Annotated in this window: 52 protein-coding genes, 2 tRNA genes and 1 pseudogene (2 of these 55 running past the window's edge); 34 read left to right on the top strand and 21 right to left on the bottom strand. The window is 70.5% G+C overall.

The features are described from left to right. The 4 genes in view from AB0M59_RS21990 to AB0M59_RS21975 are tightly spaced (at most 36 nt apart) and all read left to right on the top strand, a layout consistent with a single transcriptional unit that may run on beyond the window. Positions 1 to 451 carry the end of a TNT domain-containing protein gene (locus AB0M59_RS21990; RefSeq protein WP_364617675.1) on the top strand. The gene continues 965 nt to the left of window position 1, outside the view, so only the last 451 of its 1416 coding nucleotides appear in the window; the start codon falls outside the window, past its left edge; its stop codon occupies positions 449 to 451. Next, positions 452 to 2704 carry an ADP-ribosylglycohydrolase family protein gene (locus AB0M59_RS21985; RefSeq protein WP_364617673.1) on the top strand — a complete coding sequence of 751 codons (2253 nt, stop codon included), beginning with the start codon at positions 452 to 454 and terminating at the stop codon, positions 2702 to 2704. 16 nt (positions 2705 to 2720) lie between these two features. After that, positions 2721 to 5558 carry an ADP-ribosylglycohydrolase family protein gene (locus AB0M59_RS21980; RefSeq protein WP_364617671.1) on the top strand — a complete coding sequence of 946 codons (2838 nt, stop codon included), beginning with the start codon at positions 2721 to 2723 and terminating at the stop codon, positions 5556 to 5558. A 36-nt stretch (positions 5559 to 5594) separates the two neighbouring features. Beyond that, on the top strand, positions 5595 to 7502 hold the full coding sequence (locus AB0M59_RS21975) for a TNT domain-containing protein (RefSeq protein ID WP_364617669.1): 1908 nt from the start codon (positions 5595 to 5597) through the stop codon (positions 7500 to 7502). Here AB0M59_RS21975 and AB0M59_RS21970 read toward each other — a convergent pair. The 3 genes from AB0M59_RS21970 to AB0M59_RS21960 all read right to left on the bottom strand — a co-directional run bounded on the left by AB0M59_RS21970 (position 7489) and on the right by AB0M59_RS21960 (position 11335). After that, positions 7489 to 8340, bottom strand: coding sequence for a class I SAM-dependent methyltransferase (locus AB0M59_RS21970; RefSeq protein WP_364617667.1), 852 nt, complete (start codon positions 8338 to 8340; stop codon positions 7489 to 7491). The genes AB0M59_RS21975 and AB0M59_RS21970 overlap by 14 nt on opposite strands. A gap of 113 nt (positions 8341 to 8453) precedes the next feature. Next, the gene (locus AB0M59_RS21965; RefSeq protein WP_364617665.1) at positions 8454 to 9791 is read right to left on the bottom strand and encodes an ATP-binding protein; all 1338 of its coding nucleotides are present in this window, start codon (positions 9789 to 9791) and stop codon (positions 8454 to 8456) included. 101 nt (positions 9792 to 9892) lie between these two features. Next, positions 9893 to 11335: a CCA tRNA nucleotidyltransferase gene (locus AB0M59_RS21960; protein ID WP_364617663.1), complete on the bottom strand. Its 1443-nt coding sequence runs from the start codon at positions 11333 to 11335 to the stop codon at positions 9893 to 9895. A gap of 99 nt (positions 11336 to 11434) precedes the next feature. On the opposite strand from AB0M59_RS21960, the gene AB0M59_RS21955 reads away from it, so the two are divergent. From AB0M59_RS21955 to AB0M59_RS21915, 9 genes are all read left to right on the top strand, one after another. After that, positions 11435 to 11989: an NUDIX hydrolase gene (locus AB0M59_RS21955; RefSeq protein WP_364617661.1), complete on the top strand. Its 555-nt coding sequence runs from the start codon at positions 11435 to 11437 to the stop codon at positions 11987 to 11989. Then, positions 11986 to 14142, top strand: coding sequence for a DUF6049 family protein (locus AB0M59_RS21950; RefSeq protein ID WP_364617659.1), 2157 nt, complete (start codon positions 11986 to 11988; stop codon positions 14140 to 14142). Before AB0M59_RS21955 ends, AB0M59_RS21950 begins: the two co-directional genes overlap by 4 nt. A 1156-nt stretch (positions 14143 to 15298) precedes the next feature. Then, on the top strand, positions 15299 to 17017 hold the full coding sequence (gene murJ, locus AB0M59_RS21945) for a murein biosynthesis integral membrane protein MurJ (RefSeq protein WP_364617796.1): 1719 nt from the start codon (positions 15299 to 15301) through the stop codon (positions 17015 to 17017). 121 nt (positions 17018 to 17138) lie between these two features. Next, positions 17139 to 18686: a protein kinase family protein gene (locus AB0M59_RS21940; protein WP_364617657.1), complete on the top strand. Its 1548-nt coding sequence runs from the start codon at positions 17139 to 17141 to the stop codon at positions 18684 to 18686. Between the two features lie 31 nt (positions 18687 to 18717). After that, on the top strand, positions 18718 to 19341 hold the full coding sequence (gene sigM / locus AB0M59_RS21935; protein ID WP_086679039.1) for an RNA polymerase sigma factor SigM: 624 nt from the start codon (positions 18718 to 18720) through the stop codon (positions 19339 to 19341). Further along, positions 19338 to 20147: a hypothetical protein gene (locus tag AB0M59_RS21930; protein ID WP_364617655.1), complete on the top strand. Its 810-nt coding sequence runs from the start codon at positions 19338 to 19340 to the stop codon at positions 20145 to 20147. The genes sigM and AB0M59_RS21930 overlap by 4 nt, the downstream gene beginning before the upstream one ends. 79 nt (positions 20148 to 20226) lie before the next feature. Next, entirely contained in the window at positions 20227 to 21219 is a 993-nt protein-coding gene (gene trxB / locus AB0M59_RS21925) for a thioredoxin-disulfide reductase (protein WP_364617653.1), read from the top strand. Positions 21220 to 21253: 34 nt separating this feature from the next. After that, on the top strand, positions 21254 to 21577 hold the full coding sequence (gene trxA / locus AB0M59_RS21920; RefSeq protein WP_020642536.1) for a thioredoxin: 324 nt from the start codon (positions 21254 to 21256) through the stop codon (positions 21575 to 21577). Positions 21578 to 21850: 273 nt separating this feature from the next. After that, complete coding sequence (locus AB0M59_RS21915) at positions 21851 to 22999, top strand: N-acetylmuramoyl-L-alanine amidase (RefSeq protein ID WP_155548290.1); 1149 nt, start codon at positions 21851 to 21853, stop codon at positions 22997 to 22999. A 219-nt stretch (positions 23000 to 23218) separates the two neighbouring features. Here the strand turns inward: AB0M59_RS21915 and AB0M59_RS21910 are convergent, their stop codons facing one another. Then, a complete protein-coding gene (locus AB0M59_RS21910; protein WP_364617651.1) occupies positions 23219 to 23863 on the bottom strand; it encodes a GNAT family N-acetyltransferase in 645 nt (214 codons plus the stop codon). Positions 23864 to 24075: 212 nt separating this feature from the next. Here AB0M59_RS21910 and AB0M59_RS21905 point away from each other — a divergent pair, with 212 nt between their 5' ends. Continuing rightward, positions 24076 to 25395 (top strand): PLP-dependent aminotransferase family protein, encoded by a 1320-nt coding sequence (locus AB0M59_RS21905; RefSeq protein WP_364617650.1) that lies wholly within the window; start codon positions 24076 to 24078, stop codon positions 25393 to 25395. Positions 25396 to 25421: 26 nt separating this feature from the next. Further along, on the top strand, positions 25422 to 26366 hold the full coding sequence (locus AB0M59_RS21900; protein ID WP_364617648.1) for a D-alanine--D-alanine ligase: 945 nt from the start codon (positions 25422 to 25424) through the stop codon (positions 26364 to 26366). Positions 26367 to 26499: 133 nt separating this feature from the next. Here AB0M59_RS21900 and AB0M59_RS21895 read toward each other — a convergent pair whose 3' ends face one another. The 9 genes and pseudogenes from AB0M59_RS21895 to rpmH form a co-directional block, all read right to left on the bottom strand. Continuing rightward, positions 26500 to 27501, bottom strand: coding sequence for a ParB/RepB/Spo0J family partition protein (locus AB0M59_RS21895; RefSeq protein WP_364617646.1), 1002 nt, complete (start codon positions 27499 to 27501; stop codon positions 26500 to 26502). Then, a complete protein-coding gene (locus tag AB0M59_RS21890; protein WP_364617644.1) occupies positions 27498 to 28442 on the bottom strand; it encodes a ParA family protein in 945 nt (314 codons plus the stop codon). The genes AB0M59_RS21895 and AB0M59_RS21890 overlap by 4 nt, the downstream gene beginning before the upstream one ends. Positions 28443 to 28498: 56 nt before the next feature. Then, on the bottom strand, positions 28499 to 29182 hold the full coding sequence (gene rsmG / locus AB0M59_RS21885; protein ID WP_364617642.1) for a 16S rRNA (guanine(527)-N(7))-methyltransferase RsmG: 684 nt from the start codon (positions 29180 to 29182) through the stop codon (positions 28499 to 28501). Between the two features lie 178 nt (positions 29183 to 29360). Next, a pseudogene (locus AB0M59_RS21880) lies at positions 29361 to 29849 on the bottom strand (HAMP domain-containing sensor histidine kinase); the annotation flags it as partial. Positions 29850 to 29923: 74 nt separating this feature from the next. Continuing rightward, positions 29924 to 30487, bottom strand: a complete 564-nt coding sequence (locus tag AB0M59_RS21875; RefSeq protein ID WP_364617640.1) for a R3H domain-containing nucleic acid-binding protein — start codon at positions 30485 to 30487, stop codon at positions 29924 to 29926. A gap of 30 nt (positions 30488 to 30517) precedes the next feature. Beyond that, positions 30518 to 31654, bottom strand: coding sequence for a membrane protein insertase YidC (gene yidC, locus AB0M59_RS21870; protein WP_364617638.1), 1137 nt, complete (start codon positions 31652 to 31654; stop codon positions 30518 to 30520). A 5-nt stretch (positions 31655 to 31659) separates the two neighbouring features. After that, on the bottom strand, positions 31660 to 31983 hold the full coding sequence (yidD, locus tag AB0M59_RS21865) for a membrane protein insertion efficiency factor YidD (RefSeq protein ID WP_364617636.1): 324 nt from the start codon (positions 31981 to 31983) through the stop codon (positions 31660 to 31662). 5 nt (positions 31984 to 31988) lie between these two features. Further along, positions 31989 to 32444, bottom strand: a complete 456-nt coding sequence (gene rnpA / locus AB0M59_RS21860) for a ribonuclease P protein component (protein WP_364617634.1) — start codon at positions 32442 to 32444, stop codon at positions 31989 to 31991. A gap of 21 nt (positions 32445 to 32465) precedes the next feature. Continuing rightward, positions 32466 to 32609, bottom strand: a complete 144-nt coding sequence (gene rpmH, locus AB0M59_RS21855; RefSeq protein WP_364388428.1) for a 50S ribosomal protein L34 — start codon at positions 32607 to 32609, stop codon at positions 32466 to 32468. Positions 32610 to 33184: 575 nt separating this feature from the next. Between rpmH and dnaA the strand changes: the two genes are divergently transcribed. The 9 genes from dnaA (at position 33185) to AB0M59_RS21810 (ending at position 45241) form a co-directional block, all read left to right on the top strand. Then, entirely contained in the window at positions 33185 to 34795 is a 1611-nt protein-coding gene (dnaA, locus tag AB0M59_RS21850) for a chromosomal replication initiator protein DnaA (RefSeq protein ID WP_364617632.1), read from the top strand. A gap of 835 nt (positions 34796 to 35630) precedes the next feature. Beyond that, a complete protein-coding gene (dnaN, locus tag AB0M59_RS21845) occupies positions 35631 to 36764 on the top strand; it encodes a DNA polymerase III subunit beta (RefSeq protein WP_364617630.1) in 1134 nt (377 codons plus the stop codon). Between the two features lie 33 nt (positions 36765 to 36797). After that, on the top strand, positions 36798 to 37688 hold the full coding sequence (gnd, locus tag AB0M59_RS21840; RefSeq protein WP_364617628.1) for a phosphogluconate dehydrogenase (NAD(+)-dependent, decarboxylating): 891 nt from the start codon (positions 36798 to 36800) through the stop codon (positions 37686 to 37688). A gap of 24 nt (positions 37689 to 37712) precedes the next feature. Further along, the gene (gene recF, locus AB0M59_RS21835; protein WP_364617626.1) at positions 37713 to 38867 is read left to right on the top strand and encodes a DNA replication/repair protein RecF; all 1155 of its coding nucleotides are present in this window, start codon (positions 37713 to 37715) and stop codon (positions 38865 to 38867) included. Between the two features lie 130 nt (positions 38868 to 38997). Next, positions 38998 to 39612: a DciA family protein gene (locus AB0M59_RS21830; RefSeq protein WP_364617794.1), complete on the top strand. Its 615-nt coding sequence runs from the start codon at positions 38998 to 39000 to the stop codon at positions 39610 to 39612. 197 nt (positions 39613 to 39809) lie between these two features. Next, positions 39810 to 41777: a DNA topoisomerase (ATP-hydrolyzing) subunit B gene (gyrB, locus tag AB0M59_RS21825; RefSeq protein WP_364617624.1), complete on the top strand. Its 1968-nt coding sequence runs from the start codon at positions 39810 to 39812 to the stop codon at positions 41775 to 41777. A gap of 50 nt (positions 41778 to 41827) precedes the next feature. Then, the gene (gene gyrA / locus AB0M59_RS21820; RefSeq protein WP_364617622.1) at positions 41828 to 44389 is read left to right on the top strand and encodes a DNA gyrase subunit A; all 2562 of its coding nucleotides are present in this window, start codon (positions 41828 to 41830) and stop codon (positions 44387 to 44389) included. 48 nt (positions 44390 to 44437) lie between these two features. Continuing rightward, positions 44438 to 45118 carry a DUF3566 domain-containing protein gene (locus AB0M59_RS21815; protein WP_364617621.1) on the top strand — a complete coding sequence of 227 codons (681 nt, stop codon included), beginning with the start codon at positions 44438 to 44440 and terminating at the stop codon, positions 45116 to 45118. 49 nt (positions 45119 to 45167) lie between these two features. Further along, a tRNA-Ile gene (locus AB0M59_RS21810) sits at positions 45168 to 45241 on the top strand. Between the two features lie 139 nt (positions 45242 to 45380). On the opposite strand, the gene AB0M59_RS21805 is transcribed toward AB0M59_RS21810, so the two are convergent. Next, positions 45381 to 45827, bottom strand: coding sequence for a nitroreductase family deazaflavin-dependent oxidoreductase (locus AB0M59_RS21805; protein WP_364617619.1), 447 nt, complete (start codon positions 45825 to 45827; stop codon positions 45381 to 45383). Between the two features lie 27 nt (positions 45828 to 45854). Next, the gene (locus AB0M59_RS21800; protein WP_364617617.1) at positions 45855 to 46295 is read right to left on the bottom strand and encodes a VOC family protein; all 441 of its coding nucleotides are present in this window, start codon (positions 46293 to 46295) and stop codon (positions 45855 to 45857) included. Between the two features lie 522 nt (positions 46296 to 46817). Between AB0M59_RS21800 and AB0M59_RS21795 the strand changes: the two genes are divergently transcribed. Continuing rightward, entirely contained in the window at positions 46818 to 46985 is a 168-nt protein-coding gene (locus AB0M59_RS21795; protein ID WP_086679331.1) for a DLW-39 family protein, read from the top strand. A gap of 26 nt (positions 46986 to 47011) precedes the next feature. Next, positions 47012 to 47084: transfer RNA gene (locus AB0M59_RS21790), tRNA-Ala, on the top strand. Between the two features lie 22 nt (positions 47085 to 47106). On the opposite strand, the gene AB0M59_RS21785 is transcribed toward AB0M59_RS21790, so the two are convergent. After that, the gene (locus AB0M59_RS21785; protein ID WP_364617615.1) at positions 47107 to 48495 is read right to left on the bottom strand and encodes an alpha/beta hydrolase; all 1389 of its coding nucleotides are present in this window, start codon (positions 48493 to 48495) and stop codon (positions 47107 to 47109) included. Between the two features lie 61 nt (positions 48496 to 48556). Here AB0M59_RS21785 and AB0M59_RS21780 point away from each other — a divergent pair, with 61 nt between their 5' ends. Further along, positions 48557 to 49714 carry a crosslink repair DNA glycosylase YcaQ family protein gene (locus AB0M59_RS21780; RefSeq protein WP_364617613.1) on the top strand — a complete coding sequence of 386 codons (1158 nt, stop codon included), beginning with the start codon at positions 48557 to 48559 and terminating at the stop codon, positions 49712 to 49714. A 6-nt stretch (positions 49715 to 49720) separates the two neighbouring features. Here AB0M59_RS21780 and AB0M59_RS21775 read toward each other — a convergent pair whose 3' ends face one another. Then, positions 49721 to 50359: a pyridoxal 5'-phosphate synthase gene (locus AB0M59_RS21775; RefSeq protein WP_364617611.1), complete on the bottom strand. Its 639-nt coding sequence runs from the start codon at positions 50357 to 50359 to the stop codon at positions 49721 to 49723. A 1-nt stretch (position 50360) separates the two neighbouring features. Continuing rightward, positions 50361 to 51023, bottom strand: a complete 663-nt coding sequence (locus AB0M59_RS21770; RefSeq protein WP_364617609.1) for a hypothetical protein — start codon at positions 51021 to 51023, stop codon at positions 50361 to 50363. Positions 51024 to 51132: 109 nt separating this feature from the next. Between AB0M59_RS21770 and AB0M59_RS21765 the strand changes: the two genes are divergently transcribed. Both AB0M59_RS21765 and AB0M59_RS21760 read left to right on the top strand, forming a co-directional pair. Continuing rightward, the gene (locus tag AB0M59_RS21765; RefSeq protein WP_364617607.1) at positions 51133 to 51666 is read left to right on the top strand and encodes a DUF2020 domain-containing protein; all 534 of its coding nucleotides are present in this window, start codon (positions 51133 to 51135) and stop codon (positions 51664 to 51666) included. A gap of 149 nt (positions 51667 to 51815) precedes the next feature. Then, positions 51816 to 52268 carry a hypothetical protein gene (locus AB0M59_RS21760; RefSeq protein WP_364617605.1) on the top strand — a complete coding sequence of 151 codons (453 nt, stop codon included), beginning with the start codon at positions 51816 to 51818 and terminating at the stop codon, positions 52266 to 52268. Between the two features lie 66 nt (positions 52269 to 52334). Here AB0M59_RS21760 and AB0M59_RS21755 read toward each other — a convergent pair whose 3' ends face one another. Then, positions 52335 to 52871: a hypothetical protein gene (locus tag AB0M59_RS21755; RefSeq protein ID WP_364617603.1), complete on the bottom strand. Its 537-nt coding sequence runs from the start codon at positions 52869 to 52871 to the stop codon at positions 52335 to 52337. Positions 52872 to 52960: 89 nt separating this feature from the next. On the opposite strand from AB0M59_RS21755, the gene AB0M59_RS21750 reads away from it, so the two are divergent. After that, entirely contained in the window at positions 52961 to 53485 is a 525-nt protein-coding gene (locus AB0M59_RS21750) for a peptidylprolyl isomerase (RefSeq protein WP_364617601.1), read from the top strand. 31 nt (positions 53486 to 53516) lie between these two features. Next, positions 53517 to 54479: a rhomboid family intramembrane serine protease gene (locus AB0M59_RS21745; protein ID WP_364617599.1), complete on the top strand. Its 963-nt coding sequence runs from the start codon at positions 53517 to 53519 to the stop codon at positions 54477 to 54479. Here AB0M59_RS21745 and AB0M59_RS21740 read toward each other — a convergent pair. Then, the gene (locus AB0M59_RS21740) at positions 54476 to 54853 is read right to left on the bottom strand and encodes a PH domain-containing protein (RefSeq protein ID WP_364617792.1); all 378 of its coding nucleotides are present in this window, start codon (positions 54851 to 54853) and stop codon (positions 54476 to 54478) included. The two genes, AB0M59_RS21745 and AB0M59_RS21740, sit on opposite strands and share 4 nt — an antisense overlap. A gap of 112 nt (positions 54854 to 54965) precedes the next feature. After that, positions 54966 to 55232: a cell division protein CrgA gene (gene crgA / locus AB0M59_RS21735; RefSeq protein WP_284743405.1), complete on the bottom strand. Its 267-nt coding sequence runs from the start codon at positions 55230 to 55232 to the stop codon at positions 54966 to 54968. A gap of 279 nt (positions 55233 to 55511) precedes the next feature. Between crgA and AB0M59_RS21730 the strand changes: the two genes are divergently transcribed. The 3 genes in view from AB0M59_RS21730 to AB0M59_RS21720 are tightly spaced (at most 53 nt apart) and all read left to right on the top strand, a layout consistent with a single transcriptional unit that may run on beyond the window. Next, entirely contained in the window at positions 55512 to 56483 is a 972-nt protein-coding gene (locus AB0M59_RS21730; RefSeq protein WP_364617790.1) for a class E sortase, read from the top strand. Beyond that, positions 56483 to 56638: a hypothetical protein gene (locus AB0M59_RS21725; RefSeq protein WP_364617597.1), complete on the top strand. Its 156-nt coding sequence runs from the start codon at positions 56483 to 56485 to the stop codon at positions 56636 to 56638. The genes AB0M59_RS21730 and AB0M59_RS21725 overlap by 1 nt, the downstream gene beginning before the upstream one ends. A gap of 53 nt (positions 56639 to 56691) precedes the next feature. Further along, positions 56692 to 56969: the 5' portion of a protein phosphatase gene (locus AB0M59_RS21720; protein WP_364617595.1), read on the top strand. It continues 217 nt past the right edge of the window; the window shows 278 of its 495 coding nt (coding positions 1–278); it begins with the start codon at positions 56692 to 56694; its stop codon lies beyond the right edge, outside the window.

Here is a 56969-nt window from a genome sequence, read left to right as displayed (position 1 = left end):
GCCGAAGTACTTCGAGCGGCTCGAAGACGCCGCCCAGCAGCTGCTCGGGGCGTTGTTGCTGCACCCCGCGCGGATGACGGCCGGGCACGAAACCCCGCTGGAAACCGCCAAGGAACTCGACGACTGGCCGGTCCACCCGGCTCCGGGTGAGCCTCCCCTCACCCTGCTCCGCAACAAGCGCATCACCCGGCTGGTGGCGGGTACGGTCGTTCTGCGCTTCGGCGAGGAACCCGGCAATCTCGTTCACCACGGCGAGGTACGGTTCGCCACGACGTCGCTGCCGCTGGAACGTGAGCGGCAACGGCGGAGCTACCGGCTGAGACGCCCTCTGCACGTGATCACCGGCATCACGGTTCCGTGGGCGAACCTGCCGGGTGGTGCGGTGGCCTTCGTGCTGCCGAAGACGATCGCCGAGCACGAGTCCGACGGAAGCCTGGAGAGGATCGAGTAGGTGGAAGCGGCGGAAGCGATTGCCAAGGTCGGCCAGTGGCTGCGTGCGGTGCACGGCCCGGACGTCTCCGGTCCCGCCGGGCTCCGGGTGGACACCGAGAAGGTGCTGCGCATCCCCGAGGGCTGGTCGGTGCCCTACAACACCATCGCGTTCCTCGACGAGGGACGGCCGGAGAAGGAGATCTTCCCGCCGCCGTCGGTCGTCGTCCGCGAGCCGGACGGCGAGCTGCGGCAGGCGCACCCGCACCCCGGCGGGCTGTCCGTGCCGGTGGCGTTCCCCGGCCAGGAGAACTGGCGCGAGGTCGTCGACCCCGAGTACGTGAAGGCCGGGCTCGGTGAGCTGGGCGTGCCGCTGCAGGCCGTCGCGGGCTGGGTGAAGGTCGACGCCGAGGGCAACCAGACCGGCGAGGAGCGCGAGAACCCCGAGTACAAGGCGGGGCCGATCCGCCGCGGTTACCCGAAGCCGGACAACACCCTCGAGACGCTGCTGTCGTTCGGCAGCGTCGGCTGGCTGACGCGGGAACTGCTGCTCATCGGGCTGATCCGGTGCGAGGTGTTCATCCCGCTCGACCTGGAGACCGGCAAGACCGACCGGTTCTACTTCGCCGAGGAGCGCAACGAGCTGAAGGTGTTCAGCTCGACCCGGCACCTGCCCTCGCGCGAGCACGGCTGGTGGAAGGTCGACGTCGCGACGCTGGCCGAGTTCGAGCACCCGCCGAACCTGGTGATCAACGGCGGCCCGACGACCATCGAGGACGTCTCCAGCGGCGAGCTCGCCGAGATCGTCCAGCGCTTCCCGCGCCACGAACCGCGCATCGACGTGCACGGCCGCTGCCCGGAGGCCGAGGAGGACCTGATCCGCGTCGCGGCCGACACGGCGTCGCGGATGGGCCTGCCGGACCCGGTCAAGCCGCCGCTGCTCGCGGCCGAAAAGGCGCGGCGGCGTGGGTACGAGCTGACCGCCGAGGAGTGCGCGAAAACCGTGCTCGGCGAGTCGTGGCTGAAGCGGCTGCAGATGCCGGAGCCGCCGCGCAGCAAGCCCAACGACCTGCGCGCGAACGGCCTGGCGCCGACGTACGACAACGCCGGCCGCGCGACGCCGCGGCTCGACACCTTCGGCAAGTACTTCGAGCGGGACCTCGACGGCTTCCGCTACGGCTGGCAGCGCGTCACGGGCGCGTACGTCGGCTTCGCGCTCGGTGAAGCCCTCGGCGCGGCCGTCGACCGGATGATGCTGCACGACATCCACGCGAAGTTCGGCATCGAAGGCGTCACCGACCTGGTGCCGGCGTTCGACCAGGCGGGCCGGATCGGCTCGCTGACGCAGCGGCTGCTGTTCTACACCGAGGCCGCGATCCGCAGCCCGCACCGCGAGCAGCCCGAGTCCCGCGACGCCGAGCAGCTCTTCCCCGGGGTGGTCCGCGGCGCGCTGCAGCGCTGGCTGCGCACGCAGGGCGCGCCGCTGGAGGACGCGGACGGCTGGCTCGTGCAGGTCGCGGACCTGCACGCCCGCCGCGACGCCGACGACGTCGAGCTGAACTCGTACCACCAGCTCGCGACCAAGTCAGACACTGTCGGGGGCGCGCCCCCCATGACCGGCCCGGCCGCGCTGATCCCGGCACTGCCCGCGGCGCTGACCATGGCCGGTCCGGGGAGCGGGTTGAGCGGCGGTGCGCGCCAGGCGGTGCGCGACCTGGCCGGCGTCACCCACCCGACCGAGCCCGACTTGGCTGCCGCGACCTACCTGACCTGGCTGTTCGAGCACGCGCTGACCAAGGAGGCGTTCAGCTTCCCGATCTGGAACCTCAGCCGCGAGGTGCTCAACCCGGACAACCAGTACCAGCAGGGTCCGGAGTGGACGGCGATCAAGGACATGGTCGCCGAGTCGGTGCCGTTCTTCGGCGAGCACGGGCTGCCCGACCTGCGGATGCCCGAGCTGATCGGCGACGGCAAGTCGACGCTCTCGGTTCTCGGACGCGCCTTCGCCGCGTTGTCCGGCTTCGAGAACTACCCGGAGCAGGCGTTGCTGCGGGCCGTCAACCACTCCGGCCGGAGCGCGCTCACCGGCGCGATCGCCGGCGCCCTGCTCGGCGCGCGCACCGGTATCCCCGGGCTGCCGCAGAAGTGGGTCGACCAGCTGGAGCTGCGCTACCTGGTCGAGAACGTCGCTTCGGACGCCTACTGGCACTTCGACCGGCACTCGGCGCTGAGCGCGCTCGGCGACGAGTGGATCGAGCGGTACCCGCGGCATTGACGCGAGGATGGGGAGCATGACTGAAAGCGACGAGGGCTTCGTCGAATGGCGGCCCGACGTCGATCCGGAGTTCGACGAGAAGGCGTTTCCCGGCCTCGGCCTCCCGGTGCGCGCCATCCGCGGCTGGGCGCAGTACACGCTGTTCGGGGAGCCGACGGGCCCGCGCCGCGCCAACGAGCAGTACCGCCCGGGCCCGGTCTGGCGCGGTTTCCCGGTGCCGACGACCGACGCCGAGAAGCTGCTCGGCTACCTCGGTGCGAACTGGATCAGCCGCGCCGAGTTCGTGACCGCGCTGCTCGACTGCGAAGTGCTGGTGCCGACGCCGGAGGGGGAACCCGTGGTTCGCCCAGTGCCGGACGGCCGGGAAGTCATCGCCTACAGCTCCTCGGCGAAGGTGCCCGGGCGCTACCCGCACCGGTGGCGGGTGACGGTCCGCGAACTGCTGGCGGACCGGCCGTCGACCGGGCTGACACTCGACCCCGGCACCGGGATGGTGCGCAGCCTGACCGCCGCCGAGCTGGGCGACGCCGGCCCCGTCGAACGGCGGCCCCGGCTCGACGAGCCCGCGCCGGAAGCCGGGTCCGAGGTCGCGGAGGCGCTTCCCGCGCTGGTCGCGGAGTTCGGCGTCGAGCCGCCCGACCTGCTGGAACGGCACCTGCGGTACGCCGTCGACCACGCCCGCGACCACCACTTCGAGCTCTCGCCCGAGGACTGCGTCCGGTACCTGCGCGGGTTCGCCTGGCAGTACCGCAACGGCGTCCGGCGGCGCGCGGGCCAGGATCCGGAATGGCCAGCCGACCTGGCCGCGAACGGCCTGATCGCGCACGTCGACGAGGACGCGCGCCCGCGGCCGGTGCCGTGGACGTTCGGGAAGTTCTCCGCCTTCGGCACCCTGGCCGCGCGCTTCGCGTGGCACCGGATCGTCGGCGCGTACGTCGGCTTCGCGATCGGAGACGCGCTGGGAAGTGGTGACGCGGGCACGCTGGGCGGGCTGACACGCCACCTGCTGTTCCACACCGACATCGTGCTGCGCGGCCTGCCGCCGGTGCCGGCCGGCGAGGTGCCGGCCACGCTGCCGGATCCCGACCCGGTCGGCTGGCTGGCGGTCGCGACGCGACGCGCGGGTCCCGCGCCCGACGACCTCTCGACGTTGCTGGCCACGGCGCTGGCCGCGACGCCGGCGGGAGCGGTCGCCCTCGACGGCGTCGACGGCGAGCAGTACGCGAAGGACGTCGCCCGCGCGCTGACCGGGGACGCCGGAACCGAGGTGACCGAGGGCGTCGAGCTGCTGATTGCCCTGTTCCAGGCCCTGCTCACGCGCGACACGTTCGCGCTGCCCGTCCACCTGCGGCTGCGGGAGATCGGCGGCGAACTCGCCGAGGAGACGCTGGCGTTGCGCGAAGACCGCGACGCCGACGACGTCACCCAGCTGGAGAGCATCGGCGACGGCCGGAGCGTCCGGTCGGTGCTCGGCCGGGCGCTGTTCGCCGCGGCCAAGCGCGGCCACGACCCGGCGGCGGCGATCACGCTCGCCGCGCGGTCCGGCCCGGTCGCGGGCGCGGTCGCCGGGGCGCTCGTCGGCGCCCGGGCCGGCGTCCCCGGCCTGCCCGCCGCGTGGGTCGCTGCCCTACCGGACCTCGGCCTGCTCGACGACGTCGCCAGCGACGTCTTCTGGTACTTCAACCGCAACGGCCTCCAGACGGAGACCGCGGAACACCCGCGCTGGGAACGCCGATACCCCAGCGGACGCTTCACCACGGAACCGAAGGGACCGGACTTGCGCTCACGACTGCGGGGCAGCCTGCTGGCCGGGGCGATCGGCGACGCGCTGGGCGCGAAGACCGAGTTCGACTCGATCGACCGGATCCGCGAGATCGCCGGACCGGACGGCATCACCGACTTCATCCCGGCTTACGGCGGCGTCGGCCGGATCACCGACGACACGCAGATGACGCTCTTCACGCTCGAAGCGCTGGTCCGGGCGCACGCCCAGCAGCGGCGGACGGGCTCCGCGGACGTCGTGCACTCGCTGCAGATGGCCTACCAGCGCTGGCTGCACACGCAGGGTGTCGCGTGGGAGCGGGCACGCGGACCGCAGTCGGACGTCGAAGCACCCGACGGATGGCTGGTCACCCACCAGGAGCTGTTCAGCCGCCGTGCGCCGGGGCTGACCTGCTTCGGCGAGCTGGAGGCGTACGGCCGCTCGGGCGTCCGGGGCACGATCGAACGCCCGGTGAACAACTCGAAGGGCTGCGGCGGCGTGATGCGCGCGGCGCCGGTCGCGTTGTGGTCCGACGACCTCACCGAGGTGTTCCGGCTCGGCGCCGCAAGCGCGGCGCTGACCCACGGTCACCCGAGCGGGTATTTGTCCTCGGGCTGCTTCGCGGTGCTCGTCCACGGGCTGCTGCACGGGAAACCGCTGCTCGACGCCCTCGCGGCCGCGCGGGACGAACTCGTGAAGCACCCGGGTCACGAAGAACAGAGCGCGGCGTTCGAGGCGGCCCTGGCGCTGGCGGAGCAAGGACCGCCGACGCCGGAAAAGCTGGAATCGCTCGGGCAGGGCAACGTCGGCGAGACCGCGTTGTCGATGTCCGTGTACGTCGCGCTGACCACCGCCGACGCCGACACGGCGTTGCTCGCGGCGGTCAACCACAGCGGAGACAGCGACTCGACCGGCTCGGTCTGCGGCAATCTCGTCGGCGCGATGTACGGCGAAGAAGCGCTGCGGCAGAGCTGGCTCGGGCAGCTGGAGCTCCGCGATGTCATCGTCGGTCTGGCGGACGACGCGCTCACCGAGTTCGGCCCGGATGCGCCGGACGACGACCGGTGGTTCGCTCGGTACCCGGTCGACTAGGTTTCCGGTGTCACTGGGGTCAGGGGAGGACGAAACGTGCGTTACCGGGTAGAGGTGGCCGAACGCCCGGACGGCCTGTACGCGACGTGGGGCGAGGGGACGTTCCGCGCGCAACGTTCGACGACGGACGGCACCGTGCTGCTGTCCGTGCTGCCGGAGGACGAGGCGCCGGAGGGCTTCGACAAGGAGTTCGAAGACCGGCCGGCGCGGGTCGTGCCGGCGAGCGAGGTGCCGGCGACGTTCACGCTGCGCACCTTCGGCGAGTACGACGGCGAAGTCTTCGAGGTCGCGCCGGGCGCGCGACCGGAGCTGACCCTGCGCTGGGTCAAGGACGACGCCGCCCGCGCGGCGCAGCTGGGCCTGACCGACTTCTCGGTCACGGTGCCGGCGAAGCAGGTCACGGCGCTGTGGCAGACGCGGCTGGACTTCACCGAGACGCCGGAGGCGCGGCCGCAGCCGGGCACCGGCGACCAGAACGCGCTGCTGCGCGCCATCGGCCGGACGCTGCTGCACACGGTGCCCGGCGGCTGGTCCCGTGTCGGCGCGCAGTTCCGGCAGGTCGGCGACTACTCCGAGATCGAGGTCCGCGCGGTCGGCGACGAGGACGGCCTCGTGTCGGTCTCGTTGCCGGCGGTGCCGCGGCTCGGCGGGCTCTTCGCGCGGCTGCGGGCCGCGATGTTCCAGCCGGAGGTGGGCACCTGGTACCAGGGCACCTTCACGCTCGACGCGGAGTCGCAGTTCGACTTCGACTTCGACGCCGACCGCGAGCCGGCCTGGCGGGTGCCGCCCAACGAAGGCGGCCGGCCGTCGACCGCCGCCTACGAGCTGGAGCTGGCGAACTTCCCGCGAGCGCCGAAGCATGTGCCGGCGTGGCTGACCGCGAAGGCCGGCCTGCCGCTGGACGTCACCTTCCGGCTCGCCCGGGCCACCGACTCGCACACCGAGGGCGAACGGCCGGTGGTCAACCGGCCGCCGGTGCCGCCGGACCAGGTCCGCGGCGTGCTCGACTACCTGTTCCGGGCGCCCGTCGCGCTGCACCGGCCGGCGCCGCTGCCGGACATCTTCGGCGCGCCGGGCGCGAAGCCGGACGTCCCGAACGCCTTCCACACCGACGGCGTTTGGATCTGGCCCGCCGCCGTGCCGCACTACCTGCGCAAGTACGGGGTGCCGCCGGAGCCGGAGCTGGTCGAGCACATCCGGGCGGCCGGGTTCCGCCCGCCGTTCGTCGGCGACCTCGTCCGCGCGACGGCGGAGGCGGAGGTCCTCGGCCGGCCGCGGCCGCCGCAGACGGCCGCGGACCTGCCGGACGAACGCGCGCTCGTCCGCGTCGCGCGGGGTGAAGACGTGCGGGAGCTGCGGGGTGCGGAGACGCTGGAGCTGCTCCAGCAGCGGCTCGCCGAGCACGGCGTGCCGGCCGCGGCCTACCGGATCGGCGCCAAGGAAATCCCGGCCGAGGGCGTCTGGACACTGCGGCGGGCCGAGAACGGCTGGGAGGTCTCGCGGCCGCCGGCCGACGAGCCGGTGGCGTTCGCCTCGCTCGGTGACGCGGCCCGGTTCCTCCTCGGCGTGCTGCTGATGCTGCCGCCGCGGCCGGCGGAGGAGTCCGACCAGCCCGCCGACTGGCCGATCCTGCCGATGCGCGGCGAACCGCCGTTGAACTTCTACCGCGGCAAGCGCCTGATCGTGCTGCCGCCGGGCACGACGGTCGTCCGCTTCGGCCCGGAGACCGGCAACCTGGTGCACGCCGAAGGCTCGCGGTTCGTCGAGACGTCGCTGGCGTTCGAACGCGAACGCGAGAAGCGGCTCTACCGGGTGCAGCGCGCGGTGCGGGTGCTGACCGGCGTGACCGCACCGTGGAGCGCGATGCCGGGCGGCGCGGTCGCCTACCTGCTGCCGCGGCCGCTCGCCCAGCACCTCGAGACGGGCTCGCTCAGCAGGCAGTGATGAGGACGGCGGGTGACCACCAGTAGTCGGCGAGCGGTTCGACGCCGACCTCGGTGAAGCCCGCCGTCTCCAGCTGCTCGGCCCAGCCGGCGGCCGGGTGCTCCCAGTTCGTGCGCTCGTGGCCGTCGACGATCCCGAGCAGGACCGGCAGCAGGAAACCCTGCGCGACCAGCGACGCGTCTTCGCCGTACTCGGCGACTCCACGCTCGTAGCGCTCGACGAGCGAGCGAAGGTGCTCCGGCGACCCTTCGACGTACTCCGGGATGTCGAACTCGGCGAGCACCAGCGTCCCGGTGCGCAGCTGAAGCGCGCGAAGCACGTCGGCGCGCTGTTCCGGCTCGATGGACTGCAGGGCGAACGTCGACTGGACAAAGTCCCAGCCGAGGTCGTCCCGGGCCAGGAAGTCCTGCGCGGTCGACTGCCAGCACGTCGCCGACGGCACCCGCTCCCGGACGCCGTCGAGCAGCGCGGCGGACGGCTCGACCAGGTCGATCCGGCTCGGCACGTGCGTGGCCTGCTCCAGCGCGGGCACGACCGCCAGGCCGTCACCGCAGCCCAGGTCGAGCAGCGATTCCGGCTTCGCGTTGTCGTAGCGGGCGGCGAGGGCGGCGCTCAGCGCGCGGTACAGCTCGACGTTGCCGCCGCCGCGGATGAACGCCGTGAACGCCTCCGGCTGGTCGTACACCGCTGCCGGGCCGTCGCCGGCGAGGTAGGTGCGCAGTTCACCGGCCAGCGAAGAGCCGGCGAGGCCCGCCTGGGCAGCGAGTTCGGCGGCCTGGTCGCGGTCACCGGTGCGGTAGGCGGCGAGGGCGTCGGCGAGCAGCTCGATCGAGGTCATGCTGTGACGATGCCACTGATCCGGCCGGCAGCCACGGCGGAAACGTGTCGGTTCGGCGTGTCAGCCGCGATCCGTATCCGCCTGCTTTCGGTCGGATCAGTAGCCGGGAGATATCAGAACGGCACCCACAACGTCACCCGCGTGCCGCCCCCGGCGAGTCCCGATTCGACCAGCGACGTCCCGCCGACCTCGGCCAGCCGCGCGGTGATCGACTCGCTGATGCCGAACCCCGCCGGGTGGTCGGCCGCGCTGAAGCCGGCGCCGTGGTCGCGGGTGATCACGGCGATCCCGCCCTCGCGCTCCTCGACGCGCACCACGACCCGGTCGGTCCCGGAGTGCTTCATGGTGTTCCGCATCGCCTCGCGCACGGCGTCGCGGATGGCGATCTGCCGGACCTCCGACAGCGTGTCGTCGTCCAGCTCGGCCACCACGAGCTGGGCGCGCAGCCCGTCGCGCGCCATCTCGGCGGCGAGCGCGGCGAGCTTCTCGCCCAGCGGCCGCGCACCGGCCTCGGCCTGGTCGGACGCCGCCGTTTCGATCGTGTGCCGGATCTCCATCGCCTGCGCCCGCGCGAGCCGTTGGATCTCGACCAGCCGTTCTTCGGCGTTCGACGTCCCGGACAGCGCCATCGCCTCGAGGGTCTGCAGCACGGTGTCGTGCAGCATCCGGTGCTGCTGGGCGCGCTCGGCCAGCCGGCCGTTGCGGGTGCCGTACGCCAGGGCGAGCCGGGTGCCGAGCCCGGTCAGCACCAGCGCGGCGGCGGCCAGGAAGAGCTCGGCGAGCAACGCCGAGAACGTCGAGAACGCGGCACCGACGCGGAACCCGCCGGTGTTGATCCAGTTCGCGAGCATCCGCAGCGGGAAGCTCGCGAGGCCGAAGACGAGCCCGCTGGGGACGCCGAGCGCGAGCGTCAGCAGCCCGGCCTCGCCGAGGAGGTGGACGCCGCTGACCGCCAGCGCGTCGAAGTACCCCTCCGCCGGCACGGTCAGCGCGAGGACCAGCGGCGAAAGCACGGTGAAGACGAGGTCGGCGGCCAGCATCTTCCCCGCGTCCCGGCCGCGGTACGGCGCCGAGCGGAACATCCAGCGGAAGCCGAGCAGGTTCACCACGACCGAGAGCAGGGTGAACACCCCGACCGGCAGCAGCCCGGTCGCGCCGTGCCGGAGGGCGTAGACGCCGAACTGCCCGGGCACGGCGAGCAGCCGGAAGGCCAGCGGGATGAGCACGACGTACCGGGTGGCGCGCAGCAGCAGGCCGTCGCGCCGGCTCGGGTCGATCGGCCCGGCCATCCTCGAGATGCGCTTCAGCGCGTGGATCGGGGTCGGGTCGCCGATCTCGTCCGAGAGCTCGCTGGTGGCCGTCGCGATCGCGGGCGCGCCCTGCCGCAGCAGTGCCACGAAGAAGCTGCCCCCGGTCGCCGGCTTCGGCGGGTCGGGCGCTTCGGTGGACATCGCGCGGACAACCCCCTGGTCACGTCGGTGAACCGAGGTTGGGAGTATCACCGATCCGCGACGGTCAGGTCCAGCCCTCCACGGAATTCACAGTGAGTTGGTCAGAAGTTTCCGATTTCCTGCTCTGCGGCCCACTTCTTCAGCTCGGCGACGGCGTCGTCGTGCTCCAGCGGGCCGCGGTCCAGGCGCAGCTCCTTGAGGAACTTCCACGCCTTGCCGACGTCCGGCCCCGGCTTCAGGCCGAGCAGCTCCATGATCTGCTCGCCGTTGAGGTCCGGCCGCACGCGGTCGAGGTCCTCCTTGGCCTTGAGCGTGGCGATGCGGGCCTCGAGGTCGTCGTAGGTCGCCTGCAGCGCGGCCGCCTTCCGGCGGTTGCGCGTGGTGCAGTCGGCGCGGACGAGCTTGTGCAGCCGGGTCAGCAGCGGGCCGGCGTCGGTGACGTACCGGCGGACCGCCGAATCCGTCCACTCGCCCTTGCCGTAGCCGTGGAACCGCAGGTGGAGGAACACGAGCTGGGAGACGTCGTCGATGATCTCCTTGGAGAACTTCAGCGCGCGCAAACGTTTGCGGGCCATCCGCGCGCCGACCACCTCGTGGTGGTGGAAGCTCACGCCGCCGCCCGGCTGGAACTCGCGCGTCGCCGGCTTCCCGACGTCGTGCAGCAGCGCCGCCAGCCGCAGGATCAGGTCGGGCTCGGACGTCGGCTCGTGCGACTTCTCCAGGTCGATCGCCTGGGCCAGCACGGTCAGCGAGTGCTCGTAGACGTCCTTGTGCTGGTGATGCTCGTCGATCGCCAGCCGCATCCCGGGCACCTCGGGCAGCACGCGTTCCCCGAGGCCGGTGTCGACCAGCAGCTCCAGCCCCGGCCGCGGGTCGTCCGCGAGCAGCAGCTTCGACAGCTCAGCCTGGACGCGCTCGGCGGTGATGCGGTCGATCTCGCTCGCCATCGACGTCATCGCGTCGATGACCCGCGGCGCGGCGGTGAAGCCGAGCTGGGCGGCGAAGCGGGCGGCCCGCAGCATCCGCAGCGGGTCGTCGGCGAACGACTCCTGCGGCGTCGCCGGCGTGTCGAGGACCTTCTCCCGCAGCGCGCTCAACCCGTCGTGCGGGTCGATGAACGTCTTCGTCGCCAGCTCGACGGCCATCGCGTTGACCGTGAAGTCGCGGCGGAGCAGGTCGCCCTCGATGCTGTCGCCGAAGGTGACCTCGGGGTTGCGGCCGACGCGGTCGTAGCTGTCCGCGCGGAACGTCGTGATCTCGAGCTGCATGCCCTTCTTGGTCACGCCGACCGTGCCGAACGCGATGCCGACGTCCCAGACCGCGTCGCCCCACTCGCTGACGATCTTCAGCACCCGGTCCGGGCGCGCGTCGGTGGTGAAGTCGAGATCACCGGAACGCCGGCCGAGCAGCGCGTCGCGCACGCTCCCACCGACCAGGTACAGGCGATGCCCGGCCCGGGCGAACCTCTCGGCCAGCTCGTCCGCCAGGGGGGAGAGCCGCATCAGCTCCACCACCGCGTTCTCCTTGGCGACCACGTCGTTCACGAAAATCCCACTGGGTTCGGGTGCGATTACTACAGGCACCACCGGACAGGACACGGAGAGCCAGCCTACCGGGGCAACCGTTTGCTCTAGCATCGCAGCATGTCTGGATCAGCCGGCCGCCCCGGCGCCTCGAAGCCGCGCAGGCGGCGCAGGCGTCAGCGCGGCAGGCGCCTGACCACGGTCGACGAGACGTCGGCCGGTGGCCTCGTGGTGGACGCCGAGCGCGAACAGGCGGTGCTGATCGGCCGGCTCGACCGGCACGGCAGACTGCTGTGGTCGCTGCCCAAGGGCCACATCGAGGACGGTGAGACGGTGGAACAGACGGCCGTGCGCGAGGTCAAGGAGGAAACCGGCATCTCCGCGCGCGTGCTGCAGCCACTGGGCACCATCGACTACTGGTTCGTGGCCGAGCGGCGGCGCATCCACAAGACCGTCCACCACTTCCTGCTCGAAGCGCTCGGCGGCGAGCTTTCCGACGAGGACGTCGAGGTCACCGAGGTGGCCTGGGTCCCGCTGGCCGAGCTGGAGACCAAACTCGCCTACTCCGACGAGCGCAAGCTCGTCCGGAAGGCCAGTCAGATGCTCAAGGAACTTTTCGCGCGCCCGGACGTCCACGGACGAGACGAGCACGCCCCTGAGGGAGCCCCCGAGTGAAGCGGTTCGCCGCAGCCTTCCTTTCCGTCCTCTTCCTGGCCGTCCCCGCCCTCACCGGAGCCACGGTGGCCCAGGCGGAGACGGGCGCGCGCCTGCGCGTCGACCTGACCCAGCTGGCCCCGCGCGTCATCACGTCCTCGACGACGACGCTGACCGTCGCCGGCACGGTGACCAACACCGGCGACCGGAAGGTCACCCGGCCGCAGGTCCGGCTGCAGGTCGGCGACCGGCAGACGACGTCGCGCGGGATCGACGACGTGCTTTCGGGCGCCGTCATCAAGGACGCCCCGCTGACCGAGTTCACCTCGCTCGCGGACGTGCTGGAGCCCGGGCAGAGCGCGCCGCTGACCATCACGGTGAACCTGACCGGGACGAAGGCGGCGCAGTTCGGCCGTCCCGGCGTCTACCCGCTGCTGGTGAACGTCAACGGCACGCCGGAGTTCGGCGGGCCCGCCCGGCTGGGCGCGGTCAGCATGCTGATGCCGGTGCTGGCCGGGCCGGGCAAGACGGCCGGGCACTCGTCGGCGGGCGCGCCGAGCATGACGCTGCTCTGGCCGCTGACCAGCAGCGTCCCGCAGGTCTACGCGGCGCCGTACGGCCAGCCGCTGGTGCTGCGCGACGACAAGCTGGCCGACGAGATCGGCCCCGACGGCCGGCTGAACGCGCTGGTCACGGCCGCGTCCACGGCCGTGCAGGGCGACTCGAGCCTCGCGAAGTCGATGTGTTTCGCGCTCGACCCGGACTTGCTGGCCACCGTCGACTCGATGAGCCGCGGCTACCAGGTGCACACCGAGAGCGGGAACATCGACGGCAAGGGCGTCCAGACCGCGAAGACGTGGCTGGCCTCGCTGCGCTCCCTGCTGACCGGCCGGTGCGCGGTGGCGCTGCCCTTCGCCGACGCCGACCTCAACACCGTCTCGCGGATCCGTCCCGGCGATCCCGCCCTGGTCGCCCAGGCGGCCGCGGCGGCCGCCACGATCCAGCAGCTGGCCGGTGTCACACCGCAGACCGGCGTGCTCTGGCCGGACGGCACGCTCAACGAAGCGGTGCTCACCGCCCTGACCCAGGCCGGCGTCAAGACCGTGCTGACGGACGCGGCGAAGCTCGCGCCCGCCGGCGCGGGCGGCGGGGTCACCGTGCAGGGCAGCGCGGTCCGGGCCCAGCCGACCGACTCGCTGATCTCCGCGGCCATGACCGGCGTGCCGAGCGTGCCCGACTCGGTCACCGTCGCCGCGAACACCGAGCGGGCGATCTCCAGTCAGAACGGGCTCGGCGCGCTCGCCTTCCGGGCCGGGCTCGGCCTGCCGGCCGGGCAGGAGCGCCCGGCGCACCTGCTGGTCGCCCCGCCGCGGCGGTGGGACGCCCCGGCCGCCGAGCTCACGGCGTACCTGCAGCAGGTCGGCGACTTCCTCAACGCCGGGGTGGTCACCGCGCAGTCGCTTTCGTCGCTGCTGTCCGCCGACCCGGCGGCTTCCGGCGCGGTCGGCGACGGCGGCCAGGACCCGGACGCGGCCATCGACCCCACCCTCGTCTCGACGCTGGCGAAGCTCGACGACCAGGCCACCGGGATGGCGTCCGCGATGCAGCTGGACCCCACCAAGCGGGTGAAGCCGGACGACGTCGTCGCGCCGGTCCGGCTGGCCGAGCTGCGCGGTGCCTCCACCGGCTGGCGGGGCCTGCCCGCCGACGCGGCGGCCGCGAACGCGCAGGCCGAGATCGGGGCCATCAGCGACCGGGTGAGCGTCCGGCAGCCGCAGCAGACCATCGCGCTCGCGTCCGGCAACTCGCCGCTGCCGGTGTACGTGGTGAACGACCTGCCGGTCGGGATCAACGCCCGGTTCACCTTGAACAACAACACCGGCCTGCGCGCCGACGACGCGCGGGACTGGTCGTTCCCGGCCGGCGGCGGCCGGAACTACTTCCTCCCGGTGGAGGCGCTGCGGGCCGGGCGCTTCAGCGTCGATGTGTCGTTGAGCACGCCCACCGGTACCCCGCTCGGGTCATCCGCGCGGTTCGAGCTGACGTCGACGGAGTACGGCGCGATCACCATCATCGCGACCGTCGCCGCAGGTGTGGCCCTACTTCTGCTCGCCTCCCGGCGCATCTACCGACGGGTGAAGGACGCCCGAACGGGTCGCGACTTGGTCGACTGATCTCTCGGCCTTTGAGTGTTCTGCGCGGTTCCCGATTACCCTTGGTCCGCACATACGCGGCACCGGGCCGCGGGCACCGGACCGAGCACCGAGGATTGGGCGCGCGTTGGAGAGAGAGCCGGGCTTACCACCCGAGCGTGCGAGTCGTCCTCGGCGCGAAGGCGCTCCGCCCCCGAAACAGGGTGACGGGCCTCCGCGCGCGTCGCAGCCGGTCCGCCGCCAGCCGCCGCCCCAGCAGCCGCCGCCTCCCCCGGAGCGCGGCCGCCGCCAGCCGCCCCGCAACGGCCACACCCGCCAGATGCCGGCTCCCGAGGACGCGACGGTCCGTGACCGTCGCCCCATTCGCGAGGACGGCCCGCCCCGCCGACCGGCGCGTGAGGACGGGCCCCGGCCCGCACGCGACGACGCTCCGCCCCGGCGGCCCGCCCGCGACGATGCCCCGCCGAGGCGGCCGGCCCACGAGGACGGCCCGCCCCGCCGAGCACCTCGCGACGACGCACGGGTGCGTGAGGGAAGGCCCGTCCGCGACGACGTACCTCGCCGGGACGGAAGGCCGGTCCGCGACGGGCGGCCGGTGCGCGACGACGTGCCCCCGCACGACGGCCGGCCCGTCCGCGACGACGGCCTGATCCGCGAGCAACGGCCGCCACGTGACGACGTGCCCGTGCACGACGGCCAGCCGGTCCGCGACGACGTGCCCCCGCACGACGCGTGGCCCGTCCACGACGAGGTCCCGCCCCGCGAGCCGCAGCGCCCCCCTCGGCGCGTCCCGCCGCCGGGTCCTCCCGGCCCGCCTCCGCAGCAGCCCCCGCCAGGCCCCCCGCCGCGTGGCGGGCAGCCGCCGCGCGCCGCCGGCGGTCCGGCGCCCACCCGGGTCCAGCCCGTGCCGCCGCTTCCGGGACCGCCGGTACCCCCGGGACCGCCGGGTCAGCCGCCGGGTCAGCCGTCGGCCCAGGGCCGGCTGCCGCAGCCGGCCCCGCCGTCGACGCCGGCCCAGGGCAACCCGGCTCCCGGGACACCGCCGCCCGGCATCCCGGTGCCGCCCCGCGGCCGCGGGTCCCGGCGTCCCGCGCCGGTCCGGCCGTGGCAGGAGGAGGCCCAGCGCCCGCCCGACCCGGAGGCCACGCGGTTCATCCCGCGCACCGCCGGCGTCCCGATGAACTCGCGCTGGCCGGTCGCCGACCCGGACGTCATGCGCCCGTACGACGCGCTGGCCACCCAGGTCATGCCGGCGCTCAAGACGCCGCTCGTCAAGCCGGTCGAGCCGGGTGCGGAAGCCCCGGCCAAGGCGCCGTCGCTGGCGAAGGCGTCCGGCCGGATGGCGATCGCTTCGCTGATCAGCCGGATCACCGGCTTCCTGTGGAAGCTGCTGCTGGTCGCCGCGATCGGCCAGGGCATCGCGAACGACTCGTTCAACGTCGCCAACACGATGCCGAACATCATCTTCGAGCTGCTGATGGGTGGCGTCCTCGCCAGCGTGGTCGTGCCGCTGCTGGTGCGCTCGCAGGACGAGCCCGACGGCGGCGCGGCCTACACCCAGCGGCTCATCACCGTGGCGTTCTCGCTGCTGCTGGTCGGCACGGTGGTCGCGGTGCTCGCGGCCCCGGCGTTCACCGGCCTCTACGTCGACGGCTCCGGCAAGGCCAGCTCGTCGCTGACCACGGCGTTCGCCTACCTGCTGTTGCCCGAGATCTTCTTCTACGGCGTGTTCGCGCTGCTCTCGGCGGTGCTGAACGCCAAGCAGATCTTCGGCCCGACGGCGTGGGCGCCGGTGATCAACAACCTGGTCGTCATCTTCACGATCATGGTCGTCTGGGTCATGCCGGGGGACATCGACACGGTCAACCCGTCGATCACCGACCCGAAGGTGCTGACGCTCGGCATCGGCGTCACGGGCGGCATCATCGCCCAGGCCTTCCTGCTGGTGCCGCCGCTGCTGCGGTCGGGCTTCCGGTTCAAGTGGCGCTGGGGCATCGACAAGCAGATGAAGGAGTTCGGCGGCCTCGCGCTGTGGATCCTCGGCTACGTCGCGGTGAGCCAGGTCGGCTACACGATCAACACGCGCGTGCTGACCAGCGGTTCACCCGGTGGTGTGACCGCGTACAGCAACGCCTGGCTGCTCTTCCAGCTCCCGTACGGCGTCATCGGCGTCTCGCTGCTGACGGCGATCATGCCGCGGATGAGCCGCGCGGCCGCCGACGGCGACCACAAGAAGCTGATCGGCGACCTGTCGTACGCGTCCCGGATGTCGACGGTGATGCTCGTCCCGATCTCCGCGGTGATGACCGTGGTCGGCGGCTCGATCGGCATCGCGCTGTTCACCTTCGGCAAGGGCACGATCGAGACCGCCGAGCGGCTCGGCGACGCGCTCGCGATCTCGGCGTTCGCGCTGCTGCCGTACGCGCTGGTCATGCTCCAGATGCGCGTCTTCTACGCGATGAAGGACGCCCGCACGCCGACGCTGATCATGATCGTGATGACGCTGGTCAAGGTGCCGCTGCTGTACCTGTGCCCGGTGCTGCTGACGCCCGACAACGTCGTGCTCGGCGTCATGATGGTCAACGCGCTGACGTTCGTCGTCGGGGCGATCCTCGGGCAGGTGTGGCTTTGGGTCACTTTGGGCAACCTGCGCAGCAAGCGGGTGATCGGCGTGATCCTCTTCACGGTCGTCGCCAGCGGGCTCGGCGTCGGCGCGGCCTGGGTGGCCGGGCAGGTCGTGCCGGACACGTTCGGACCCACTTTGCAGGCGTGGATCAAGCTCTTCCTGCAGGGCATCGTGGGGATCGTCGTCTCGTTCGGCGTGCTCATGGCCCTGAAGGTCGAGGAGCTGAAACCGGCGACTTCGAGGTTCACCCGGTTGATCAAGCGGGGGTAACGATTCCGGTACGGATGGCGACGACTCCCGCGTCGTATTCTGGGTAACCTTGGAGCGGGGAGCTAACGGGAGAGTGCGGGTGGACACGAGGCGGAGCGAACAGGCGGGGGGTGCGAACCACGTGGGCAAGGCCCAGGTCGGATCGCTGGCCCCCGGGCGCGTGGTCGGCGACGGCCGCTACCGCCTCCTCGCGCAGTTCGGCGTGGACGAGCGGGGTGACGCGCACCTTTGGCGTGCCCGCGACGGGCAGCTGAAGCGGGACGTCGCGCTGACCCTGCTGGTCGGCGACCCGGCCGACCCGGAAGCCGCGCGGCTCGCGCGGCGCACCCTCGAACGCGCGACCCACGCGTCCAAGTTCGGCCACGGCGGCGTCGCCCGCGTCCTCGACGTGCTCGCCCTCGGCAGCGGCATCACCTCCAGCGAAGGCCTGCTCGGCGTCGTCGTCGCGGAGTGGACCAAGGGCAGCGACCTGGTCGACCTCGTCGCGCAGCGGCCGGTGGCGCCCGCCGCGGCCGCGCGGATGGTGCAGGCACTGGCCGAAGCCGTCGAACAGGCTCATCAAAACGGGCTCGTCCTCGGGCTCGACCACCCGCAGCGGCTGCGGCTGACGCCGAACGGCGCGCTGAAGCTCGCGTTCCCCGGTCCGCTGCCGGAAGCGACGCTGCGCGACGACGTCAAGGCGCTCGGCGCGGTCCTCTACCTGCTGCTGACCGGACGCTGGGCGCTGCCCGGCGGCCCGCCCGCGATCCAGCCGGCCCCGACGACGCCGCAGGGGCGGATCGTCCCGCCGCGGCAGCTCATCCCCACGGTGCCCACCGACCTCTCGTCGCTGGCCGTGCGCACGATCGAGGACGGCGGCAACGGCGGCATCCGCACCAGCGCGGCCATCCTCCGCGTCCTCGACCAAGTGGCCGAGGAAGAGGAACGCACCCAGCTGATCAAGGCCGTCGGCGGCGACCCGGCCGAGGCCGAGGGCACCGTCTGGACGACGAAGAAGCCGGTCAAGGACGTCGCGCGGCGGCGCAAGCTCGCGCTCGGCGTCACCGTGCTGGTAGTCGCCACCGTCGTCATCCTCGCCTGGGGCGGGCTGATGCTGATCAACGTCTTCCAAGGCGACTCGAAGGCGAGCGGGCCGACGATCAACGTCGCCGCGCCGCCGGCGTCGAGCCAGCCGGCCGGGCAGCCGTCCGCGTCGAGCCAGCCGGCGCCGCCGCCGTCGCCCGCTGTGGGTGCCGCGGTGAAGCCGCAGGCCGTCGCCGTCTACAACCCCGAGGGCAAGGGCGACAACTCCTCGCGGGCGAAGTACGCGACCGACGACAAGCCCGAGACGCAGTGGCGGACCGAGCAGTACAAGCAGCAGTTCCCCGTCATCAAGCCGGGCGTCGGGCTGGTCGTCACCTTCAAGGACCCGATCACCCTCAGCCAGGTGCAGGTCTCCGGCGGAACCCCGGGAACGAAGGTCGAGATCCGCTCGGCGACCGAGAAGAACCCCGACCTGGCCGACACGAAGGTGGTCGGCAACGGCGACCTGAAGGACGGCGAGACGACGATCCCGCTGGCCCAGCCGACGCAGGGCGAGTACTTCATCGTCTGGATCACCCAGCTGGGTGGCGACGACGGGAAGTTCCAGACCGAAATCGCCGACCTGAGCTTCCTGCCTGCGGGGTGACGCACCCGACAGGGTCAGTAGGCTCTCCCGGGTGACAGCTGCAGCTCCCACGGATGCGGATCTGATAGCGGCTCACGCCGCGGGGGACCCTCATGCGTTCAGCGAACTCGTCCAGCGACATCGCGACCGCATGTGGGCGGTCGCCCTGCGCACGGTCCGCGACCCGGAAGAGGCCGCCGACGCGTTGCAGGACGCGTTCATCTCGGCCTTCCGCGCCGCCGACAAGTTCCGCGCGGAGTCGCAGGTCACGACGTGGCTGCACCGGATCGTGGTGAACGCCTGCCTCGACCGGATCCGCCGCCGCCAGGCGCGGCCGACCGTCCCGCTGCCGGAGACCGGCTTCAACGAGCCCGCCACCCCGCGCGACTCGATGGCCGAGCGCGAGACGAGCCTGCTCGTCCGCGAGGCGCTGGACCAACTGCCGGAAGACCAGCGCGCCCCGATCGTGCTCGTCGACGTCGAGGGCTACTCCGTCGCCGAGACGGCGAAGATGCTCGGCATCGCCGAAGGCACCGTGAAGAGCCGGTGTGCGCGGGGCCGCGGAAAACTCGCGAAGGTTCTCGGACACCTGCGGAACCCCGATGCGATTGCGAACGTCCCAACTCACGAAAGCAAACGGGCCGGGCGCCAGCCGGGTAGCGGGGAGGGACGATGACGGACGAAAGCCGGGGGATCGGGGGGACCGTCGGTCCGCCCTGGTCTGTCGACGTGCTCGCCGACCTCCACGCCGGTGTCCTGGACGACACTCAGGCGGCGGAGCTGTGGCCGCTGGTCGACGCCGACCCCGAGGCCCGCGCGATCCTGGACGCCCTCGACGCGACGCAAGCCGATCTGGCCTCGCTCGCCGGCGCACCCGCCCCGCCGATGCCCGCCGAGTTCGCGGCCCGGCTCGACGCGGCGCTGGCCGCCGAAGCAGCCGCCCGCTTTCCTGAACGAACACCGTCTTCGGCCGGGGGAGCCACGCCGGCACCGCGGGCGGCCGGGTCCGGGGACGCCCAGGTGGTGGACCTCGCGGCGGCCCGGCAGCGCCGGAACAAGCGGCTCGGCTGGGCCGCGGGAATCCTGACCGCGGCCGCGGCGGCGGTCGTCGCCGTGACGATCGCGATCCCGAGCACGTCGCAGCAGACCGGCACCCCGAACGTCGCGGCCCCGCCGCCGTCCGGCCCGTCGGTCGGCAGTGACGGCAGCGGCGCCCAGGCCCTGATCGGCAAGGCCGTCGGCGTCCGCGACTTCGGCCCGCTGAAGACCGAGGACAAGCTGGACGCGTGCATCGCGGCCGCCGGCCTCGACCCCAAGGTGCGGCCGGAGGGCATCCGCCCGGTGAACGTCGGCGGCAAGTCCGGCGTCATGATCATCCTGACCACCGGCAAGCTCGCCCAGTTCCGGCTCGTGGCCTTCGGCGCGGACTGCGGACCGGGCAACCCGGCCGTCCTGTTCGACAAGGTCGTCGGGGAGAAGTAGCGGCTGTCACCGCCGGGAACACCGCCACCTACGATCGTGTTGAGCCTGGTACACGGGTCACTACGAGCGGAGGTCACGGGTGGCTGCCGAGGAAATCAGGAACCTGATCATCGTCGGGTCGGGTCCTGCCGGATACACCGCTGCCGTTTACGCGGCGCGGGCCCAGCTGGAACCGCTGGTGTTCGAGGGCACGCAGTTCGGCGGCGCGCTGATGACGACGACCGAGGTGGAGAACTTCCCCGGGTTCCGCGACGGCATCATGGGTCCGGACCTGATGGAGGAGATGCGCAAGCAGGCCGAGCGCTTCGGCGCCGAGCTGCGCTCGGAGGACGTCGAGTCGGTGGAGCTGACCGGGGACGTGAAGTACGTCCACGCGAACGGCAAGCGCTACGCCGCCCGCGCGGTCGTGCTCGCCATGGGTGCCGCGGCGCGGTACCTGAACGTGCCGGGTGAGCAGGAGCTGCTCGGGCGCGGTGTGTCGGCTTGTGCGACCTGTGACGGTTTCTTCTTCCGCGACCACGACATCGTGGTGGCCGGTGGTGGCGACTCGGCGATGGAGGAAGCGACCTTCCTGACGAAGTTCGCGAAGTCCGTCACGGTCGTGCACCGGCGCGACGAGTTCCGCGCGTCGAAGATCATGCTCGAGCGCGCCCGCGCGAACGAGAAGATCAAGTGGAAGCTGAACTCGCAGATCACCGGTGTGGTCGGCGACGGCAAGGTCGAGGGCCTGCGGATCAAGGACACCAAGGACGGTTCGGAGTCGACGCTGGACGTGTCGGGCTTCTTCGTCGCGATCGGGCACGACCCCCGCAGTGCGCTGGTGCGCGGGCAGGTCGACCTGGACGAGGACGGCTACGTCGTCACGCAGGGCCGGACGTCGTTCACGAACCTCGACGGCGTCTTCGCGGCCGGTGACCTGGTGGACCGCACGTACCGGCAGGCGATCACCGCCGCGGGTTCCGGGTGCAGCGCCGCGATCGACGCGGAACGATGGCTCGCGGAGCACGGCGAAGCGGACGCGCACGAGGCGGCCGAGCTGGTCGGCGGCGGTTACGGCGCGGGCACCAACTGACTTTCGAGCTTTCGACCAACCTGAAGGAGAAACCATGTCCAACACCGTGAAGGTGACCGACGCGACGTTCGTCGATGAGGTCCTGACCAGCGAGAAGCCGGTTCTGGTCGACTTCTGGGCCACCTGGTGCGGGCCGTGCAAGATGGTCGCCCCGGTGCTCGAGGAGATCGCGGCGGAGAACGGCGAGAAGCTGACCATCGCCAAGATCGACATCGACGAGAACCCGAACACGCCGCGTGACTACCAGGTGATGTCGATCCCGACGCTGATCCTGTTCCAGGGCGGCAAGCCGGTGAAGCAGATCGTCGGCGCGAAGCCGAAGGCCGCGCTGCTGTCGGACCTCGCCGACGTCCTCTGAACCGAACAAGCCCGGCGGACCCGGGGCCTGCGGGAACCCTCCTGCGGACCCCGGGTCCGTCGTCGTTCGGGGGAATGCGGCCCGTGTGGGTGAATCGAGCGTGACGAGGGCCACCGGGGGCGCGCCACGATCGGGCTCTTGACGTACCTACCGGGCCTGCGCTGTCACCGAGAGTTGGCAAGGCACAATAGAGGACCTGGGCCCGTCCCAGCGAAGGTTTTCGTGCCACGCACCGAGCCCCCGAATCGGTGCCTTAGGAAGAGCGAGGAGTGCATGCGGGTACTCCGCCGCGGTGACGCCGGTCCGGACGTCGCCGAGATCAGGTCCATCCTGGCCGGGATGGACCTGCTCCCGCCAGTCACCGGTACCGACGACTACGACACGTTCGACGTCTCCGTCGAGCACGCCGTCCGTGCCTTCCAGCAGCGCCGTGGGCTGATGACCGACGGCATCGTGGGTCCGGCGACCTTCCAGGCGCTCAAGGGCGCCAGCTACCACCTGGGCAGCCGCCCGCTGTCGTACATGATCGCGTCCCCGGTGCACGGCGACGACGTCTTCACGCTGCAGGAGCGGCTCACTGAGCTGGGCTTCGACGCCGGCCGCCCGGACGGCTACTTCGGCGCGGCGACCGAGCGCGCGCTCAAGACGTTCCAGCGCGACATGCGCCTGACGCCCGACGGCATGTGCGGCCCCGCGACCATCCGTGAGCTGCACCGCCTGTCCTCGCCGCGGGCCCGGGGCGGCCGCCCCGTGTTCCTGCGCGAGCAGGAGCAGGTGCGCCAGGCCGGTCCCCGGCTGCGCGGCAAGCGCATCGTGATCGACCCCGGCCACGGCGGCGACGACCTCGGCGCGGTCGCCGGCGGTCTCCGTGAGGCCGACATCGCGTGGGACCTCGCGCGCCGCCTGGAAGGCCGGATGAAGGCCACGGGCATGGAGGCGCTGATCTCCCGCGGCCCGAACCACAGCCCCACGGAGCTGGAGCGCGCGAAGTTCGCCAACGACGCGGGCGCGGACCTGTTCCTCTCGCTGCACAGCGACAAGAACCCGTCGCCGCGCGCGCAGGGTGTCGCGAGCTTCCACTTCGGCAACGGCAACGGCACGACGTCGACCGTCGGCGAACTGCTGGCCGGCTTCATCCAGCGCGAGGTCGCGGCCCGCACGGGCCTGCAGGACAACCGCACGCACTACAAGTCGTGGGACATCTTCACCCGTACCCGCTGCCCGGCCGTCCGGGTCGAGATCGGCTACCTGACGAACCCGGACGACGCCCGGAAGCTCGGCGACCCGGCGTTCCGCGACATCGTCGCGGAGGGCATCCTGATCGCCGTCAAGCGCCTGTATCTGCTCGGCGAAGGCGACCAGCCGACGGGAACGTTCACGTTCGCCGACGTGCTGGCGCACGAGCTGGCCAAAGCCGAATAGGGCTGACCACAACCCCTAGCGGCTCACCTTCACCTGCCCCACCATCCCTGGGGACGCAGCCCCTGCGTCCCCAGGTTTTCGGGCAGTTCTCCACAGCTTGTCCACCGCTCCTATCAGCGCTCTGTGGATAACTCGGCACTTCTTCCACAGCCGCGCACACGCGACGGAATCCGTCGTTCGGGGCCGGGCGAAGCTACGGCGCAAACGTTTGCGACCAGGTCAGGCGCGGCCGAGACTGGGTTCGGCCGTGGTGATCGTCACCTGGCCGAGCAGCCGCTCCAGCGCCGCCTCGACGTCTTCCTTCCAGGTGATCGCCGAGCGCAGTTCCAGGCGCAGGCGCGGCCACTTCTGGTGCGGGCGGACGGTCTTGAAGCCGACGCTCTGCAGGAACGCCGCCGGCAGCACGCAGCTGTGGCCGCCGTCCGGGTCGGTCTCCTCGGGACGCGCGTCGCCGAACGCCTCGATGGCGCGCACGCCGCGTTTCGTCAGGTCCTTGGCGACCGCCTGGACGAGCATCCGGCCGAGGCCGCCACCGCGGAACTCCGGGAGCACCTGGAACGCCGTCAGCAGGACCGCGTCGGCGCTCGGCGGGGACGTCGGGAAGGCCAGCGAGCGCGGGACGGCGTTCGGCGGGGCGTACAGCACGAACCCGACCGGCAGCGTGTCGCTGTAGACGATGCGGCCGCAGGAACCCCACTCGAGCAGGACGCTCGAGACCCAGGCTTCCTTTTCGACCTCGGTCGCGCCGAACTCCTCGGCCTGGTTCTTCAGGTGCGGGGCCAGCTCCCAGTAGACGCACCTGCGGCAGCTCTTCGGCAGGTGCTCCAGGTTGTCCAGTGTGACGCCCACAACGCGACGTGACACCCGCGACCTCCCTGACCTGCGCTCCCGACCGGCTGCCCGGTCGTCAAGCCGTGCGGTGGAACAGCACGATCACGGGAGCCATGGTCGAGGATAGGCCGATGTGACGAGCGCCGAAAGGCCAGGGGTACCGGATGGGTGCACGGTTACACTCGACTGGATCTGCCGTGCCCGTTACAAGCAGCCCTGTCCATCGAGCCCCGGGTGAATCGTCGATGACCGAGAACCGCCCCAGCAAGCCGCAGCGCGGCCGCCAGAACCTCGACCCGCACCTCGAGCGGTACGCCGCGCGCACCGCCGGGATGACCGCCTCCGAGATCCGGGCACTGTTCGCGGTGGCCAGCCGGCCCGAGGTCGTCTCGCTGGCCGGTGGCATGCCGAACCTGGCCGCGCTCCCGCTCGACACGCTGTCGGCGCAGGTGGCGGAGATCATCGCCGAGGACGGCCTCGTCGCCCTGCAGTACGGCTCGGCGCACGGCGTCCCGGTGCTGCGCGAGCAGATCTGCGAAATCATGGCCCTGGAGGGCATCAAGGCGCACCCGGACGACGTCGTGGTGACCGTCGGCTCCCAGATGGGCCTGGACATGGTCACGCGGCTGTTCTGCGACCCGGGTGACGTCGTGATCGCCGAAGGCCCGTCGTACGTCGGCGCGCTGGGCTCGTTCGCCGCCTACCAGGCGCAGGTCGTGCACGTGGCGATGGACGAGAACGGCCTGGTGCCCGAGTTGCTGCGCGAGGCGCTCGCGCAGACCGAGAAGGCCGGCCGCCGGGTCAAGTTCCTCTACACGATCCCGAACTTCCACAACCCCGCCGGCGTCACGCTGGCCGTCGAGCGCCGCGAGGAGATCCTCGAGATCTGCCGCGACCACGGCGTCCTGGTCGTCGAAGACAACCCGTACGGGTTGCTCGGCTTCGACGGTCAGGTGTACCCGGCGCTGCGCTCGACCGACCCCGACAACGTCGTGTACCTCGGCTCGTTCTCGAAGACGTTCGCCTCGGGCCTGCGCGTCGGCTGGGTGCTCGCGCCGCACGCCGTGCGCGAGAAGCTCGTCCTGGCCGCGGAGTCGGCGACGCTGTGCCCGCCGACGTTCAACCAGATGATCGTGTCGCGCTACCTGGCCACGCACGACTGGAAGGGCCAGATCAAGAAGTTCCGCGAGAACTACCGCGACCGGCGCGACGCGATGCTGTCCGCGCTCGAGCAGTACCTGCCCGCGGGCTGCTCGTGGACCAAGCCGGACGGCGGGTTCTACGTCTGGGTGACGGTGCCGGAGGGCGTCGACACGAAGGCGATGCTGCCGCGCGCGGTGACCGCGCGAGTGGCGTACGCGTCCGGAACCGGCTTCTACGCCGACGGGTTCGGCAGCCGCCAGATGCGGCTGTCCTACTGCTACCCGACGCCGGAGCGGATCCGTGAGGGCGTGCGGCGGCTGGCCGCCGTGCTGGAGTCCGAAATGGACCTCGCGCGCACCTTCGGTAACGTGAGCGCGCGCCAGATCCAGGGGCCGCAGAATCCCTCCCCGGACACGGTCTAATTCTTTCCAGCTAAGGAGTTTCCACGGTGGTCGACCGTACCGTTGCCGTGCTCGCCGGCGGGCTTTCGCACGAACGCGACGTCTCGCTGAGGTCCGGGCGACGGCTCTCCGCGGCGCTGAAGTCCGAAGGCCTCGGCATCGAAGAATGGGACACCGACGCGGGGTTGCTGGAGCGCCTGCGCACCCAGCGCCCGGACGCGGTGGTCGTCGCCCTGCACGGTGGCGAAGGCGAGAACGGCTCGGTGCAGACGGTCCTGGAGATGCTGGAGGTCCCGTTCGTCGGCACCGGCTCCCAGGGTTGCCGACGCGCGTGGGACAAGCCGACGGCCAAGGCGCTCGTCGAGAACGCCGGGTTCGTGACGCCGAGCTGGGTGGTGCTGCCGCACAGCACGTTCCGCGAGCTCGGCGCCCAGGCGGTGCTCGACGCGATGGTCGAGCAGCTCGGCCTGCCGCTGATCCTCAAGCCCGACCAGGGCGGCTCGGCGCTCGGCACCCAGGTGGTCCGCGAAGCGGCGGAACTGCCGGCGGCGATGGTCGGCTGCTTCGCGTACGGCGACACGGTGCTCGCCGAGCGGTTCGTGGACGGCGTCGAGGTGGCCGTGACGGTGATCGAGGGCGAGAACGGACCCGAGGCCCTCCCCGCGGTCGAGATCGTCCCGGAGAGCGGCGTGTACGACTACACGGCCCGCTACACCGCCGGCCTGACCGACTTCTTCACCCCGGCCCGGCTCGACGACGCCGCGGCCAAGGCGGTGGCCGAGCTCGCCGTCGCCGCGCACCGCGTGCTCGGGCTGCGGGACATCTCCCGCACCGACGCGGTCGTCACGGCGGACGGCACCGTGCACTTCCTCGAAGTGAACCCGTCGCCGGGTCTGACCGAGACGTCGACGGTGCCGATGGCGATCGAGGCCGCGGGCAAGTCGCTCGGCGCCGTGTTCGCCGAACTGATCGGGCGCGCGATTTCCCGCTGACTCTTCGCACGCGAAAGGCCGCCTCGGAAAGTCCGTGGCGGCCTTTTTCGTGTCGCGACCGATCATCACTGGATGTGGTCGTCGCGACTGCGTCGAGCAATCATCACCGTGACGAAACACCCTGGGGTGATCCCTAATCGGTTTTCGGTGTCTGATTCGCCCCATTCGCGTCGATGATCGAGACGATGCGCTCGAGGTCGTCGACCGAGCCGAACTCGAGCGTGATCCGGCCCTTGCGACGGCCGAGGTCGACCTTCACCCGGGTGTCGAACCGGTCCGAGAGGCGGTTCGCGAGCTCCTGCAAACCCGGCGCCTGGATCGGCTTGCGCGCCGCGGGCTTCGGCTTGGCCGGCTTCTCGCTCTTCTTGAGCGTGACGGCTTCCTCGGTCGCCCGGACCGACATGCCTTCCGCGATGATGCGCGCGGCGAGCTCTTCCTGGCTGTCGGCGTCCTCCAGCGACAGCAACGCGCGGGCGTGGCCGGCGGACAGGACGCCCGCGGCCACCCGGCGCTGCACCGGCAGGGGGAGCTTGAGGAGCCGGATCGTGTTGGTGATGACCGGCCGGCTGCGGCCGATGCGGCTCGCCAGCTCCTCGTGCGTTACGGCGAACTCGTCAAGCAGCTGCTGGTACGCCGCCGCCTCTTCGAGCGGGTTCAGCTGGACGCGGTGGATGTTCTCCAGGAGCGCGTCGCGCAGCATCGACTCGTCGGCGGTCTGCCGGACGATCGCCGGGATCGCTTCGAGCTCCGCCTGCTGTGACGCGCGCAGCCGCCGCTCGCCCATGACGAGCTCGTACTCGTTGTCCCCGAGTTCGCGGACGACGATGGGCTGCATGAGCCCGAACTCGCGGATCGAATGCTCGAGTTCGGAGAGCGCGTCCTCGTCGAAGACCTGACGCGGCTGCTTCGGGTTCGGCTTGATCGAGCCGACCGGGATCTCGCGGTAGACCGCGCCGGCGACCTCACCGGCGTGCGTCTTCGCCTGACCGTTCGCCGCGAACCAGCCCTTGTCCTCGGCCGCCTTCTTCTCCGCCGCCGTGGCGTCCGCGGGCGCGGGCAGGGGGCCGCCGCCGGTGGGGCCGGTCGGGATGAGTGCGGCGAGGCCGCGCCCCAGCCCTCCTCTGCGTTCGGTCATGTGGAACTACCCTTCTCCATCTGTGCGCCGCGCTCGGCGATCTCCTTCGCCGCGTCGACGTAGCTCATCGCACCGCGCGAACCGGGATCGTAAGCGAGGACGGTCTGGCCGTACCCGGGCGCCTCGGAGACCTTCACGCTGCGGGGGATGACCGTCTTGAGGACCGTGTCGCCGAAGTGGTTTCGCACCTCGTTCGTCACCTGGTCGGCCAGCTTGGTCCGGCCGTCGTACATGGTGAGGAGGATCGTCGAGACGCGGAGCTCGCGGTTGAGGTGCTGCTGCACGAGCTCGATGTTGCTCAGCAGCTGCCCGAGCCCTTCGAGCGCGTAGTACTCGCACTGGATCGGGATGAGCACCTCCTGCGCGGCGACCATCGCGTTGACCGTCAGCAGGCCGAGCGACGGCGGGCAGTCGATGAAGACGTAGTCAACGCCGATCTCGTCGAGGATCTCGGAGGAGATGGCCTCCTTGAGCCGGGACTCGCGGGACGCCATCGAGACGAGCTCGATCTCGGCGCCGGCGAGGTCGATCGTCGCGGGCACGCAGAAGAGGTTGGGGGACTGCTCGGTCGGCTGGGCGGCGTCCGCGAGCGACACCTCGCCAATCAGCACCTCGTAGATGGACGGCGTCCCGGACCGGTGGTCGACGTCGAGCGCGGTGCTCGCGTTGCCCTGTGGGTCGAGGTCGACGACGAGCGTCTTGAGCCCGTGGACGGCGAGCGCGGCGGCGAGGTTGACCGTGCTCGTGGTCTTGCCGACGCCGCCCTTCTGGTTGGCGACGGTCATCACGCGACGACGGCCGGGGCGGGGAAGCGTCCTCTCGGGGTTCAGCAGTCGAGCGGCGCGGGCGGCTTCTTCGGCGATCGGGGTCCAGCCCACGTCGGGCGTGGTCTCCGTGGAGTCGGACGGCGGGGGATTCACCGGTCTCGACACCTCCTCCATATAGACGTCTGGTCGGTGGTCGAGTCGCGTCGTTTCACGTGGAACACCGCGGCTCGTTAACGCTTCCTGCTCCGCGCCTTCGGCTTGACTGCCGACGGGAGGCGACGGATCTTCACGACCGTGCTGGGGACCTCTAGTACTGCGGCACCGCATTCGACAATCAGTGGGGCGGCCCCGCCGGCCTTGCGGATGGCGGCGCCGTCCCGCTCGATCTCGTCCGCCGCGCTGGCGCCCTTGAGGGCGACCAGGAAGCCGTCGGGACGAACGAGCGGCAGGCACCAGTCCGCGAGCCGGGCGAGCGGGGCGACCGCGCGAGCGGTGACGATGTCGGCGCCACCGTGCTGCTCACGCACAGGCCGCTCCTCCGCGCGTCCACGGACGATGGTGATCGGGAGTTCCAGCTTCTCGGCCACCTCGGCCAGCCAGTCCACCCGGCGAGCCATCGGTTCAAGCAAGACGATATCGAGGTCCGGCCGCGCGATCGCGAGCGGTACTCCCGGAAGCCCGGCACCCGACCCCACATCGACGACGCGGGCGCCTTCCGGCATCTGCTCACCGATGACAGCCGAATTGAGGACGTGCCGCTCCCACAGCCGCTCGACCTCCCGCGGCCCGATCAGCCCGCGCTCGACACCGTGGCGTTCCAGGAGTTCGACGTACCCAGCGGCTTGGTCCACGCGCTCACCGAACACTCGCTCCGCCGCGGCCCGCACCGCCACCGCGACCTGATCCAAGCTCACTCCGTCTACTCCTCGTCCGCGCGTTTCACGTGAAACGCGCTTCTTCGATTGTCCCCGATGTCGAGGCGAAAACGAGCCGACAGTCCGCAGATGTGGAGAACTCCACTCGGCCAGAGGCCCGCGGCGGACGGTTCCACGTGAAACACCGGGTGTCGTCGACCCAGTTCCACGTGAAACATCAAGCGTGTAATTCGCTTCCGCCGTGCGCCGTGACCGCCGCCCGGACGATCGACAGCCCCAGACCCGCGCCGTGACGCGCCGTGCGGGCCACCCCCGCCCGGCGGAACGGCTCGAACAGCTCCGGCACCGCCGCCGGGTCCACCAACCCACCGGACGAGCGCACCTGCAGCATCGACCACTGTGGCCCCGGCTGCGTCACGACCTCCAGCCAGCCGCCCTCGACGTTGTGGCGGACCGCGTTCTCCAGCAGGTTGCCCGCGATCCGCTCCAGCAGCGCCGGGTCGCCGAACGCCGGCGCCGGCACCACCGCGAACGTCGCCCGGATCCCGCGCTGCTCGGCTTCGTTGCGCGCCGCGCGCCACGCCCGGTCGACGACCGCCGCGAGGTCGACCGGCTCCCGGACCCCGAGGCCGGCGCCGTCCGTGCGGGCCAGCAGCAACAGGGAGTTGACCAGCTGCCCGGCGCGTTCGGTCGCGTCGCGGACCACCCACCCATCCGACGCACCCAGCACAAAAAGAAGCGGCCCCACCCGAAGGTGGGGCCGCTTCGCAAAACCGGGAGTCAGGACTCCGGGAAGATCACCACACGGCGCTTCGGGTCTTCGCCCTCGCTCTCGCTCGTGACGCCCGAAACCGTCGCCACCGCGTCGTGGACCACCTTGCGTTCGAACGGGCTCATCGGCTGCAGCCGCACCCGCTCGCCGCTCGAGAGGACCGACTCCGCCGTGGAGCGGCCGAGCTCGCGCAGCTCCTCGCGGCGGTCCGCGCGCCAGCCCGCGATGTCCAGCATCAGCCGGCTGCGGGATCCGGTCTCCTGCTGGACCGCCAGGCGGGTCAGCTCCTGCAGCGCCTCGAGCACCGTGCCGCGGGGGCCGACGAGCTTCTCGAGGTCCTCGCCGCCGTCGATGCTCACGATCGCGCGGCCCGCCTCGACGTCCAAGTCGATGTCGCCGTCGTAGTCGAGCAGGTCGAGCAGCCGCTCGAGGTAGTCGCCGGCGATGTCACCCTCTTGCACGAGGACGTCGTCACCACCCGCCTTCTGCTCGTCCACTGCGTCCGCAGAAGCGGCCGGCTCCGGGGTCACGTCGTCCTGATCGGCGTCGATCGTGTCGATCGTCTCCGACATCATTCGTCTCCTCTCCGAACCGGTCGCGCCTCAGCGGCGCTTCCGGCCCGACTTCCTGGTCGAGTCTTTGAGAAGGCCCGGCACCCCCGTGCCGTTGTCCTTCGAGCCGTTCTGGCCGTTGGTGTCGGCCGGGGCCGAGTCGGCCGCGGCCGCGACCTCCGCGGCCTTGGCGGCAGCCTCCGCGGGCGTGGTCTGGGCGAAGCCGTGAGCCGAGCCCGCCTTCGTGACCTTCTTCTGCGAGCCGCCCTGCGCGGGCTGGTTCTTCTTCTGCTGGACCGGCTTCTGGCCGACCTTCGGCGCGGTCGGCTTCTGCCCCGGCTTCGGGCCGAGCGTCGCGCGCTTCTCCGCGGCCTCCGCCTTGCGCGCCGCCTCTTCCTTGTCGATCTTCGTGTAGACGAGGCGCTGCTGCATCAGAGTCCAGCCGTTGTTCGCCAGCCAGTAGAAGAGGAGGCCGAGCGGGAACAGCGCACCGAAGACGAGCACACCGAGCGGGAAGACGTACATCGTCAGCTTGTTCATGATCGCGGTCTGCGAGGTGGCCGACGCGGCGTTCTGGCGGGCCACCGAGTGCCGCGCGGTGAGGTGCGTGGCGATCGACGCGACGATCATCAGGGGCAGCGCGACCGGGAGCACGCCCCACTGGAAGCCGACGTTCGCGGCACCACCGCTGACGACACCGACACCGTTGTAGACGGCCTCACCGAGGTTGACGCCGAACAGCTTCGCACTGACATACGAGTGGACGTCAGCCTGCGAGAAGAAGTAGTTCTCGGTCTTCACGCCACCACCGGGCGGCGGCATCGTGAACGCGCGGAGCACGTGGTTCAGGCCGATGAACACCGGGATCTGCAGCAGCATCGGCAGGCAGCTGCCGAGCGGGTTGACCCCGTGCTCGCGCTGGAGCTTCTGCATCTCCTGCGCTTGGCGCTGCTTGTCGTTCGCGTACTTCTTCTGGACCTTCTTCATCTCCGGCGCGAAGTCCTGCATCTTCTTCATCGACCGGACCTGGTTCACGAACGGCTTGAACATGATGCCGCGGACCGTGAACGTGAGGAAGATGATGCCGAGGATCCAGGAGATCGCCGTCGCTTCACCGAAGACGAACCCGAAGACCTTGTGCCAACACCAGAGGATGAAGGACACGGGGTAGTAGATGAAATCGAGCACTGCTGCTACTCCTCGATCGGTGTTTCAGGTCTGCGGTGTCGCCACGAGAACGTCTCGGGGACCGGGTCGCGGCCGGGCATGGTCCACGGGCCGCAGCGCAAGAGCCGGCGCGCCGCGAGGTAGGAGCCCCGGCCGGCGCCGTGCCGGGTCAGGGCTTCGACCGCGTACGCGCTGCAGCTCGGGTAGAACCGGCAAGCGGGCGGGAGGAAAGGCGAGATCGCCTTCCGGTAGAGCTTGATGGGGAGCAACAGGACCCAGGCGACGGGACCGGGCCGCGGGGGCGTGGTCTCCACGTCGTGGTGGTGGTCGTGCTCGGGGGTGGCTCGCATGCCGGTCACACCGCTGATCCGTGGTCGGGGGCCGCGTCCGCGGGACGCGTCGGGCGTGGGGCATCCCCGGCCGGACGGCGCGACGGCGACAGTCCCAGCCGACCCGACACCAGTCCCAGACGACGCAGTGCGGCGTCGAGATCGGCTCCGAGCTCCGCGCTGGACGCGGTCGCGGACGGCGGCAATGCCCGTACGACCAACGCACTGCCGGCGGGCAGGGTTCCGAGCCGGGCCGAAACGAGATGACGCAACCGGCGGGTGACGCGGTGGCGGACCACCGAGTTCCCCACGGCCTTGCTCACCACAAAACCCGCCCGTGCCGCCGACGTGACGTCGGCGGCCTCGGACGGGTCCGTGGTCAGTGCGTGGACGACGAGGCGGCGCCTGCCTGCCCGGGATCCGCGACGGAGAACCACGCGGAAGTCCTCACTCCGCCGCAGACGTGCGGCAGCCGGCAGCACGGCGCGCCCCGACGAACCGGATCAGGCCGACAGCGCTTCGCGGCCCTTGCGACGGCGGCCCGCGAGGATGGCCCGGCCGGCGCGGGTCCGCATGCGCAGGCGGAACCCGTGGGTCTTCGCGCGGCGGCGGTTGTTCGGCTGGAAGGTGCGCTTACCCTTGCTCACTGCTTCTCCTGTGTGTCGCGTCGGACGGGAGGAAAGGTCCCTCCGCCTGGCGTGTCGTGCGGGCGCACGGCAGTCTCTGGTGTCTCCTACCAACGTGTGGCCTCGTCACGACGAGCGACGACAACGTGGGCACGCGAATAGCACCCGTCGCATACGGGAGACCTTACGAGGGTACGCACCCCCGTCCGGCGCCCGGTAAGCACCCCCTCGGCCACCGTCCGCGACCGGGCCGCGAAGCCGAGATCATCGACGCCGCGGCACCGAATGGCAACACGCCGTACACCGTGAAATGCTTGCGACCCAGGATGCCTTGTGGCAGCGGGCGGGGCTTGTTAGCGTGCCTCTCTCGGGTCACCCGTCGAGGTGCACGAGTATCCGGGTGGTGGAGTGCCCACCGGCGTACGACGAGCCCGCAGGTGGCGTCGCCGCGGGTCGCCGTACATTAGTGCACAGCTGTGGACAACTATGTGGATATTCGCTGTGCCGATGCGCACGCAGGTCCGCCGGGGAGCGCCGGACCGCGTGACCAGGGTCGTTCGGCCGTCCACGCCGACGAGGGGAGGGGAGCCGAACAGGTGTCGGATCATCAGCACAATCTGGGCGTCATCTGGGAACAGGTGGTACGCGAACTGTCCGACGGGACCCTGTCCCCCCAGCAGCGCGCGTGGATGCGGGTCACCCGCCCGATCGGCCTGCTCGACGGCACCGCGCTCCTGGCGGCCCCCAGCGACTTCGCGAAGGAAGCGATCGAACGCGGTCTCCGCGGCGCGATCACCGACGCGCTCTCCCGGCGCCTCGGCCGCGCCATCTCGCTCGCGGTGAAGGTCGACAGCACCGAAGCGGTCGCCCCGGTCCCCGCGCCCCACTACGTGCCGTCACCCGGCCGGGTGGAAAACGGCGCCGGCCCGGAGCCGGCTCCCGTGCCGAGGCCGGGTCCCGGCCCGATGATGCCGCCGCCGCGTCCCGAGCCCACGCCGCCGCTGCCCGCGCACCAGTCCCTCGCCCCGAAGCCCGACGACGGTGACGACACGGACGAAGAAGTCGACGAAGAGGGCGAAGCGCTCGCCGCCGTCCACGAGATCTGGCCGACGTTCTCCGGCCAGCCGATCGCCGGCCAGCCCTACACCGCGCCGGCGCAGCCGCAGACGTCGAAGACGAAGCTGAACGAGAAGTACACCTTCGACACGTTCGTCATCGGCGCGTCCAACCGCTTCGCGCACGCGGCCGCGGTCGCCGTCGCCGAAGCACCGGCCCGCGCGTACAACCCCCTCTTCATCTGGGGTGAGTCCGGGCTCGGCAAGACGCACCTGCTGCACGCGGTCGGCCACTACGCGCAACGGCTCTTCCCGGGCATGCGCGTGCGGTACGTCTCGACCGAAGAGTTCACGAACGACTTCATCAACTCGCTGCGAGACGACCGCAAGGTCGCGTTCCAGCGGCGCTACCGCGACATCGACATCCTGCTCGTCGACGACATCCAGTTCCTGGAAGGCAAAGAAGGTACGCAGGAAGAGTTCTTCCACACCTTCAACACCCTCCACAACGCGAACAAGCAGATCGTCGTCAGCTCCGACCGCCCGCCCAAGCGCCTCGAGACGCTGGAAGACCGGTTGCGGACGCGGTTCGAGTGGGGCCTGATCACCGACATCCAGCCGCCCGAGCTCGAGACGCGCATCGCGATCCTCCGCAAGAAGGCGGCGCAGGACAGGCTGGCGGTGCCGGGCGACGTCCTGGAGTTCATCGCTTCGCGCGTCGAGGCGAACATCCGGGAGCTCGAAGGCGCGCTCATCCGCGTCACCGCGTTCGCGTCGCTGAACCAGCAGCCGGTGGACGCCGCGCTGGCTGAAATCGTGTTGCGGGACCTCATCCCCGACTCCCACGCCCCGGAGATCACCGCGCCCACGATCATGGGCGTCATCTCCGAGTTCTTCGACGTCTCGCTCGACGACCTGTGCGGCCCCGGCAAGACGAAGGCGCTCGCCACGTCCCGCCAGATCGCCATGTACCTCTGCCGCGAGCTGACCGACATGTCGCTGCCGAAGATCGGGCAGACGTTCGGCGGCCGCGACCACACGACCGTCATGCACGCGGACAAGAAGATCCGCAAGGAGATGGCCGAGCGCCGGCGCATCTACGACCAGGTGCAGGAGCTGACGTCGCGCATCAAGCAGCGCGCCCGCCAGTAGCACATCCCTTGTCCCGCAACGACTTCGGGGCGTCCACGCACTGTGGACGCCCCTTTGTCGTCTTTGGACTGTCCGAAGCACGCGAAGCAGCGAAGCCGCGTACGTGCGCTTCGCAAACTCGCGAAAATCGTTTGTACACAAGCAACTTTCCCCATGGTGTGGGCAGATTGCCCACAGTGCCAACGGATCTCCCATCAGCGACGATGCCGGATCCGTCCACACCCCGCCCACAGGTGATCCACAGTGAATCCACACCTTTGTCCACGCTGATTCCACAGGTTGCCCACATTGTGTGCACAGGACGGCCCGGTCACTCGGAAGAGGGGTTCGGACCCCTCCGCGCACCCCCAGACCCTGGGTACAGATCGCCTCACACCTGGGGACAACCGTGGGGACAACTGGGGACAGCTGTGGACGAATCGGGGGTCGCCCGAAACCATCCACGGGTGCCTCGATCTACCCACAGGACTGTTACCCCGGTTGTCCCCACGCCCGCGACTGCTCCGACCTGCGCAAAGGAGCTCCATCCACACAATCCACAACGCTTACTACTGCTACTGCCTTTTAAGATCTCTTCTAAGAGAGAAAAGATAAAAACAGGCGATCGACGAAGTTGGGGACAAGCGCGAGATCCTGTCGTCAAGTCGACAAAGTCAAGGGGAGGCCGAAGTGACGGCAGCCCCCGCGACGGCCTAACGTGGATGCCTGCACCTGGTCCGTGCTTCGGCTGATCGAGCGGAGGGCGGACCGGCCGGACGGGGCAGCCGGTCACTGCCCAGCCAGAGCGAGGCCTGGCCCGAGCCGACAGGGGCTCGGACGTCGAAAGGAAACGCGCATGAAGATCCGCGTCGAGCGTGACGGGCTCGCCGACGCCGTCGCGTGGGTGGCGAGAAGCCTCCCCTCCCGGCCTCCTGTGCCGGTTCTGGGCGGTGTGCTCCTCGACGCCGGTTCCGACGGCGACACCGACGCCCTGACGGTCTCGGGCTTCGACTACGAGGTTTCCGCCACGGTCGGCGTCCCGGCGACGATCGCCGACGGCGGCCGCCTGCTGGTGTCCGGGCGCCTGCTCGCCGACATCACCAAGGCGCTGCCCGCGCAGCCGGTCGAGATCTCCGTCGACGGCGCGCGCGCCACCATCACGTGCGGCACCGCGCGGTTCTCCCTGCCGACCATGCCGGTCGAGGACTACCCGCAGCTGCCCACCCAGCCCGCCTTCGCCGGCGAGCTCGCCGGCGACGCGTTCGGCCAGGCCGTGTCCCAGGTCGTCGTCGCCTCGGGCAAGGACGACACGCTGCCGATGCTCACCGGCATGCGGCTCGAGATCTCCGGCAGCTCCCTGACCATGGTCGCGACCGACCGCTTCCGGCTCGCCATGCGCGAGTTCACCTGGCAGCCGGCCGAGGGCCTGGCCGACGCCGCGGTGCTCGTCCCGGCGCGCACCCTCGCCGAAGCCGCGAAGACGCTCGGCGCCAGCGGCGCCACGATCCGCCTCGCGCTCGCCAGCGGCGAAGGTCTGCTCGGCCTGTCCGGTTCCGGGCGCTACACGACGACCCGCCTGCTCGACGCGGAGTTCCCGCCGTACCGCCAGTTGCTGCCCGCGTCGCACACCTCACGCGCGGTCATCGAGGTGTCCGCTCTCACCGAGAGCATCAAGCGCGTTTCGCTGGTGGCGGAGCGGGGGACTCAGGTACGACTGGAGTTCGGGGACAACACGCTGCGGTTGTCCGCGGGCGGCGACGACGAGGGAAGCGCCGAAGAGGAGCTCCAGGTCGAGTACGAAGGTGAGCCGGTGACCATCGCGTTCAACCCGGGTTACCTCGTCGACGGCCTCGGCGCGCTCCACAGCGACCGGGCGGAGCTGACGTTCACGACGCCGAACCGCCCCGCGTTGATCAAGCCCGCCGACCCCGAGGGCAACGTCGTCCCCGGTTACCTCTACCTCCTGATGCCGGTCCGCCTTCCCGGCTGACCCGCACACTTCGTTAGCACGTAAGGGGATCCGATGGTTCAGCTCGGTCTGATCGGCCTGGGCAAGATGGGCTTCAACATGCGTGAGCGGCTGCGCGCGGCCGGTCACGAGGTGGTCGGCTACGACCGCAACCCGGACGTCAGCGACACGACGTCGCTCGAGGACCTGGTGTCCAAACTGGACGCCCCGCGGATCGTCTGGATCATGGTCCCCGCCGGCGACCCGACGCGGCAGACCATCACCGAGCTGGGCAATCTGCTCACCGAAGGCGACATGGTTATCGACGGCGGCAACTCGAAGTACACCGACGACAAGCTGAACGCCGACCTCCTCGCCGCGAAGAAGATCGGGTACGCCGACTGCGGCGTCTCCGGTGGTGTGTGGGGCAAGGACAACGGCTACGGCCTGATGGTCGGCGGCACGACCGCGGACGTCGAGCGGGCGATGCCGATCTTCGACGCGCTGCGCCCGGAAGGCCCGCGTGAGGAAGGCTTCTCGCACGCGGGCGACGTCGGCGCGGGTCACTACGCGAAGATGATCCACAACGGCATCGAGTACGGCATGATGCAGGCCTTCGCGGAAGGCTTCGAGCTGCTCGAGGCCGCGAAGGTCGTCAACGACGTGCCCGCGGTGATCAAGGGCTGGCAGCGCGGCACGGTCGTCCGGTCCTGGCTGCTCGACCTGCTCGTGCGCGCGCTCGACGAGGACCCGGACCTGGACGACCTCGAGGGCTACGTCGAGGATTCCGGCGAAGGCCGCTGGACACTGGAAGAGGCGATCAACAACGCGGTGCCGGCGCCGGTCATCTCGGCCGCGCTCTTCGCGCGCTTCGCGTCGCGCCAGGAGCACTCGGCCGCGATGCGCGCGGTCGCCGCGCTGCGCAACCAGTTCGGCGGGCACGCCGTGAAGAAGGCCGGCGGATAAGGGCGGTCTCCGAAAGTAGACACCGTGTATCTGCGGCACCTCCAGGTCACCGACTTCCGCTCTTGGCCCCAGGCCGATCTCGCGCTCGAACCGGGGCCGACCGTGCTGGTCGGCCAGAACGGTCGCGGCAAGACCAACCTGCTCGAGGCGATCGGGTACGTCGCGACGCTGGGCTCGCACCGCGTCGCGACGGACGCGCCGCTGATCCGGCACGGTTGCGAGCGTGCGCTGGTGCGGGTCGCGGTGGTCAACGACGACCGCGAGCTGACGGTCGAGCTCGAGATCACCGCCGGCCGCGCGAACCGCGCCCGGGTCAACCGCGGCGCGGTCGGCCGGCCGCGCGACGTGCTCGGGATCCTGCGCACGGTGCTGTTCTCGCCGGAGGACCTCGCGCTCGTCCGGGGCGACCCGGGTGAGCGACGCCGGTTCCTCGACGAGCTCCTCGTGCTGCGCGCGCCGCGGTACGCGGGGGTCCGGGCCGACTACGAGAAGGTGCTGAAGCAGCGCAACGCCCTGCTCAAGACGGCCGGGAAGCGGCGTACGGGGCGCGAAGACCCGTACGCGCTGTCGACGCTGGAAGTCTGGGACGACCACCTCGCCGTGACGGGCGCGGAGCTGCTGGCCGCGCGCCTGAACCTCGTCGCGGACCTCGGGCCGTACACGGCTTCGGCGTACATGGGGGTCGCGCCGGACTCGCGGCCGGCGAAGATCTCCTACCGGTCGTCGCTGGGTGACGCCCTCCCGGAGACGTACGGCGTACCGGATGGCGAACGGGCGCAACCCGAAGTCCTCAAGGACGTCTTGCTCAAGGCGCTCGGAGAGGCTCGGAAGGCCGAGCTCGAGCGCGGGATCAGCCTGGTCGGCCCGCACCGGGACGAGCTGGAGCTGATCCTGGGCCAGGCGCCGGCCAAGGGCTACGCGAGCCACGGCGAGTCGTGGTCGTTCGCGCTCGCCCTCCGGCTCGGCAGCTACGAGCTGCTGCGCGCGGAGGCGGGTGAGCCGGTGCTGCTGCTCGACGACGTGTTCGCCGAGCTGGACCGCAAGCGCCGGGCCCGGCTGGCCGAGGTGGCCGCGAGCGCCGAACAGGTGCTGGTGACCGCCGCGGTCGACGAAGACGTGCCCGGGGAGCTCGCCGGGTCCCGGTTCGTGGTGGCGGATGGTGAGATTTCGCGTGGCTGAACAGGGCGGACCGGATTCGCCAAGATCAAGTCGCACACCCCGTGTGACTGCCGACACAGCAGTTACCCACCGATCTGGGGACAAACCTGTGGACAGTGTGGATAAACCCGTGCCCGAGTTATCGCCGCGCGTGACCAAAACGCCGAAACGGCCGCTTGACACCCCCCGCGCGGGGGGTAACCCACCTGGGAACGCCGCTTCCGGCACGCAGCGTGAAGACGGCACTGCTCCGAACGAGACCACCGGCCGGGACCTCGCCCACGCCGCGCTCGAAGCGGCGAAGGCCAAGGCCAAGGAACGAGGCACCTCGCCGGGGTACCGGCGGCGCGCCGTCGGCGGCGGGGGCCAGAACCCGCGGCGCCGCCGCTGGTCGGGGCCGGGTGCGGACCCGCGTGACCCGCAGCCGCTCGGCCGGCTCGTCTCGCGGCTGGTCAGCGACCGCGGCTGGAACGAGAGTGTCACGACCGCCCGCGTCTTCGCCCAGTGGGCCCGCCTGGTCGGCGAAGACGTCGCCGAACACGCGCAGCCGGTCGCGCTCAAGGACGGCGAACTCACCGTCCGCGCCAGCTCCACGGCGTGGGCCACCCAGCTCCGGTTGCTGCAGGGAAAGCTGCTGCACAAGATCGCGGCGGGGGTCGGGAACGGCGTCGTCAAGCGCATGCGGATCCAGGGTCCGACCGCCCCGAGCTGGCGGAAAGGGCCCCGGCACGTGCCTGGTCGCGGCCCGCGTGACACGTACGGCTGACCCGGGTTGCGTGATGCTCGGTTGAATGCCCCGAGAACGCATTCAGACCTCCCGAGATACGTCAAGACTCGGCTAGAACCGATTTCGTCCGTCTGTGACGCGCTCAGGGGTGTCCTTGCCGCATGTCAGCGGACGCGGCCAAGTACACTGGAGGAGAGCGAGCGTCCGCTCGGGCGAGACGAGGAGAAACAACGCCTGTGACCGAGAACAAGAGCGAGTACAACGCGTCGTCGATCACGGTGCTCGAAGGCCTCGAAGCGGTCCGCAAACGTCCCGGCATGTACATCGGTTCCACCGGTGAACGCGGGCTGCACCACCTCGTCCAGGAGGTCGTCGACAACTCGGTCGACGAAGCCATGGCCGGGCACGCCACCAAGGTAGAGGTTACCCTCCTGGCCGACGGCGGGGTGCGCGTCGTCGACGACGGCCGCGGCATCCCGGTCGACATGCACCCCAAGGAGAACAAGCCGACCATCGAGGTCGTGCTCACCCAGCTGCACGCGGGCGGCAAGTTCGACAGCGACTCCTACGCGGTGTCCGGCGGCCTGCACGGCGTCGGCATCTCCGTGGTGAACGCGTTGTCGACGAAGCTGCTCGCCGAGGTCAAGTACGGCGGCCGCAGCTGGCGCCAGCTGTACACCGACCAGGTCCCGGGGCCCCTCGAAGACCTCGGCCCGGCGACCGAGACCGGCACGACGATGACGTTCTGGGCCGACGGCGGCATCTTCGAGACCACGACGTACAACTTCGAGAACATCTCGCGCCGGCTGCAGGAGATGGCGTTCCTCAACAAGGGGCTGACGCTGTCCCTGCGCGACGAGCGCGTCGCCGACGAGGAGACCGAGGCGGACGCCGAGGGCAAGGTCGCCCGCGTCAAGGAAAAGGTCTACTGCTACCCGGGTGGGCTCGAGGACTTCGTCAAGCACATCAACGGCAGCAAGGACCCGATCCACGCCAGCGTGATCTCCTTCGACGCCAAGGGCACCGGCCTCGAGGTCGAGGTCGCGATGCAGTGGAACACCGGGTTCACGCCGTCGGTCTACACGTTCGCCAACACGATCAACACCCACGAGGGCGGCACCCACGAAGAAGGCTTCCGCGCCGCGCTGACCCGCGTCGTCAACACGTACGCGCGCGACAAGAAGCTGCTCAAGGAGAAGGACACCAACCTGACCGGTGACGACGTGCGCGAGGGCCTCGCCGCGATCGTCTCGATCAAGCTGGGCGAGCCGCAGTTCGAGGGCCAGACCAAGACCAAGCTGGGCAACAGCGAGGCTAAGACGTTCGTGCAGCAGCAGACGAACGAATGGCTGGCCGACTGGTTCGAGCGCAACCCCACCGAGGCGAAGACGATCATCAACAAGTCGATCTCCTCGGCGCAGGCCCGGATGGCCGCGCGCAAGGCGCGTGACCTCGTCCGCCGCAAGGGCGCGCTCGACATCGGCGGCCTGCCCGGCAAGCTGAAGGACTGCCGCTCCACCAAGCCGGAGGAGTGCGAGCTCTACATCGTCGAGGGCGACTCGGCCGGCGGCTCGGCCAAGGAAGGCCGCGACTCGATGTACCAGGCGATCCTGCCGATCCGCGGCAAGATCATCAACGTCGAGAAGGCCCGCATCGACCGCGTCCTCAAGAACACCGAGGTCCAGTCGCTGATCACGGCGCTGGGCACCGGCATCCACGACGAGTTCGACCTCGAGAAGCTGCGGTACCACAAGATCGTGCTGATGGCCGACGCCGACGTCGACGGCCAGCACATCACCACGCTGCTGCTCACCCTGCTGTTCCGGTTCATGAAGCCGCTGATCGAGCACGGCCACGTCTTCCTGTCGCGGCCGCCGCTGTACAAGATCAAGTGGCCGCGGGCCGAGCCGGAGTACGTGTACTCCGACAACGAGCGCGACGCCGTCATCCGCGCGGGTGTCGAGGCCGGCAAGCGGCTGCCGAAGGACGACGCGATCCAGCGCTACAAGGGTCTCGGCGAGATGAACGCCGAAGAGCTGTGGGAGACCACGATGGACCCGGCCAACCGCCTGCTGGGCCGGGTCACGATGGACGACGCCGCCCAGGCCGACGACCTGTTCTCGGTCCTGATGGGCGAGGACGTCGAGGCCCGCCGATCGTTCATCACGCGCAACGCGAAGGACGTTCGCTTCTTGGACGTGTAGGCGTTCCCCGCTCTTTGTCCCCCTAGGACTCTCCACTCGAGAAGGACCCCATGACGGAAACTCTGCCGCCGGCTCCGGAACACGACCGGATCGAGCCGGTCGACATCCAGCAGGAGATGCAGCGCTCCTACATCGACTACGCGATGAGCGTCATCGTGTCGCGGGCGCTGCCGGACGTGCGGGACGGCCTCAAGCCGGTCGCCCGCCGGATCCTGTACTCGATGTTCGACTCCGGTTTCCGCCCGGATCGCGGGTACAACAAGTGCTCCCGCGTCGTCGGCGACGTCATGGGCAACTACCACCCGCACGGTGACTCGGCGATCTACGACGCGCTCGTCCGGCTCGCCCAGCCGTGGTCGCTGCGGTACCCGCTGATCGACGGCCAGGGCAACTTCGGCTCGTCGGGCAACGACCCCGCCGCCGCCATGCGGTACACGGAGTCCCGGCTCGCGCCGCTGGCCATGCAGATGCTGGCCGACATCGAAGAAGACACCGTCGACTTCCGCGACAACTACGACGGCCGCACGCAGGAGCCCGACGTCCTGCCGTCGCGGTTCCCGAACCTGCTGGTCAACGGTGGTTCCGGGATCGCGGTCGGGATGGCGACGAACATCCCGCCGCACAACCTGGGCGAGGTCTCCGAGGGCGTCGTCTGGGCGCTGGAGAACCCGGACGCGACCGACGACGAGCTGCTGGCCGCGCTGCTGGTGCGGATCAAGGGCCCGGACTTCCCGACCAAGGCGATGATCCTCGGCACGTCCGGCATCGAGGACGCCTACCGCACCGGCCGCGGCTCGGTCCGGATGCGCGCGGTCGTCGAGGTCGAGGAGGACGCGAAGGGCCGCACGATCCTGGTCGTGTCCGAGCTGCCGTACCAGGTCAACCCGGACAACCTCGTCGAGAACATCGCGAACCTGGTCCGCGACGGCAAGCTCACCGGCATCGCCGACATCGCCGACGAGTCCAACAGCCGCTCCGGCATGCGGATCGTCGTCACGATCAAGCGGGACGCGGTCGCGAAGGTCGTGCTGAACAACCTGTTCAAGCACACCCAGCTGCAGCAGAACTTCGGCGTCAACATGCTGGCCCTGGTCGACGGCGTGCCGCGCACGCTGCGGCTCGACCAGATCATCCGGCACTACGTGAAGCACCAGGTCGAGGTCATCGTCCGGCGGACCCGCTTCCGCCTGAAGAAGGCCGAAGAGCGGGCCCACATCCTGCGTGGGTACGTCAAGGCTCTCGACGCGCTCGACGAGGTCATCGCGCTGATCCGGCGGTCGCCGTCCGCCGACGAGGCCCGGCCGGCCCTGATGGAGCTGCTGGACGTCGACGAAATCCAGGCCACCGCGATCCTCGACATGCAGCTGCGGCGCCTCGCCGCCCTGGAGCGGCAGCGGATCATCGACCAGCTGGCCGAGATCGAGCTGGAGATCGCCGACCTCAAGGACATCCTCGAGAAGCCCGAGCGGCAGCGCGCGATCATCCGCGACGAGCTGATGGCGATCGTCGAGAAGTACGGCGACGACCGCCGCACGAAGATCATCGGCTTCAGTGGCGACGTCACCGACGAAGAGCTCATCGCCGTCGAGGACGTCGTCGTCACGATCACTCGCACGGGGTACGCCAAGCGGACGAAAACCGACCTGTACCGCTCGCAGAAGCGCGGCGGCAAGGGCGTGCAGGGCGCGACGCTGAAGCAGGACGACATCGTCCAGCACTTCTTCGTCTGCTCGACGCACGACTGGATGCTGTTCTTCACGAACAAGGGCCGCGTCTACCGGACCAAGGCGTACGACCTGCCCGAGGCCAACCGCAACGCGCGCGGCCAGCACGTGGCGAACCTCATGGCGTTCCAGCCGGACGAGCAGATCGCCCAGGTCATCCAGATCAAGAACTACGAGGTCGCGCCGTACCTGGTGCTCGCCACCAAGCGCGGCCTGGTGAAGAAGACCAAGCTCACCGACTTCGACTCGAACCGCTCCGGCGGCCTCATCGCCATCAACCTGCGCGAGGGCGACGAGCTGGTCGGCGCGGTGCTGGCGGCGGCCGAGGACGACCTGCTGCTGGTGTCCGCCGAAGGCCAGTCGATCCGCTTCCACGCGACGGACGAGGCGCTGCGGCCGATGGGCCGCCCGACGTCCGGCGTGCTCGGCATGCGGTTCAACGACGGTGACGAGCTGCTCGGCATCAGCGTGGTCAAGGAGGACAAGTTCCTGCTGGTCGCGACGGACGGCGGGTACTCCAAGCGCACGCCGATCGGCGACTACCCGGTGCAAGGCCGCGGCGGCAAGGGTGTGCTCACCATTCAGCACGACCGCAAACGTGGCAGGCTGGTGGGTGCACTCATCGTCGACGCCGAGGACGAGCTCTACGCGATCACCTCGAGCGGCGGCGTGATCCGCACGCCGGCGGTCGACGTGCGCAAGGCAGGGCGGCAGACGAAGGGGGTCCGGCTGATGAATCTCGGCGAAGGCACCACTCTTCTCGCCGTCGCACGCAACGCGGACGAGCCCTCGGACGTCGCCAATGGTGACGCGGTGGACGACGCCAACGGTGACGCCCCCGAAGCACCTGAAACGAGTGAAGAAACGACGGCACCGTCGGAGCAGTGAGTTGCTCTCCGGCGGCGGCCCCACGGCACGGGTAAGGACTGACTCTTCGTGACACCATCCGAGAATCCCGAGGCATCGGGTTCGAACGGGACTCCGGCGAGCCCGCCCTGGCAGCGGGTCGACAAGGACGGCGACTCCGAAGCGACGGTCAAGCTGGCCACGGACGAAGCGCTGTACAAGCCCGAGGCGCCGGCCGGGGAGACGCAGCCCGTCTCCCCGGAACAGCGCCCGGTGGTGACCGGCAGCGCGGCCCCCAGGCTGTTCGGCGACACCCCGCCGAGCGGCGAGCCGTCCGCGGCCGCCGTCCCGTCGGCGTCGTCCCAGCGTGCCCGGCCCAGCGCGTTGCGGCGCCCGGGCCGCGGCCCCCGCCGGGCTTCGCTGCAGGTGAAGCGCTTCGACCCGTGGTCGGTGCTGAAGCTGTCCCTGGTACTGGGCGTCGCGATGTTCTTCGTCTGGCTCGTAGCGGTCGGCGTCCTGTACACGGTCCTCGACGGCATGGGCGTCTGGGACAAGCTGAACGGAACGTACTCGTCCCTGGTGGGCGGCGAAGGTGCCAACGCGTCCTCGGAACCGCTCATCAGCGCGGGCCGCGTGTTCGGCATCGCAGCCATCCTCGGCGCGATCAACATCGTCCTGGTGTCAGCCCTCGCCACGGTCAGCGCGTTCATCTACAACGTGTCGGCCGACCTCGCAGGCGGCCTCGAAGTCACGCTGTCGGAACGGGAGTAACCCGGTTGCAGGGCCCCCTCGGGGGTCCTGTAAAGTTCTTTTCGTTCAAGGGCCTATAGCTCAGGTGGTTAGAGCGCTTCGCTGATAACGAAGAGGTCCCAGGTTCAAGTCCTGGTAGGCCCACCCGATTCGCCCGGTCATGTGTGGTGAAAACTCACACCGTGATCGGGTGTTTTTTGCCCTGGGGGCCGAGCCCCCAGACCCCCACGGTGCGGCTGGTTCCTGTCCCAGCGTGGTTGTCTTTGGCCCCCAAGGTGGGGTTTTAGGGCTGGGGGGTTAGCAGGACGATGGGGATTTCGCGGGTCGTCTTCTCTGCGTATTCGTTGTACAGCGGGAAGATCTGGGCCATCTGGGGCCAGAGGTGGGCTCGCTCGGCTGGGGTTGCCACTCGGGCCTTGGCCGTCAGGCGGCGGGTTCCTACCTGGACTCCGACGCTTGGGTTCGCCTCCAGGTTCTTGAACCACGCCGGGTGCTCGTCCGCGCCGGCCTTGGAGGCGACGACCACGAGGTCGTCTCCGGAGGTTCCGTAGATCAGGCACGTGCGGCGCGGTACTCCGGTTTTGCGGCCGGTCGTGGCGAGGATCAACGTGTACACGCCGTTCGATTCGTGGCCCTCGGTGCCGCCCGAATCCAAGTATGTGCGGGTTTGCTCGGCTACCCAGTCCCACTGCGAGTCGGTGGCGCGGTCGAGGTCGTCGGCGACGGCCATGGTTGTCCTTCCTTACGCGAGTGGGTTTCAGGCGAGCTTTTCGGCCAGCGCGACGATGAGGCCCTCGGGGCCGCGGACGTAGGCGAGCCGGTAGCCGTTCTCGTACTTCACCAGGTCGCCCATCAGCTCGGCGCCGTGGGTGCGCAGCCGGGTCAGAATCTCCTCGATGTCGTCGACGGCGAACATGATGCGACGAAATCCGGCCGCGTTGACCGGCAAGTCCGGCTCGACGACGGCGGCGGTCGACGGCGAGTGGAACTTCATCAGCTCGAGCCGGCCGTGGCCGTCCGGGGTCCTCACCACGGTCAGGTCGCACCGGACGCCGTCGAGGGCGACGAGCCGGTCCACGTCCGGGCCGCCGACCTCGGCCTCGCCTTCGAGCTCCAGACCGAGTTCGAGGAAGAACGCGACGGCCGCCGCCATGTCCTCGACGACGACGCCGATGTTGTCCAGCCGCTGGATCGTCATGGTTTCTCCCCTGGTCACACGGCCCTCGTGGCCGCTCGTGCCCCTGGGACGGAGCCGGCGCGACGTTCTCGACACGCAACCATGCCCTGAATCTCGCTCAAGTGCGGGGCCCTCATGGGCTGGATCGTCGTGGAGACCGTGGGGACCGACGTCGCCGCAGGTCGGGGACCAGGGCGTCGGGATGTTCCTGCCTTGATACAGGTCAGCCCTGCCGGGAAGAGAAGGTACCGGCAGGGCTGAGCGGTCACGGCCGATGCGCGCCACGGTCGCCTCTCGGCGAGTGGCTCGACGCGGCTCCAGCCGAACGGAACTCCGCGAAGGCAGTTTGGTGAGGCCCGGGGGACACGGTGGGCACATCGACCACTGGGTACAACAGGACACCCCGCCCCGGTATTTCCCTCCCCATGTGACGTGCGTTACCTGCGCAATCGTGGTTCCACGTGGAACCACCGCCCCGACGGCGCCCGGCGCCGGTGCAGTAGCATCGCGGGGTAAGGGAAGCAAGCTGAGAAGGGGGCTTCGGTGAAGAAGCTGCTGGCACTCGCGGTCATCGCGGGCGGCGTCCTGTTCGTCGTGAAGCGCAACAAGGCGGCCAAGGCCGAAGCGGACCTCTGGCGTGAGGCGACCGCCCCGGTCCCCTCGAACAACGGCACCACTCCGGCCAAGCCGGCGGGTGCGTCCCACAACTGATTTTCCCGCGGGCGTCAGCCCGCACCGGGGCTGTAGCTCAATTGGTAGAGCACCGCCTTTGCAAGGCGGGGGTCAGGGGTTCGATTCCCCTCAGCTCCACAACACGTCGTCGTCGAATTCCTCACCGCAGGAAGCTGATCACCGCGTCCCGGCCCGCGTGGCCGCGCTCGCGGTTCTGGATCGAATGGGACTCGCCCGGGACGATCACCAGCTTGCCCCGCGGTGCCTGCGCCGCCTCCTCCCGCGCCCACTCCAACGGCGTCGACAGGTCGCGGTCGCCGTTCAGCAGCAGCACCGGGACGTTCGGCAGCCGGGATGCCGGGTTCGAGCCCACGCGTTCCACCGGCCACGGCAGGCAGCCCTGGATGAAGCCTTGCCGCGTCGCGACTTCGGTCGTGTACGGCCAAGTCGCGGACGCCGGCAGAGCGCGCGCCGTCAACGACAGCAATGGCTGCCGCAGCGACATCGGCGTCGCCGACGTGCCCCACGGGAAGCGCTGGTCCGCGCACAACGTCGCCGCGTGCAGGCCGGTGCTGTAGGAAGCCGGGTCGACGTCCTCGGTCGTGTAGCCCTCGACCAGCTGGTCCAGCCACTCCGGTGCGCCGCCGCGGGCCGCGTGCAGGGCGCCGATGACGTCGCCCGCGTCCGGGGAGCGGTACGTCGGGTCCGAGAACTCGTAGGCGACGATCGCGTCGAAGATCTTCACGCCGTCCGCCGGGCTGCGGTGGCGGACCACCCACGCGAGGTCGTCGGCCGGGTCGAACCCGCAGGCCGGGGCCACCGAACAAGCCAGCCGCAGCACGCGGGCTTCGGCCGTCAACCCCGTCAGGTACAGCGTCGCCGACGGCGTCGAGTGGTGCGGCAGCACGGAGTCGAGGACGACCTTGCTGACGTTGCCCGGGTGCGCGATCGCGTACCGCGCTGCCGTGAACGAGCCGTACGAGACGCCGTCGACCACCATCTTCGGCGCGCCCAGCGCCTGCCGGAGCTGGTCGAAGTCCGCGACGCTCTGGTCGGTCGAATACAGCGAGGCCGTGTCGCCGAGGATGCGCGCGCACTCGGTGACCGCGTCGCGCGTCGGCGTCGCGATGTCCGAGCTGCCCATCTGCGCTTGCAGGCCCGGGCAGTTCAGCGCGCCGGCGCCGGTGCCGCGCTGGTCGAGCATGACGAACCGGTAGTCGTTGGCCACTTCCGGCAGCCGTTGCGTCGCGATCCGGGTGATGGTGCCGACGCCGCCCTGCCCGGGGCCGCCGGTGAGGAACAGCAGCACGCCCTTCGGCGCGGTCACGTTGTCGGAGGTCGCGACCGGCAGGGCGAGCGTGCCCGGGTGCCGGCCGGTGTGGTCGAACGGCACGGTCAGCGTCGAGCACGTGAAGCCCGGTTGTCCCGGGCACGGGTGCGGATCCGTCAGCTTCGGGCGTCCCCCCGGACGCGTGTCGGCCGCGGCCACACCCCCGAGGGCGGCGGTCAGCGCCAGGACCAGCCCGGCGGTCAGCAGTTTCGAACGCATGATCCATCATCGCCACACGAACCCGGGCGCGGCATACCCCCGAACGGCCATACTTGCCCGCATGACGACAGCGCGGCTGCGGGCGTGGTGGGCCCACCGGCAGGGACTCGACGGCACCCTCCGCGGCGCGTCGGCCGCGGAAGTCCTCGAACGGACCGGCTGGGCCCGCTCGGTCGGCGGTTCCGCGCCCTACCTCGGGTTGTTCGCCCGCGCCGGGGTGCGCCGCGCGGAGGTCGACGCCGACGTCGCCCGGCTGGCCATCCACGAGCTGCCGTCGGCTCGTGGCTGCACGTACGTCCTGCCCGAGGCCGACTTCGCGCTCGGATTGGCCGCCGGCGCCGGTGCCCCCGAAGGCGAGCTCGCCGCTGCGGAGAAGCACCTCGGCGTGACGCGCACCGAGATCGACAAGCTCTGCGAAGTCGTGCTCGGCGTGCTCGGGGACGAACCGCTCGACCCGGCGAAGCTGCGGACCGCCGCGGGCGACGCCGTCCGCACCCTCGGTGACGCCGGGAAGAAGCGTGGTGTCACCACGACGTTGCCGCTCGCCCTCGGCCTGCTCCAGGCGCACGGCGAAATCCGGCGCGTGCCGGTCAACGGACGGCTCGACCAGCAGCGCTACGGCTATGTCCGGTGGATGCCCCGCGCCGCACCGTCCGATGTGGACGTCGAGCTGGCCCGGCGGTACTTTGCCTGGGCCGCGCCGGCGTCGCTCAAGCACTTCCGGTGGTTCTCCGGACGAACCGTGGCGGCGTCGAAGAAAGCCGTGGAATCCTTGGACTTGCAGGCCGTCGACGGTACGGATCTTCTGCTCACGAAGGAAATCGCCGAGGAATTCCAGGCGTTCACCGTGCCGGGCAAGCCGTCCTACGCGCTCGTCGCCGGGATCGACGGCATCCACCTGCTGCACCGCGACCTCTCGCGCCTGCTCGACCCGGCGGACGCGCAACGGCCCGCTCCCGGCGGAAAGGCGACGCTCGGCGCCGAAGCGGATCCGCCGTGCCACCTGATCGTCGACCGCGGGCGGATCGCCGGGCTCTGGGAGTTCGACGTCGACGCCGGGAAGATCGTCTGCCAGTTCTTCGGCGAAGAGGACGAGGCGCTGCGCGAGGTGGTCGCCGCGACCGAGGAGTTCGTCCGCGACGACCTCGGCGACGCCCGCAGCTTCAGCCTCGACTCGCCGAAGTCCCGCGCGCCGCGCCTGGCCGCGCTCAAGGCCTGACGCGGATCAAGGCCAGAGCCGCTCGCGGACCCAGCCGTCGCCGGTCTTCCGGTACCTCAGCCGCACGTGCCTGCGGTCGTGGCTCGCCTGCCAGAACTCGACTTCGTCCGGGGCGACGAGGTACCGCGTCCACGTTTCCGGGGCCGTGTCCGGGTTTTCCGAGACCCAGCGCTCGGCCTCCGCGGCCGCCGCGTCGAGGTCCGCCGGGTCGTGCAGCACCTGCGACTGGTGCCCGATGAACGCCTCGACGCGCGAGGCAGGCGGCCGGGCCAGGAAGTCCGCCGCGGACACCTCGGGCGCCGCGGGGGAGGCCGGGCCGCGCAGCCGGACCTGACGGCCGCGCCCGGGCCAGAAGAACGTCAGCGCCGCGCGCGGATCCTTGCGCAGCTGCAGCCCCTTCGGGCTTTCCGAGCTGGTGGCGACCGCCCAGCCGGCCGGGCCGACGTCCTTGAGGATCACCACCCGCGCGTCCGGCGCACCGTCGGCGTCCACTGTGGACAGTGTGACGGCGTGCGGTGCCAGCACGTGCTCGCCGGCTTCGGTCAGCCACTCGAGGAAGAGCGCCTGCGGGTCCGCGGCCGCCGTTTCCGGCGTGAACACGGGAAGTTCTTCGGGGAACGACGGCCAGCCGCGCAACTGCACCATGTCAGTAACCGTACGGCGGCTGTCCCGGCGGCGGGTAGACGGGCGGCTGCGGACCGGCCTGCCCGGCGTACGGCGGGGGCGGCACCGGCGGCGCGGCCATCGGTGGCTGCTGCTGCCAGCCCGGCGGTGGTGGCTGAACCTGCGGTTGCTGCGCCTGCTGCCACTGCACCTGCTGGTACACCTCGGCGGGCGGCGGGAAGCAGAAGGTCAGCTTGGCCCGGATCGCGCCGTGCATCGCGGCGCCCCAGACCTTCCCGCCGGTGAACGCGTACGTCTGCCCGGCCGTGAGGTCGACGGCGACCATCCGCGTCTCGCCGCCGAACTGGTTGCTGGTCTTCGCCGACGCGGCCTGCGCGGCGTCCGGGTACACGTGCCGGCCGACGAGCCCGGCGATGACGACCGAAGCCGCGGTCCAGCCCATGGTGCCGACCAGGTTCGCTCGGGCGTACTGCGTGGCGCGGCCGGTGAAGTCGTACAGCGCGGCCGCGCTGACCTCGGGCACGGGCGCGGCGATGACGCAGTAGTTCATCGTCGAGAGCATCACCGACTCGGCGAACAGGCCGGCCACGGCCGTCGCGGGCCCGATCTGCACGGAACCGAGATTGCCGCCGGAGCGCTGGATGCGCTCGGCCACCGCGCCGAGGTACTGCTCGGGGGTGAGCACGCCGGGACCTCCCTGACCGTCGACAAGAACGCCATCGTCGCACGCGCGTCCGTCACGCCGAGTTCAGCCAGCGGTTTTCACACATGCTTCATGGTTGACTGTGCGCGCTATGCGACGACTCGTACTTCTCGCGCCCGCCGTGGTGCTGCTGGCCGGCTGCGGCCCCTTCCTCGTGTCCGGTACCGCGACCCCCAGTCCGCCGTCGGTGTCCACCGGCGCGGCCGCGGGTTCGGAGCTGCCGCCGGATCCCCAGCCGGCCGCGACCGAGGACTGCCCGTACCTCGACAGCGAGTTCGTGGCCGACTCGAACGGGCAGCACGTGTCGAAGGTGCGCGTGTCGGCCGACAAGCCGCACCCGGCGTGCTTCTTCTACCGCCCGGACGGGAAGATCCAGCTCACCGTCCGGGTGTACGTCGGGGACGCGAAGACGGCGACCGCCCTGGTCAACAAGGTGGCGCCGGTCGACTCGTCCAACCCGGCGAGCGATCCGACCGGCTGGAAGGGCGGCTACGAGTCGACCGACGACGGCGCCGTCTATGCGGTCGCGAAGGGGACCGCGGCGGTCATCGCGACCACTAACCAAAAGCAGAGCGTCAAGGCACGCACAGTGGTCAAGAAGGCTATCGCTGCCCTTAAGCTCTAGGTAGCGGGCTCCACACGGGTGAGTGATGTTGATCTTGTATTACCCTGTGCGTCACGCGCAGGCTTCGTGGACTCGCGCACCGCAGCCATCGGGGGATCCCCACCCCCGGGGGCCGGGCACAAAATCTGCAACGACAAAGGACTAGATTCGTGGCTGACACCCTCAAGGACATCCTGCTCGACTCCGGCCGTCGTCCGGCCGTCGTGAGCGACTTCGAAACCCTCGTCGACGCCGAGGTCTCGGACAAGGGCGGCGTTTCGGGTGCCGTCGTCAAGACCGGCTTCGCCGCGGTCAAGAAGATCAAGCCGGGCATCATCCCCTCGGCCGTCGACACCCTGCTGCCCGACTTCGTGGTCGCGCTCGAGCCGTTCTACGGCGACTACCGCGCCAAGGGCGGCAACGACTTCGGCGCCTACCTCACCAGCCGCTCGGACGAGGCCTCCAACGCGCTGCTGAGCGTCACCGACACGCGCGCGGAGAAGAGCAGCCGCGACAGCATCAAGAAGGTCTACGGCAAGCTGCGCCCGAACGGCAAGAAGAACGTCGAGGAGGCGCTGCCCCGCCTCGGCGCGCTGGTCGACAAGCACGCTGCCAACGCCTGAGCGAACCCCAGGCACCACTGAAGAGGCCCCCCGGGTGCACGCCCGAGGGGCCTCTTCGTGTGGGCCTCAGTTCTTCTTCTCGGCGGGCGCCGGGGACGGCGCCTTGCCGTTCGCCTGCGGGCTCGGCTTCGCCGCTTCGGCGGGCTTCGGCGCAGGCGGGGTGGCCTTCGGCGGCGCGGGCGCGACCGGCGGCTCCTGCTTCGACCGGAGGACGTAGGCGGCACCGGCACCGACCACGACCAGGCCGAGCAGCCACGGCCAGCGGCGACGGCTGCGCGTCCCCTTGGCTGCGGCCTTGGCCTCGACCACGGCAGCGGCGAAGTCCTTCTTCGCGGACTTGAAGTCCTTCTTGCCGCGGCGCTTCGAGTCGCCGGCCGCCTTCGCGGCCTTGATGGCGGCCTTCTTCGCCTTGCGACCCGGCTTGCGCAGCTCGGAGAGCCGGGAGAGGGCCTCCTGGCGGGCGGCCTTCGAGCTCTTCTTGAGCTCCTTGCGGGTGAGCTCGGTCTTCTTCGCGAGCTGCTTCTGCGCGCGCCGGCCGTGCTTGACGCCCTCGGAGACGAGTTTGTCGGCGGTCTCGGCGGCCTGGGCTGTCGCCCGGGACATGGACTTCACCTCATCATTCGTTTTGACACTGCTCTGTTACCCGTAACCTATCGTGCCCCTTTTCGTCGCGCCTCGCTGCTGATGGCACGATGAGACTCGTGAAAGCTACGCTGCACACCAACCAGGGTGACATCAACCTGAACCTGCTCCCCGACCACGCGCCGAAGACGGTCGCGAACTTCGTCGGGCTGGCGGAGGGCACCAAGGAGTACACCCAGCCGAACGCGGCGGGCACGAACTCCGGCCCCTTCTACGACGGTTCGATCTTCCACCGGGTCATCGACGGCTTCATGCTGCAGGGCGGCGACCCGACCGGCACCGGCCGCGGCGGCCCGGGCTACAAGTTCGGCGACGAGTTCCACCCGGAGCTGCAGTTCAGCAAGCCGTACCTGCTGGCCATGGCGAACGCCGGGCCCGGCACCAACGGCTCGCAGTTCTTCATCACCGTGGCGCCGACCACCCACCTGAACTTCAAGCACACGATCTTCGGTGAGGTGGCCGACCAGGAGTCGCGCAACGTCGTCGACGCGATCGGCCGCACCTCGACCGGCCCGGCGGACCGTCCGCTGACCGACGTCGTCATCGAGAAGGTCACGATCGACCACGAGGGCTGAGCCGGTCAGGTTTCGGTAGGTTGGTTCCATCGTGAACCAACCGCCGAACCCCGCCGCCGAACCGCAAGCCGCGCTCCCCGGGTGCTGGTGGCACCCGAACCGCCCGACCGGGCTGAGCTGTTCCCGGTGCGGGCGTCCGGCGTGCCCGGAATGCCTCCGCGAAGCCCCCGTCGGCTTCCAGTGCACCGACTGCGTGCACAGCGGCACCCAGCAGCAACGCCGGCAGCACCGCGACTACCAGGAAGCCGGGTTCGGCCAGCGCACCGTCTTCGGCGCGCGGCTGTCCCAGTCGGTGCTCGTCACCCAGGTCATCCTCGCGGTGAACGTCCTGGTCTTCCTCATCACGGTCGTCCAGTCCGGCAGCCTGAACGACAACGAGCTGGCGCCGATCTTCCAGCACGCCAGCCTCTACGGCGACGCGACGCTGGGCCACAGCGAGTGGTGGCGCGTCCTGACCAACGGGTTCCTGCACTACGGCCCCATCCACATCGCGGTCAACATGTTCTCGCTGTGGATGATCGGACGGTCGCTGGAACAGGTCTGCGGCCGGAGCCGCTACCTCGCGCTCTATTTCGTCTCCATGCTCGGCGCGTCGACGGCCGTGCTGCTGTTCGGCGACCCCGGCGGGTTCCCCGGCACGGCCGGCGCGTCCGGCGCGCTGTTCGGCCTGATGGGCGCCTACGCGGTCACCGTGCTGAAGCTGAAGCTGAACCCCACCGGCCTGATCATCACGCTCGCGCTGAACGCCTTCATCACGTTCGGCATCCCGGGCATCTCGATCTGGGCGCACGCAGGCGGGCTGGTGACGGGAGCTCTGCTCACCGTCGCGCTGCTCTACGCGCCTCAGGTCAACCAGGCGCGCTACCAGGCGATCGGCATCGCGATCATCGCCGTCGCGCTCATCGGCCTCATCGTCTACAAGGGCTCGCAGTTCCCGCCCGAAACCTGCCAGTTCGTCCAGTACCGCGAGGGCCCGTACTACACCTGCCGCTAGCTCCGCGCGCGCAGCGTGCTGAGCACGTCCAGGACGTCGCGCGGGTCTTCACCGAGTTCGAGCCACCCGAAGACGAACAGCTCGTCGTCGTGCTCGATTTCGAGCGTGACGCCGTCGCGGCCCAGCCGGCGGGTGGTGCGCAGCCGCGTGCGGGTCTGCGCCCAGGGCAGCCGCTGCGTGCCGCTCAGCGTCCGGGTCACCAGGCCCTCGGTGTCGGCGGCCAGCCGGGGCCGGACGAGCGTCGAATGGGCGGCGAACGCGCCGGCGGCCAGCGTGGCCAGTGCGAACAGCACCAAGCCGCCGCGGTCGCCGGTCAGCGCGTCGGCCACCACGCCGGCCAGCAGCAGGACGGTGACCGCCCACGCCGATACCACAAGGGCCCGACGCGGCGCCCAGGAGGTGGGGTAGTTATCCACAGGGGTTATCCACACTGGGGATGAGTCACACCGGTGTAATTCGGCGTCAAGCCGCCATTCGGAGTAATAATCAGCGCCAACGCATAGTCATGAGGAGACCGGCGATCATCAGCGCGAATCCGCCGGCGAAGTTCCAGTTCCCCAGGTCGGCCATCCACGAGATCTTGTCCCCGGCGATGTAGTTCACCAGCAGCCAGATCAGGCCCAGGAGCATCATCCCGAACATCGGGATCTTCCAGGCGAGACCGGTGGGACCGGCCGCCCGCACCTTCACCGGCGTGCGCCGGTCGGCAGGCGGGGTGTAAGCCGTCTTCTTGCGGACCTTGGACTTGGGCATCGTGTTCCTCGCGGTGCTGTTCGGGCTGGTCGGTGGCGATGACCCGCTCGGGGTGCGCAACCAGCGCCACGTGCACACGTTAACGTAAACGACCGCAGGAAAGCAGCGGCCGGGAGTGGTCGGATTTCCCGTACCGTGACGTCGGGGTCACCAAGTGTCGGACGCGGCTTGAGAGGAGCTTGCGTGACTACGCGCGAAGGACCGGATGACGACCGGCGCAGACACCCCGGGCAACGGCCCGTTCCCCAGCGCCGTCCCGCCACGCCGCCGCGCGGCCAGCTGCCGCCGCGCCAGCCCGCGGGGCAGCCTCCCCGGCGTCCGCAGGGACCGCCGGGACGCCGCTACACCAGCCCCGCCCCGCCGCCGGGCTCGGCCGAGGAGACGGTCGTGTTCGCCCCGGTCGGCAAGGGGGGCACCGCGACCGCGGAGAAGCCGCCCCCGGCGCCGCTGGGCAAGGGCGGCGTCGCGATCCGGACCGCCGGCGAAATCCTCATCACGCTGGGCCTGGTCGTGCTGCTGTTCATGGTCTACGAGCTGTACGTGACCGACCTGTTCTCGGCGGGCAAGCAGTCCGAGGCGAGCGACCAGCTCGACGGCGAGTGGGCGCACGACCGCACGCTGCACCCCGAGCTGATCGACGGCAAGGCGTTCGCCCGCATCCACATCCCGACGTTCGGCGTCGACTACAACTTCACGATCCAGGAGGGCACCGACGACGCCTCCCTGGAGGTCGGGCCCGGCCACTACAAGGGCACGTCGCTGCCCGGCGAGCCCGGCAACTTCGCCGTCGCCGGCCACCGCGTCGGCAAGGGCGCCCCGTTCAACGACCTGGACAACCTCTCCTCTTGTGACCAGATCGTGATCGAGACTTCGACCGACTTCTACATCTACAAGGTCCTGCCCTACGACGACGAGATCGAGAACTGGGCCGGCGGCAAGGGCGCCGACCCGAAGTGCAAGGGCGTCTCGACCCTGCGCGACCCGAACGCGGAGGACGGCGGCGCGTACGACGAGACGTTCGGCCGGAAGGTCGTCCTGCCCAGCCAGGGCACCGCGGTGAACCCGGTTCCGTACAAGGGCGCCGAGACGCTGCCGAAGGCCCAGCAGGCCGCGCTGCTCACGCTCACGACCTGCCACCCGCAGTTCTCCGCCCAGCAGCGGCTCATCATCACGTCGGTGCTGACCCAGCAGGTGCCGAAGAACCAGGTCAAGGACTACGGCGACCTGCTCTCGAAGATCGGGGAGGCCTGATGTACGCCTGGCTCTGGGGGAAGTTCCCCGGCCCGTTCGCGGTGAAGCTGACGATCGCGGTGGTCCTCGTCCTGGGCGTCGTGGCACTGCTGATGTTCGTGGTGTTCCCGTGGCTGGAGCCGCGACTGTGGTTCAACGAGGTCGCGGTCAACTGACCCGGAACCCGCCGGACGTGCGGACCGTTGCCCCTCTCGGGAGAGGGGCCGCCGTGAAGACACGTCAGAAGGACCGGGACAACCCGCAGCCGGAGTCGCCCTGGAACGAGATCCGGCCGGGCCTGTGGATGGGCGGGCACGTCCGCGCGGGCGAGGAACCGGTCGTCGTCGGACGCGAGTTCGACCTCGTGCTGAGCCTGTACCAGCGAGACGGGCACGGCCCGCCGATCGGCGTCGAGCACCACTTCGCCGAGATGCCGGACGGGCCGTTGAGCGAGGCGCAGATCGCCGAGGTCGAGCGGTTCGCGGTGCTCGCCGCGGAGGCAGTGCG

Origin of the sequence: Amycolatopsis sp. NPDC051371, assembly GCF_040682155.1 — a bacterium.
Taxonomy (GTDB): Bacteria; Actinomycetota; Actinomycetes; order Mycobacteriales; family Pseudonocardiaceae; genus Amycolatopsis.
Note: the sequence above shows the minus strand (reverse complement) of the source record. Positions and strands in the feature narration are given on the sequence as shown.

Excerpts from the sequence above, each read along its gene's own strand:
- AB0M59_RS21780 (WP_364617613.1), top strand. The coding sequence starts at position 48,557 with ATGACGACAGCGCGGCTGCGGGCGTGGTGGGCCCACCGGCAGGGACTC.
- crgA (WP_284743405.1), bottom strand. The coding sequence starts at position 55,232 with ATGCCCAAGTCCAAGGTCCGCAAGAAGACGGCTTACACCCCGCCTGCC.
- AB0M59_RS21805 (WP_364617619.1), bottom strand. The coding sequence starts at position 45,827 with ATGGCCGTCGCCGACGACCTCGACCGCGCCACCGACTCGCAGTGGGAC.
- gnd (WP_364617628.1), top strand. The coding sequence starts at position 36,798 with ATGGTTCAGCTCGGTCTGATCGGCCTGGGCAAGATGGGCTTCAACATG.
- AB0M59_RS21970 (WP_364617667.1), bottom strand. The coding sequence starts at position 8,340 with ATGACCTCGATCGAGCTGCTCGCCGACGCCCTCGCCGCCTACCGCACC.
- AB0M59_RS21895 (WP_364617646.1), bottom strand. The coding sequence starts at position 27,501 with ATGACCGAACGCAGAGGAGGGCTGGGGCGCGGCCTCGCCGCACTCATC.
- AB0M59_RS21755 (WP_364617603.1), bottom strand. The coding sequence starts at position 52,871 with ATGTCCCGGGCGACAGCCCAGGCCGCCGAGACCGCCGACAAACTCGTC.
- AB0M59_RS21725 (WP_364617597.1), top strand. The coding sequence starts at position 56,483 with ATGTACGCCTGGCTCTGGGGGAAGTTCCCCGGCCCGTTCGCGGTGAAG.
- dnaN (WP_364617630.1), top strand. The coding sequence starts at position 35,631 with ATGAAGATCCGCGTCGAGCGTGACGGGCTCGCCGACGCCGTCGCGTGG.
- AB0M59_RS21765 (WP_364617607.1), top strand. The coding sequence starts at position 51,133 with ATGCGACGACTCGTACTTCTCGCGCCCGCCGTGGTGCTGCTGGCCGGC.
- gyrA (WP_364617622.1), top strand. The coding sequence starts at position 41,828 with ATGACGGAAACTCTGCCGCCGGCTCCGGAACACGACCGGATCGAGCCG.
- AB0M59_RS21905 (WP_364617650.1), top strand. The coding sequence starts at position 24,076 with ATGACCGAGAACCGCCCCAGCAAGCCGCAGCGCGGCCGCCAGAACCTC.
- murJ (WP_364617796.1), top strand. The coding sequence starts at position 15,299 with ATGAACTCGCGCTGGCCGGTCGCCGACCCGGACGTCATGCGCCCGTAC.
- AB0M59_RS21800 (WP_364617617.1), bottom strand. The coding sequence starts at position 46,295 with ATGACGATCCAGCGGCTGGACAACATCGGCGTCGTCGTCGAGGACATG.
- yidD (WP_364617636.1), bottom strand. The coding sequence starts at position 31,983 with ATGCGAGCCACCCCCGAGCACGACCACCACCACGACGTGGAGACCACG.
- AB0M59_RS21785 (WP_364617615.1), bottom strand. The coding sequence starts at position 48,495 with ATGCGTTCGAAACTGCTGACCGCCGGGCTGGTCCTGGCGCTGACCGCC.
- AB0M59_RS21965 (WP_364617665.1), bottom strand. The coding sequence starts at position 9,791 with ATGTCCACCGAAGCGCCCGACCCGCCGAAGCCGGCGACCGGGGGCAGC.
- AB0M59_RS21890 (WP_364617644.1), bottom strand. The coding sequence starts at position 28,442 with ATGGAGGAGGTGTCGAGACCGGTGAATCCCCCGCCGTCCGACTCCACG.
- AB0M59_RS21775 (WP_364617611.1), bottom strand. The coding sequence starts at position 50,359 with ATGGTGCAGTTGCGCGGCTGGCCGTCGTTCCCCGAAGAACTTCCCGTG.
- AB0M59_RS21930 (WP_364617655.1), top strand. The coding sequence starts at position 19,338 with ATGACGGACGAAAGCCGGGGGATCGGGGGGACCGTCGGTCCGCCCTGG.
- AB0M59_RS21915 (WP_155548290.1), top strand. The coding sequence starts at position 21,851 with ATGCGGGTACTCCGCCGCGGTGACGCCGGTCCGGACGTCGCCGAGATC.
- trxA (WP_020642536.1), top strand. The coding sequence starts at position 21,254 with ATGTCCAACACCGTGAAGGTGACCGACGCGACGTTCGTCGATGAGGTC.
- AB0M59_RS21955 (WP_364617661.1), top strand. The coding sequence starts at position 11,435 with ATGTCTGGATCAGCCGGCCGCCCCGGCGCCTCGAAGCCGCGCAGGCGG.
- AB0M59_RS21750 (WP_364617601.1), top strand. The coding sequence starts at position 52,961 with ATGAGACTCGTGAAAGCTACGCTGCACACCAACCAGGGTGACATCAAC.
- AB0M59_RS21980 (WP_364617671.1), top strand. The coding sequence starts at position 2,721 with ATGACTGAAAGCGACGAGGGCTTCGTCGAATGGCGGCCCGACGTCGAT.
- AB0M59_RS21875 (WP_364617640.1), bottom strand. The coding sequence starts at position 30,487 with ATGTCGGAGACGATCGACACGATCGACGCCGATCAGGACGACGTGACC.